The 57,671-nt window shown below is 39.0% G+C and carries 58 protein-coding genes and 1 tRNA gene (1 of these 59 running past the window's edge); 18 read left to right on the forward strand and 41 right to left on the reverse strand.

Features of this window, described 5'->3' with window-relative positions; translation table 11 throughout:
* Positions 1–122: 122 nt before the first annotated feature.
* The 19 genes from J0M15_13360 to J0M15_13450 form a co-directional block, all read right to left on the reverse strand.
* On the reverse strand, positions 123–1,226 hold the full coding sequence (locus tag J0M15_13360; GenBank protein MBN8538036.1) for a site-specific integrase: 1,104 nt from the start codon (positions 1,224–1,226) through the stop codon (positions 123–125).
* Between the two features lie 107 nt (positions 1,227–1,333).
* Complete coding sequence (locus tag J0M15_13365) at positions 1,334–1,612, reverse strand: helix-turn-helix domain-containing protein (protein ID MBN8538037.1); 279 nt, start codon at positions 1,610–1,612, stop codon at positions 1,334–1,336.
* A 227-nt stretch (positions 1,613–1,839) separates the two neighbouring features.
* A complete protein-coding gene (locus J0M15_13370; protein ID MBN8538038.1) occupies positions 1,840–2,682 on the reverse strand; it encodes a hypothetical protein in 843 nt (280 codons plus the stop codon).
* Positions 2,679–2,996 carry a hypothetical protein gene (locus J0M15_13375; GenBank protein ID MBN8538039.1) on the reverse strand — a complete coding sequence of 106 codons (318 nt, stop codon included), beginning with the start codon at positions 2,994–2,996 and terminating at the stop codon, positions 2,679–2,681. The genes J0M15_13370 and J0M15_13375 overlap by 4 nt, the downstream gene beginning before the upstream one ends.
* Positions 2,996–3,304: a hypothetical protein gene (locus J0M15_13380; GenBank protein MBN8538040.1), complete on the reverse strand. Its 309-nt coding sequence runs from the start codon at positions 3,302–3,304 to the stop codon at positions 2,996–2,998. Before J0M15_13380 ends, J0M15_13375 begins: the two co-directional genes overlap by 1 nt.
* 105 nt (positions 3,305–3,409) lie before the next feature.
* On the reverse strand, positions 3,410–4,384 hold the full coding sequence (locus J0M15_13385) for a hypothetical protein (protein MBN8538041.1): 975 nt from the start codon (positions 4,382–4,384) through the stop codon (positions 3,410–3,412).
* A 30-nt stretch (positions 4,385–4,414) separates the two neighbouring features.
* Positions 4,415–5,188, reverse strand: a complete 774-nt coding sequence (locus J0M15_13390) for a hypothetical protein (protein MBN8538042.1) — start codon at positions 5,186–5,188, stop codon at positions 4,415–4,417.
* Positions 5,188–5,361 (reverse strand): hypothetical protein, encoded by a 174-nt coding sequence (locus J0M15_13395; protein MBN8538043.1) that lies wholly within the window; start codon positions 5,359–5,361, stop codon positions 5,188–5,190. Before J0M15_13395 ends, J0M15_13390 begins: the two co-directional genes overlap by 1 nt.
* Before the next feature lie 75 nt (positions 5,362–5,436).
* Complete coding sequence (locus tag J0M15_13400) at positions 5,437–6,918, reverse strand: type IV secretion system DNA-binding domain-containing protein (protein MBN8538044.1); 1,482 nt, start codon at positions 6,916–6,918, stop codon at positions 5,437–5,439.
* Positions 6,918–7,745: a hypothetical protein gene (locus J0M15_13405; protein MBN8538045.1), complete on the reverse strand. Its 828-nt coding sequence runs from the start codon at positions 7,743–7,745 to the stop codon at positions 6,918–6,920. Before J0M15_13405 ends, J0M15_13400 begins: the two co-directional genes overlap by 1 nt.
* Positions 7,742–8,422 (reverse strand): hypothetical protein, encoded by a 681-nt coding sequence (locus tag J0M15_13410; protein MBN8538046.1) that lies wholly within the window; start codon positions 8,420–8,422, stop codon positions 7,742–7,744. Before J0M15_13410 ends, J0M15_13405 begins: the two co-directional genes overlap by 4 nt.
* Complete coding sequence (locus J0M15_13415; GenBank protein MBN8538047.1) at positions 8,422–9,300, reverse strand: hypothetical protein; 879 nt, start codon at positions 9,298–9,300, stop codon at positions 8,422–8,424. Before J0M15_13415 ends, J0M15_13410 begins: the two co-directional genes overlap by 1 nt.
* Positions 9,297–9,971, reverse strand: a complete 675-nt coding sequence (locus J0M15_13420; GenBank protein MBN8538048.1) for a hypothetical protein — start codon at positions 9,969–9,971, stop codon at positions 9,297–9,299. Before J0M15_13420 ends, J0M15_13415 begins: the two co-directional genes overlap by 4 nt.
* The gene (locus J0M15_13425; protein MBN8538049.1) at positions 9,968–12,031 is read right to left on the reverse strand and encodes a hypothetical protein; all 2,064 of its coding nucleotides are present in this window, start codon (positions 12,029–12,031) and stop codon (positions 9,968–9,970) included. The genes J0M15_13420 and J0M15_13425 overlap by 4 nt, the downstream gene beginning before the upstream one ends.
* 1 nt (position 12,032) lies before the next feature.
* Positions 12,033–12,320 carry a hypothetical protein gene (locus J0M15_13430; protein MBN8538050.1) on the reverse strand — a complete coding sequence of 96 codons (288 nt, stop codon included), beginning with the start codon at positions 12,318–12,320 and terminating at the stop codon, positions 12,033–12,035.
* Positions 12,317–12,589, reverse strand: coding sequence for a TrbC/VirB2 family protein (locus J0M15_13435; GenBank protein MBN8538051.1), 273 nt, complete (start codon positions 12,587–12,589; stop codon positions 12,317–12,319). The genes J0M15_13430 and J0M15_13435 overlap by 4 nt, the downstream gene beginning before the upstream one ends.
* Entirely contained in the window at positions 12,582–12,788 is a 207-nt protein-coding gene (locus J0M15_13440; protein ID MBN8538052.1) for a hypothetical protein, read from the reverse strand. Before J0M15_13440 ends, J0M15_13435 begins: the two co-directional genes overlap by 8 nt.
* Positions 12,789–13,329: 541 nt before the next feature.
* Positions 13,330–14,682 carry a TIGR00341 family protein gene (locus tag J0M15_13445; protein MBN8538053.1) on the reverse strand — a complete coding sequence of 451 codons (1,353 nt, stop codon included), beginning with the start codon at positions 14,680–14,682 and terminating at the stop codon, positions 13,330–13,332.
* A gap of 42 nt (positions 14,683–14,724) precedes the next feature.
* Positions 14,725–16,050: a mechanosensitive ion channel gene (locus tag J0M15_13450; GenBank protein MBN8538054.1), complete on the reverse strand. Its 1,326-nt coding sequence runs from the start codon at positions 16,048–16,050 to the stop codon at positions 14,725–14,727.
* A 304-nt stretch (positions 16,051–16,354) separates the two neighbouring features.
* Between J0M15_13450 and J0M15_13455 the strand changes: the two genes are divergently transcribed.
* On the forward strand, positions 16,355–17,128 hold the full coding sequence (locus J0M15_13455; protein MBN8538055.1) for a dihydrodipicolinate reductase: 774 nt from the start codon (positions 16,355–16,357) through the stop codon (positions 17,126–17,128).
* Positions 17,129–17,141: 13 nt separating this feature from the next.
* A complete protein-coding gene (locus J0M15_13460; GenBank protein ID MBN8538056.1) occupies positions 17,142–18,416 on the forward strand; it encodes a putative Na+/H+ antiporter in 1,275 nt (424 codons plus the stop codon).
* Positions 18,417–18,711: 295 nt separating this feature from the next.
* Here the strand turns inward: J0M15_13460 and J0M15_13465 are convergent, their stop codons facing one another.
* From J0M15_13465 to J0M15_13475, 3 genes are read right to left on the reverse strand one after another with little or no spacing between them, the layout of a single operon-like run.
* The gene (locus J0M15_13465; protein ID MBN8538057.1) at positions 18,712–19,125 is read right to left on the reverse strand and encodes a MarR family transcriptional regulator; all 414 of its coding nucleotides are present in this window, start codon (positions 19,123–19,125) and stop codon (positions 18,712–18,714) included.
* Positions 19,122–19,910 carry a trehalose-phosphatase gene (otsB, locus tag J0M15_13470; protein MBN8538058.1) on the reverse strand — a complete coding sequence of 263 codons (789 nt, stop codon included), beginning with the start codon at positions 19,908–19,910 and terminating at the stop codon, positions 19,122–19,124. Before otsB ends, J0M15_13465 begins: the two co-directional genes overlap by 4 nt.
* Entirely contained in the window at positions 19,907–22,147 is a 2,241-nt protein-coding gene (locus J0M15_13475) for a trehalose-6-phosphate synthase (GenBank protein ID MBN8538059.1), read from the reverse strand. Before J0M15_13475 ends, otsB begins: the two co-directional genes overlap by 4 nt.
* A gap of 80 nt (positions 22,148–22,227) precedes the next feature.
* Here J0M15_13475 and J0M15_13480 point away from each other — a divergent pair, with 80 nt between their 5' ends.
* From J0M15_13480 to J0M15_13520, 9 genes are all read left to right on the forward strand, one after another.
* Complete coding sequence (locus tag J0M15_13480) at positions 22,228–24,003, forward strand: glycoside hydrolase family 15 protein (GenBank protein MBN8538060.1); 1,776 nt, start codon at positions 22,228–22,230, stop codon at positions 24,001–24,003.
* A gap of 195 nt (positions 24,004–24,198) precedes the next feature.
* Positions 24,199–24,699, forward strand: a complete 501-nt coding sequence (locus tag J0M15_13485; GenBank protein ID MBN8538061.1) for a winged helix-turn-helix transcriptional regulator — start codon at positions 24,199–24,201, stop codon at positions 24,697–24,699.
* Entirely contained in the window at positions 24,700–26,313 is a 1,614-nt protein-coding gene (locus tag J0M15_13490; GenBank protein MBN8538062.1) for a response regulator, read from the forward strand.
* Positions 26,314–26,401: 88 nt separating this feature from the next.
* Positions 26,402–27,739, forward strand: coding sequence for a chloride channel protein (locus J0M15_13495; protein MBN8538063.1), 1,338 nt, complete (start codon positions 26,402–26,404; stop codon positions 27,737–27,739).
* Entirely contained in the window at positions 27,723–28,112 is a 390-nt protein-coding gene (locus J0M15_13500; GenBank protein ID MBN8538064.1) for a hypothetical protein, read from the forward strand. Before J0M15_13495 ends, J0M15_13500 begins: the two co-directional genes overlap by 17 nt.
* A 253-nt stretch (positions 28,113–28,365) precedes the next feature.
* Entirely contained in the window at positions 28,366–29,799 is a 1,434-nt protein-coding gene (locus J0M15_13505) for a sigma-54-dependent Fis family transcriptional regulator (protein ID MBN8538065.1), read from the forward strand.
* Between the two features lie 25 nt (positions 29,800–29,824).
* Positions 29,825–30,352, forward strand: coding sequence for a cupin domain-containing protein (locus tag J0M15_13510; GenBank protein MBN8538066.1), 528 nt, complete (start codon positions 29,825–29,827; stop codon positions 30,350–30,352).
* Positions 30,352–32,175 carry a HAMP domain-containing histidine kinase gene (locus J0M15_13515; GenBank protein MBN8538067.1) on the forward strand — a complete coding sequence of 608 codons (1,824 nt, stop codon included), beginning with the start codon at positions 30,352–30,354 and terminating at the stop codon, positions 32,173–32,175. Before J0M15_13510 ends, J0M15_13515 begins: the two co-directional genes overlap by 1 nt.
* 289 nt (positions 32,176–32,464) lie before the next feature.
* A complete protein-coding gene (locus J0M15_13520; protein MBN8538068.1) occupies positions 32,465–34,777 on the forward strand; it encodes an AAA family ATPase in 2,313 nt (770 codons plus the stop codon).
* A gap of 17 nt (positions 34,778–34,794) precedes the next feature.
* Here J0M15_13520 and J0M15_13525 read toward each other — a convergent pair whose 3' ends face one another.
* Complete coding sequence (locus J0M15_13525; protein MBN8538069.1) at positions 34,795–35,322, reverse strand: CGNR zinc finger domain-containing protein; 528 nt, start codon at positions 35,320–35,322, stop codon at positions 34,795–34,797.
* An 86-nt stretch (positions 35,323–35,408) separates the two neighbouring features.
* Between J0M15_13525 and J0M15_13530 the strand changes: the two genes are divergently transcribed.
* Complete coding sequence (locus J0M15_13530) at positions 35,409–36,254, forward strand: hypothetical protein (protein MBN8538070.1); 846 nt, start codon at positions 35,409–35,411, stop codon at positions 36,252–36,254.
* 69 nt (positions 36,255–36,323) lie between these two features.
* Here the strand turns inward: J0M15_13530 and J0M15_13535 are convergent, their stop codons facing one another.
* The 11 genes from J0M15_13535 to J0M15_13585 all read right to left on the reverse strand — a co-directional run bounded on the left by J0M15_13535 (position 36,324) and on the right by J0M15_13585 (position 45,232).
* Positions 36,324–36,512, reverse strand: coding sequence for a hypothetical protein (locus J0M15_13535; protein ID MBN8538071.1), 189 nt, complete (start codon positions 36,510–36,512; stop codon positions 36,324–36,326).
* An 8-nt stretch (positions 36,513–36,520) separates the two neighbouring features.
* Entirely contained in the window at positions 36,521–37,162 is a 642-nt protein-coding gene (locus J0M15_13540) for a helix-turn-helix transcriptional regulator (protein ID MBN8538072.1), read from the reverse strand.
* 342 nt (positions 37,163–37,504) lie between these two features.
* A tRNA-Cys gene (locus J0M15_13545) sits at positions 37,505–37,578 on the reverse strand.
* Positions 37,579–37,646: 68 nt separating this feature from the next.
* Complete coding sequence (locus tag J0M15_13550; protein MBN8538073.1) at positions 37,647–39,137, reverse strand: ATP-binding protein; 1,491 nt, start codon at positions 39,135–39,137, stop codon at positions 37,647–37,649.
* Between the two features lie 82 nt (positions 39,138–39,219).
* Positions 39,220–40,134, reverse strand: coding sequence for a tyrosine-type recombinase/integrase (locus J0M15_13555; protein MBN8538074.1), 915 nt, complete (start codon positions 40,132–40,134; stop codon positions 39,220–39,222).
* 60 nt (positions 40,135–40,194) lie between these two features.
* Positions 40,195–40,866 carry a hypothetical protein gene (locus J0M15_13560; GenBank protein ID MBN8538075.1) on the reverse strand — a complete coding sequence of 224 codons (672 nt, stop codon included), beginning with the start codon at positions 40,864–40,866 and terminating at the stop codon, positions 40,195–40,197.
* A gap of 39 nt (positions 40,867–40,905) precedes the next feature.
* The gene (locus J0M15_13565) at positions 40,906–41,685 is read right to left on the reverse strand and encodes a hypothetical protein (protein MBN8538076.1); all 780 of its coding nucleotides are present in this window, start codon (positions 41,683–41,685) and stop codon (positions 40,906–40,908) included.
* Positions 41,686–41,897: 212 nt separating this feature from the next.
* Positions 41,898–42,950 (reverse strand): tRNA epoxyqueuosine(34) reductase QueG, encoded by a 1,053-nt coding sequence (gene queG, locus J0M15_13570; GenBank protein ID MBN8538077.1) that lies wholly within the window; start codon positions 42,948–42,950, stop codon positions 41,898–41,900.
* Positions 42,951–42,997: 47 nt separating this feature from the next.
* Entirely contained in the window at positions 42,998–43,690 is a 693-nt protein-coding gene (locus tag J0M15_13575; protein ID MBN8538078.1) for a urate hydroxylase PuuD, read from the reverse strand.
* A 118-nt stretch (positions 43,691–43,808) separates the two neighbouring features.
* Positions 43,809–44,228, reverse strand: coding sequence for a hypothetical protein (locus tag J0M15_13580; GenBank protein ID MBN8538079.1), 420 nt, complete (start codon positions 44,226–44,228; stop codon positions 43,809–43,811).
* Between the two features lie 110 nt (positions 44,229–44,338).
* On the reverse strand, positions 44,339–45,232 hold the full coding sequence (locus J0M15_13585) for an Hsp33 family molecular chaperone HslO (protein ID MBN8538080.1): 894 nt from the start codon (positions 45,230–45,232) through the stop codon (positions 44,339–44,341).
* A gap of 86 nt (positions 45,233–45,318) precedes the next feature.
* Here J0M15_13585 and J0M15_13590 point away from each other — a divergent pair, with 86 nt between their 5' ends.
* Complete coding sequence (locus J0M15_13590) at positions 45,319–45,801, forward strand: histidine phosphatase family protein (GenBank protein ID MBN8538081.1); 483 nt, start codon at positions 45,319–45,321, stop codon at positions 45,799–45,801.
* 30 nt (positions 45,802–45,831) lie between these two features.
* Positions 45,832–48,825: a proline dehydrogenase family protein gene (locus tag J0M15_13595; GenBank protein ID MBN8538082.1), complete on the forward strand. Its 2,994-nt coding sequence runs from the start codon at positions 45,832–45,834 to the stop codon at positions 48,823–48,825.
* On the opposite strand, the gene J0M15_13600 is transcribed toward J0M15_13595, so the two are convergent.
* The 3 genes from J0M15_13600 to J0M15_13610 form a co-directional block, all read right to left on the reverse strand.
* Positions 48,816–49,739 (reverse strand): rhomboid family intramembrane serine protease, encoded by a 924-nt coding sequence (locus J0M15_13600; protein ID MBN8538083.1) that lies wholly within the window; start codon positions 49,737–49,739, stop codon positions 48,816–48,818. The two genes, J0M15_13595 and J0M15_13600, sit on opposite strands and share 10 nt — an antisense overlap.
* Entirely contained in the window at positions 49,736–50,881 is a 1,146-nt protein-coding gene (locus J0M15_13605) for an RDD family protein (protein ID MBN8538084.1), read from the reverse strand. The genes J0M15_13600 and J0M15_13605 overlap by 4 nt, the downstream gene beginning before the upstream one ends.
* 179 nt (positions 50,882–51,060) lie before the next feature.
* The gene (locus tag J0M15_13610) at positions 51,061–51,669 is read right to left on the reverse strand and encodes a hypothetical protein (protein MBN8538085.1); all 609 of its coding nucleotides are present in this window, start codon (positions 51,667–51,669) and stop codon (positions 51,061–51,063) included.
* Between the two features lie 362 nt (positions 51,670–52,031).
* Between J0M15_13610 and J0M15_13615 the strand changes: the two genes are divergently transcribed.
* Positions 52,032–52,988 carry a type II secretion system protein gene (locus J0M15_13615; protein MBN8538086.1) on the forward strand — a complete coding sequence of 319 codons (957 nt, stop codon included), beginning with the start codon at positions 52,032–52,034 and terminating at the stop codon, positions 52,986–52,988.
* Between the two features lie 83 nt (positions 52,989–53,071).
* On the opposite strand, the gene J0M15_13620 is transcribed toward J0M15_13615, so the two are convergent.
* The gene (locus J0M15_13620) at positions 53,072–53,515 is read right to left on the reverse strand and encodes a hypothetical protein (GenBank protein ID MBN8538087.1); all 444 of its coding nucleotides are present in this window, start codon (positions 53,513–53,515) and stop codon (positions 53,072–53,074) included.
* Positions 53,516–53,703: 188 nt separating this feature from the next.
* Positions 53,704–54,228 (reverse strand): hypothetical protein, encoded by a 525-nt coding sequence (locus tag J0M15_13625; GenBank protein MBN8538088.1) that lies wholly within the window; start codon positions 54,226–54,228, stop codon positions 53,704–53,706.
* Between the two features lie 243 nt (positions 54,229–54,471).
* Here J0M15_13625 and J0M15_13630 point away from each other — a divergent pair, with 243 nt between their 5' ends.
* Together J0M15_13630 and J0M15_13635 are read left to right on the forward strand one after the other, a co-directional pair.
* Complete coding sequence (locus J0M15_13630; protein MBN8538089.1) at positions 54,472–54,915, forward strand: hypothetical protein; 444 nt, start codon at positions 54,472–54,474, stop codon at positions 54,913–54,915.
* Between the two features lie 30 nt (positions 54,916–54,945).
* The gene (locus J0M15_13635) at positions 54,946–55,410 is read left to right on the forward strand and encodes a hypothetical protein (GenBank protein MBN8538090.1); all 465 of its coding nucleotides are present in this window, start codon (positions 54,946–54,948) and stop codon (positions 55,408–55,410) included.
* An 81-nt stretch (positions 55,411–55,491) separates the two neighbouring features.
* Here J0M15_13635 and J0M15_13640 read toward each other — a convergent pair whose 3' ends face one another.
* Positions 55,492–57,165 (reverse strand): S8 family serine peptidase, encoded by a 1,674-nt coding sequence (locus J0M15_13640; protein ID MBN8538091.1) that lies wholly within the window; start codon positions 57,163–57,165, stop codon positions 55,492–55,494.
* Positions 57,166–57,334: 169 nt separating this feature from the next.
* Here J0M15_13640 and J0M15_13645 point away from each other — a divergent pair, with 169 nt between their 5' ends.
* Positions 57,335–57,484: a hypothetical protein gene (locus J0M15_13645; GenBank protein MBN8538092.1), complete on the forward strand. Its 150-nt coding sequence runs from the start codon at positions 57,335–57,337 to the stop codon at positions 57,482–57,484.
* Positions 57,485–57,605: 121 nt separating this feature from the next.
* Here the strand turns inward: J0M15_13645 and J0M15_13650 are convergent, their stop codons facing one another.
* Positions 57,606–57,671: the final stretch of a hypothetical protein gene (locus tag J0M15_13650; protein MBN8538093.1), read on the reverse strand. It continues 168 nt past the right edge of the window; 66 of the gene's 234 nt are visible here — the last part of the coding sequence; the start codon falls outside the window, past its right edge; it ends in the stop codon at positions 57,606–57,608.

Below are 57,671 nucleotides of genomic sequence, written 5' to 3' on the forward strand. Positions count from 1 at the left end.
GATTAAGAATAGCAAGAGAAAAAACCATCAATCAAAACTTGAACTGACAGTACAGATTTTTTTAAAAAAGTTAAAAATAAATTGATGAACAAAAGGGCAACTGTCAGATTAAATCCCAACTTCTACACATAAAGATTTACGACCTTCTCCATGATCCCCTGATCATTCGGTATGAAATCAAGCCCTTCCGTTGCGCCTCTTTCATCCACGCCAGCTAATCGAATATATCGTTCAGCCGTTTTTAAATCCCTCCATCCACAGATTTTCATTACTGTTGTTGAAGGAACTCCGCGCGATATCAGATGCGTCGCAAAACAAGCTCTTAACGTATGAAAGCGAACCGTTGGGATGCCGATTTCACGGCAAAACGCCCGAAGAACTTTTGCCTGATAGCCTTCCTTCCAAGTTGAAAAGCGAGGAAGAAAAAACTGTCCATGTTCGTCAGAGCCAAAGTTTTGTTGCTTCAACTCCATCAATATCATGTAAAGCTCACTCGACACAGGAACATTTCGCCAGTATCTAGCCTTCAACGGGCCATACTTTTTTAGACGCTTGTTCCAGGATCTTGTCAGACGAATCAGACCAAAATTTCTTTCATGCGGCGGCAGAGTTTTTTGTCGACTGGCTTCTTCTAAAGAAACCAACTCCACATCCTCATGCCGTAGGCCGAACACTTCACCGTTGCGACAGCCTGTTAAGACCGAGACCGCCCATATCGGATACCAAGGGTGCTGCCTATCTTTCGCTTCACGAAGAAGAGTTTTAATCTGCTCGTGAGTTAAAATCTCTGGCAGCTTCTCTTGCTCTTTCTTCGTCGTATCAACCCCAAACACTGGACTATGATGAGGACCGACAATCAGTCGCTCATCAATACCCCAAAGATAAATTAGGTTGATAACGCTTTTTAGCTTTTTCTGATAGGCCGACGTATTCCCAAGATCCGCAACTTGATTCAATAGCAAGCGACCCTCTCCACGAGTAATCTCTGATGCTGGCCGCTTGAGCCACGATTGCGTCCACTTGCGAGCCAGATTTGCGTATTCCCAAACCGTAGTTTTCATAATTCGAGACGATGGATAAAGCTCATTGAACTGTGACCATCGGTCGATAATGCTTTCCCACGAACATCCTTGAGATTCAAGCCGTGCGATTTCAGATGTGATTTGCACAAGTTGAAATCGCTCTTCTTTTTCAGCTTCTTTTCTGGATTTAAAACCTCGCTGCATTCTCTGAAGACGAATGCGTGGATTCTTTTTGCTACGACGATTTAAATAATATTTCCAATATGTCTGACCATTTTCTTCATAAGATAAAATAGACATTGTTACCTCCTTTATGCCTGAGAGCATTCAATAAGGTAAGCAAGCTCTTTTCTTTTGAAAAACAACTTACCTGAAAATTTTCGTCTTTTAATTTTTCCTTGGGATACCAACTTGTGAACTGCATTCACCGATGGGTGCCCTCTTGGACTAAATTTTCTTAAGTATATTGCTGCTTCCGCTGTAGATAACCACTCCAAATTTTCAAAGAACAAATTACTTCTTGCATCTGAATTTACCTCGTTTTTTTCCACGTTTCCATTCCCTTCTTCTTCTCTACTTACCTGTGTCATATTATTATCTCTTCTCTACTAACACCTAACCCGCCCGCCGCCGTTGGACCGTCTTCCTGACCACTTACAACCGTTAAACATCTTTAGATGTAGGGTGTGAGTGGTCAGGAAGCGCAGAGGGATGACCAGCGGCGGGCGGGTTAGGTGTTAATTGCTTATTTTGCTTAAAGAAAATTAAAAAAGTGGTGGCAAAATGTTTGAGCAGAAAAATCTGGGAGGGCTACCAGTTAAATGAGTTCTTCATCTCGCCGTTTTGTCCAACTCGTTGATGTAAGATATCCACACCATTTTTCAAATGTAGTGGGTTTTCCACATGCATTAAAAAGTCGTGAAAGCATTGGACCACCACCATCAAGCGAATCAGAAAAGACGAAAAAATTTTCACCAAATCTTTTTTGGCGCTGCCAACGATCCAAAAGTTTGGTTTGGTAAAGCAGTCTAATTGTTTCTGAAAGTCGTCCGCTATCGCAAATATAAATCAGCCCATCAATACTTGTTTCGCCCATATATTTTTTAAATTTTCTAATAAGTCTCTGTTCCGATTTTCTGGTTCTTTCAATTTCAAATGCAAGATGTACGACTTCAGTTGTTTCTGTTCTTGGAATCATTAGCAAGAAATCAGGTTTCAAATCAAAATCCTGATTCTTAAGTCCGAGAACATTCATAGCTATCTGATCACAGTTAATATCGCCCTCGCGCACGATTTTAGAATCTGGAAAATGTCGTTTCATATTTAAAATCCAGTATTCACACCATTGATTATGAAACCAATCCTGCTTTCGCAGCAATGGCTGCTTGATCTCGTCAGTGTGACATTTTAAAATTTCAGCCGACTTCATTCGGCTCGCTGGCCCCTGAGCTATCATGTAAAAAGTAATTTGAGTTGTTGATTGAACCACTTCAATTAGATTTTTATTTCTCAAAACTTGAAGAGCTTTGCGTATATTTTGCTTCGCCATTGGGGGTGTTAGCATTCTAAAAAGCAGATCAATCGTCAAAGGACCGCTCTCCTTGATTAACCATAGAATCTCTTTCCCTCGTTTAGTTTGCTTTTGTTTTGTAACCGTCATTGTTCGATATTTTCCATCGAAAGTTGGCCACGAGAAGATTTCTTTCCGACTTTGGATTTAATATCCATCAGCGCCCGAATTGCAGAATCGATATCAATTTCCTTTTGTGATGACAACAATCTTAAAGATTTTCTTATGTTTGTATGTTTTGCCTGTAGTCCCCGAATATCAAGTTTAGTGGTGATTAGAATTTCATTCACCACATCTGAAAAAGTAATCGAGCCATTTACAAATCCTTCATTGGCCTCTTTCGTGAGATTTTCCAATGCAGTCCATGATTCATCACTCATAACAATTTGAAGTTTCTTTTTCACTAGCGACCACCTTTCTTGATTTTTGGTTGTGGAATTACAAATGGACTTGGCGGAAGATCCCCAAAGTAAATTTCAGTTTGCCGAGACATTTCGTCGCGATCCTCGACAACCTGTTGGTGAATAAAGTATGAGGTGATGAGTCCAAGCCCGAGACCGATACTTGCACCAAGTCCGACCTCTTCAGCAGATGGATTTCTACCACCAGCGCCATGACCAGCGTAAGTTGCAGCAGCACCAGTCAATGCACCAGTGACAGCTCCAAGCCTAAAAGATTGATCGAGTGTCGTGCAAGATATTGAAAGAGCCATTACAAGGCTCAATAAAAATATGCGTTTCATTTCGCAGTCCTCCTGTTTTTAAATCAGTAAAGGAGTGGAAAAGTGGGATGGGTTAAGTTGATTAATCTAAATTTTCTAAATTAATTTACGGATCGATTGCATATTAACGTTGTTAAAATGAAACTTTTCTTTTTCATTTTGGGAAAATCCTTCATGGTCTAGGTCACCATTCAAAACTCTATCGTGATATCGATGAGATTCTTCAACAAGTTTATCTCTAAGCATGTATCCATAAGTGTTTGAAACAGGATCTGTGACGCCCTCATTGAGCTTATCATTAATTCCAGATTCAATATCAACCAATTTGTTTGCGCCCCAAACTACCATTAAAACTAGATCTCTTGCTGTTTCTTCCTTTGAGGCAAAGTTCATTTCCATGTGGGCGAAACTACTGTTGCATACTAAGTAACGTATCTTAGTTAGCAATTCTTCAATTTTTTGAAAGCGGTCGCTTAATGTAGAAAAATTCAGTTTATCAATTTGGTCTTTACCCTTAACTCGTTCATACTTGTGGGCACGGTGCATATTTCTGTCGTCTACAACGTCAGTAATTAAACTCTCAAATTTAAGTTTTAACTTGTCGATATCATCAGGAGTAATTTTTATTGGGCTTCTGTTTCTTGCCTCAGGAAACAAATCAAACATAGTTTCTTCATGTGATTTGAGTGCATTTTCGATAAAATTTTCTTGGATTTCTAATTCTGTCCTCTCAATTTCTTCAGCTGTCGGAACAAATCCTATACAGATGGTGCTTCCTTTCACGGGAGAAACATTTGCCGCTTTCAGCGGTTTTATTTGATGTGTGTTGGCTTTTAATTTATTAAAGAAACCTCCACTCCCCAGCATTCCTTTAGCTAAGGATGCAAAATCTACTACTAGCATATCCCATGTATCATGAAGCATTCGAAAGACAATATCGTTTTTAACTTGAAAGGTTTTACCTTTTGTAACCTCAGCGAACTGCGTTTCAACTTCAGTAAGGAAATAAAGGCGAGTCTTAATCCTAGATAAAGTATCTTCCGTTTCTCTTATAATTAGCTCAACACTCATTAAATTACCCCAATTTTCTATTAAATTATCTTATAGTTTCTGATCGCCCACCAGTTGAACGTTGCTTTTAGTCTGTTCTAGAATCAAAATGGCCTTGTCATTAAAAAACTCATCAGTAGAATTTGAAAATTCAAAATCTTTGTCCGCAGTAATCAGCAAAGGTAGCGCACAGGATTGAAAGAGATTAATGATCATTGCATCGGGGCCACGAACCCCAAGCTGACCCATTGTTTTGACCATATCTTTCCAATACAATGACTTCGGAAGTAAAGCTGATGTTTGTCCTTCCAATACCTCAATGAAATGAAGTCCTAAGTCCTCTTCAAGAATTTCCCATTCATTTATCAGCATTTCTCCTGCGTAGGTCGAGCAGAATTGACGCCATCCTAACTGACCAGCGGACTCCTCGATCTTTTCCTTAAGTTTTTTAAGTTGGTTTTCACCAATTTTGAAAGACTGTCCTAGTTTTTTTATTGCGGTATCATCGTCTCTAATTTTTTTAAGAAGATCATAGAGTGATTTATGTGATGACTTTGGGTTCATAGAATTGAAGGTTTTAATTGCGCCAAGGGTAAGTTGCTTTCTAAATACTAGGTCTATAAATTCCATCCTACCGATAACATTTGTATGAATTGGAATATTTTTTTCCTCAAGAATTAGAAAGACATCTAGAGCTTGCTGATACACGCGATCATCGGTATATGAGGCCCCATAAAGGAATCCTGTGTCAGCTAGACATCCAATACTGCAATCCGTTTGACTCAAAAATTTTTTAAGCTGATCTATCCCCCTTATGATCTGCATTAAATTTCCAAATCCGATGGAGGCTTCTGCGGAGTCGCAGATTTAGCTGGCTTTTCAGTTTCATTGAGAATTTTCATAAGGTCCTCTGGAGGTGTCTTTTCACCAATTTTTTTAAGTCTTTCAGACCATTTCTTGGCGGCTCCCTTTTTAGGACCTTGTTTAGTTTTGTTCATAAATGACTCCCTTGCTTTTACTTAGTTGTACCATAGCCAATATCGTCGATCTAAGCACCTGAAAACACAGCGTTATTAGCTATTGCGTAGTTCCGGAAACCGGATCTTAAACACACTTGAAGCCCCATGCGGAGTCTCAATCCCATGTGCTATCAAAACAGCCCCCACCCCGGTCGGTAACGTCTTCAACAAGTCCGGTGACGCTCGAAATTGATGAGCATCTCTTGTGGTCCCCTCCCCGATCACCTCTGCGGAATCAATGTCCTTTGCATTAGTGATTCGTTGTGTAGTTTTCTGAATATCCTTCGTTCCAAAACACCGAGATAAAAACTCGGCTGAATCAGGATCATTTATTCGCAAAACTATTTTTGTCGCCGCATTGTCCGTGATGCGATTTAAGAATCCTTTTGATACTTCCATTACATCACCAATACTTTGATGAGAAAAATGAAGAGCAAATCCTGCGGATCTTGCTTTTGAAATCAGATCTGCAAATTCAGGACAGGCAAAAGTCGCAAACTCGTCAAGATAGACTGGAACGAGTTTTCTTGGTTTTGCCTGTCCTCGTTCCCTATGCGCTGTTCCGGCCAAAAAATTTAAATGGTTAATAAGAAGTTTTCCGACAATCCCGACGATTTGGGGTGACATGAGACTTTGTAATCTATAATAAATTACCGATCCCGATTCAGAATCTGATAGATTTATCTTTGATTCACCGATTGGAGAAAGAATCTTTTTTAAATGGCCAAGTGTAAGTGATTTAACTTGATCGCGTAGTCCCGACAAATCCTGAAAATCCTTAACAGCTAAAGCCTGTGGAAAATCCCCACTATTGACGTAATGTGAAAATGAATTTGGAGTTTCAAGAATTTCTGAAATATCTATAAGATTTGGATTTTTACCATTAAGTTCATAATATCGTTGAAAGACTCTTTGAAGTGACGATAAAGCTTTTGATTTATAGTATTCTTCACTCCATGTGAGTGAAGAAAAAAGACGTTGGGCTGCCTCTAGCGGAGATCCCGACTGAAGTGGATCATATCCAGTAGAATTTTCATCTGTCAGATCAAAAACACGAAGTCTATCTACTGGAACCCAATTGTAGAGTTCGTTCAAAAATGAAGTATCACCTTTAGCGTCCATAATAATGCTACCTAAGCCGCGCTGAACATCTTGTCTTAGAAAGTTCAGAATAACACTTTCAGTTTTTCCTGATCCCGTTGCACCTAAAATATGAATGTGTCTGGTTCTTATTTTATCAGGAAGATAAATACTTTCATCCATTTCGCAATCTCGGCCCATTACGATTGAATTTTCTGATGGGAGCAACAGACTTTCTGGAATTTCCTTAATTTGCTCCAGTCGCTTTCTATTTGTCTTACCCCAAGGTGAAAGAAATTGAAGCGCTAGAAGAATTCCGAAAATCAACAGCCCTGTGCTTATTAAAATAACCAGAGCACGATCAATCCCAGTAAGATTCTGAAAGCCTTCGTAAAGCCAGAGACTAATAAGGCAAACCGGAATAAGCGCAAGAGTAGAATAATTTTGATCGTTCATTATCTTTGTCCTGGAAAATAATCAGTTAATTCAACGAAAAACTCAGTCATTGGTTTAAGAGTCAAAACCTGAGCCCGATTGTGCGCCATACTTGCATCGGATTGAAACTCTTGCATAAGCCCCGCCGCGACAGCACGAGCAACTAGAGTTTTGAAATCACCGTTATCAGCACTGGCGTCCACTGTATTTGGATTATTTGCAGCTGAGCGAATTGCGGCCCTCGCAAATATTCCTTCTTTCTTTGCACCATTGATTCCATAGGTGCCATCTAAACTCAAAGCCCTTGCAGAAATTGGAACTGCCAAATCAATTCTTCTTGGGTGTCTAACAAATTTAAAATTCATTGTGATTCGTCCGGTTCCACTTTCGGGACTAGCATCTCCAATTATTGTCGCACCCATAAATTCAGAACCCAGGCCAGCATCCATTACTTGAACGTGAACAGGAGCATTTGAGAAAGTTTCAACAACATTCATTAAGCGAACTCGAACGATTGTTCCTGGTGAGCGTTTTGAAAAAGCATAGCCACCCTTACCACTACCACCACTTACATTTTGAGCATGAAAACTTATGATTTGGGAATGCTTTTCTGGTCGATCAATTTTTGAATCGGCTTTACGCCTATCAGTTGGTTTTGATGGTTCATTCATTGAGGACTCCACCATCTTAAAAAATATAATGGCGCTGACGGGAATTAAAAAGAAGACAGCAACATCTTTTGCTAAAAGTGAAAGTTGGAACCTAGGTGTGCCACCAGGATAGTCTTCTTCTAACCATCGCTTAAGAAGTCGTTCTTTCTGCTTTTGAAATGACTGATTTGATTTCATCGACGGCTCCCTTTCAGTTCAGCTGTATACGGTTTTGAGATACCCTTTATAGGAACAATAATACTTACGTCTTTAAAATCAGCTGGGATATTGGGTTTAGTAAAAATCAATCTAGCTTTAACAAATGAATCCCTTTGAGCTTCGCGCCTTTCGGACCAAACTTTCACCGGATTAATGATTCTATCTTTATGTTTGATACGAATTAGATCCCAGCTTGGAGAAATCTTCCCTGTTGAATCTGCGGCAATTACAAAATCAATCGTTAAGTAATCTTTTTTAGAGTCATAGTCTGATGCCTTTAAATGAAGTCCCCGCGAGTACTTGATTTGAGCAGTAACTTTTACAACTTCAGAAACCTTCTGAAGTTCTGTATCAAACTTTTTATAATATGTAGGTTCGGACTCTTCTGAAGCCGTCAAAAGAAATAGTTTGGTTTCTTTTGACTTGAAGTAAACAAACATGTTTGTCGTAGCATATGGGCTCAGTGGTTTAATCACAATCGAGCGATTTAGTTTTTCAACTAAAAATAAATTTTGATCTCCCAATACAACCTGTGTTGGAATCTCTTCAAATTCGAGAATAGAACTAAAGCCTTCTTTTAGGAAAACTGGAAATGCAGTTGGACCAATTGTTGAATTCGCAAATGCTTGTGATATTAGAAATAAATATATAAACATTACTTTCCTCCTTTGACTGAGTTTCGGACATGATTTGCATACCTAGCCGTATTGGCGGCCTTCATTCCAAACGATGCAGCTGCTGTTTTCGGCGTAGCCATCATCACAGTTTTTAATACTCCTTTTCGTAACGTATCTCCGACGCTTAAGTTCACTCCATCTGCCAATTGTGAAACGATAAAAGGTGAAAACAAAAGTGCAATTGCAATAATGAGGTTCAAAGTTACTATTGTGATCAAATTTCCTTCCACAGAATATGCAGAAGCAAACGGCAGAGCTTTTAAAAACGCTGAAAGAACCGACCAAATTACAGGCCAGCACGCTACCTGAAACATAGATTTAAAAAGTCCTTTTGTGATTCCACTGGAGGACTCAAATAGAGTTCCCAAAATTAAAAAAGGACCGAGCGCTACTAGTAAAAACCAATAAAAGTGTTGAAATGCCAAAAGAAAAAATCTAGCAACAATCAAAATCACAAAACTTATAATTACCAAAAAGCCGATTAGAAGATCACTTCCAAGATTTAAAAGCCCCTCAAGATCAAAAGAGTAGGCTTCTGCCCGCTTAGATGCCGCATCTAATACCATATCAATTCCGGTCATGTCGTCTATGGATCGCGCGACCTCAACACCAAGAATCTGGCTAAATTCTGCAATTGTCGGAAATGAAACTAACAAAAGCGCAACGATAATTAAACGCTTCAGACGAACTATCACTGCACCACTAATTCCTAAATCAGAAGTGTATCCTAGCGCTACTGAAACTAGAAAAAGTGGTAACAGCATTTGCCAGCTCAAGTGACTTGTGTGTTCATATATTTGCCGTGCCACTGGCAATAGTTTTTCATATTCTTCGATAGCTGGTATTGAATAACTCATAAATTTTTCCTAACTCTAAGAACCAATTCTGAAAATTGAGAATTTTTCTGACTTAAATTAGTTGAAAAAGATTTGAACGAGCCACCACGAGTAGCTACAGACCTTGTTTCCCGTTCATTTCCTTCCGCTAACATCTGAGCCAGTAAACTGGTGATGTGGCTTTGAATGACCTGAGACTGCGATTCTAAGGCAATCAAGGTTCCGACTCCTGATGCGGTAAGCTTTTGCGCTACCCCAGGAGAAGCGTCAGCTCCCCTTCGTTCCATTTCTTTGCCGGACTTAAATGTCGTGGCCGTTTCTGGACCCACGCGCGCCACAAGATTCATTGCGCGAGAAAGTTCATGCTCAATTTGATCATATTTTTCAGATCGGTATTCTTTGGGAATGGTATGGTAAACAATCCTCAGCCGATTCAATGCCTCTCGTGGATCTTTCCATTTTTCCCATTCCGATGGTTGAACAACTTCTGCAATTGTCTTTATTCTATTTATACGGTCTTTGATTCCCCTCATTTCATCGTTCATAATCTGACTTTGGCGCTGAAGCTCATACATGGTATGTAAGGTGTTAGCAACGATCTGTACCAGCAAAGGCAAATCTCCGCCAAAAAAATCTGCCTTTGCAGAAAATGGCGCAATCCAAAATACGGCGATTAAAATTAACTTTTTCAATTTTCTTCCTTTCGTATGGAGATATTTTCGGTATTGGCCAGTTTGTAAAACTCAGGTGTCGGATATAGACGAAATATCTGACTCATGGTTGGACTGAGTGCGAAGAACTCTGAATACACTGGTTTTTTAGATGTCACAGATAAGGCTCTAGAAATATCAGAGTCCGGTAAATCAAATGTTTGCTTCAAGAATTCAGCGGCAGCTCCATTCTGGAGAAATATTTTCGTGAAACTATTTGTGAAAATCATTTTCGCAAAGGCTTCGTCACCATAGTCAGCCAAGTTCTGAGTAATGGAAACAATACCAGCTCTATATTTTCGAAGCGTTCGGTACATTTCTTCTAAGAAACTTTTGCTTTGCGCGAAGAATCTCCACACTTCATCAAATACTATGAGTGTTCGAGAATAGGTTCCCTTAAGAAGATCACCCCACAGGAGTTCCGACAATAAAAGAATTGTTGTTCGCTGCAAAACGGGATCGGCATCCAGCTCCTTGAAATCAAATGCGTTTACCTGAGCGCCGATCATGCTTTGCAAATCTTCACGGATGGGAACATCATCAAGTGCTAGATGCGGTTTTAACCAGTGAGCAATATCTTGATAAAATCGCTCGGGCTTTTCACTACCAAGCCTCACTAGCTCGGAGATTTTCAGGTTTGTGCCTTCTAAATGTCGAAGCAAGTCGTCGATGGCCACTCGATGTGAATGGGTGATATGACTTCCCGACCCGCATAGAGTTTCGATGAAAGTTCTATAAAAACCTGTTCCATTTACTGGGCGTAACCGCAAAAAACTTGCGAGCAGTCCGTGCGCTTCTTCCACCGTCAATAATTGGCTAACTCCACCGTTGGCTTCAATGATTCGTCGATATGATCCACCAATATCAAAAATACAAAGCCTTGTTAGCGGCTCGTCTTTAAGTACTGAAGACAGAATTGCATTCATCAAAAAGCTTTTTCCTGACCCCGATGCCCCACAGATAAAAGAGTTGAAATTCAAATTTTCTTTCGAAAATAAATTTAAATGCGAAACCTCATTACTCCGTGACCGCAGCGCCAGAGAAGAACTATCATTAGAACGGGAAAAATCATGTAGCAGTGGCAAAACATGAGCTAAATTTTCAGAAAGAATTGGTAACTTTCTAATCCCAAGTGTTTTGCCGCCAGGTAAGTGGCTAGCTATCACCGGAAGCGTACCAAGTCCTTCTGGATACAGTCCGGCATTTCCAATGCCGGAAACCAATCGTTCAAAATCATTCGCTAGATCTTGAGTCTCTTGTTCAGTTCCTGAAACAGTTAAGCCGATTGAAATTTCAAAAAGCGTTTCCTTTGAAACTAGAATTCGCTCTAGGGTTTCTTCGGAAGAACTTAGAACAGAATTTGACTCAATATTTTTGACTTCAAGCGAACTCGTTACAGAAAGCGCATGACTTACTCGACGTTTGGCTTCTAGTTGTCGTTTAATCTTCTTTCTATCTGGGATCTGAATTTTGATCGACAAAGTAAAAGGCGATAAACATTCAAACACTGGTTGCAGACAACCTTTCCATGTTACCTGCGGAAGTTCAGTCAATGAAAGTACTCTAACAGTGCATTTATCTGCACGGATACAATCTTTCTCCCAGACAACATCTGGTAAATTACTTTTTTCAATTTTCTTACCGAAAATTGTTGAAAGATATGACTTCCACGTGTCTTCGGAAAGTAATCGTGAACTCAGTTTCAATTCATTAAGGACTGCTTGAAAATGCGAATAACTTTCTTCCTTCTTAACTTTTTCAAAAACAAGTACAGTCGTCTTGAGTCCTGTAATTTCATGCTCCTCTCGAGTGCGAAACAAAACAATCTGAACATCAAATGAATTTGGAAGTCTTGATAACAGCTCGGACAATTTTTGAAAAAATGAATCCGAGCTAGTTCCTTCTAAATTTTCTTCAAATAGCCCAAGAGAAAGAGGCTCCATTTCAAAAGATTTAAAAATAGAGCCATCGCTAGATTCAACGATTCCATCGGAAACCCATTTCGCCTGAATGATTGCTTTAGTTAACGAGTATTTTCTCATTTTATTTTTCCTGTTTTTTTAAACTTCTGCCCGCGTGCCCCAAGTAAATATGCGGTTCGATAACAAATCTCATTAGCAATTCAAGATGGCCATTTTTTTGACCATGTGAAATGAATCGAAGTATTGCTAAAGTTCCAAGCCCAAGCCCCCAAGATAAAAACAAAGGGGCTTTCATAATATTAAGAATGACATTGGAGCCAGCAAGAACAGAAAAAGCCGTCACAATGTGACTGACTTCAAATCCCCAAAGTTGTGACCTGTTCATATTACTTGTGGGACAGTTCTTCATCGAACCACCCGCTGAATTAAATCAACAATACTTTGTGCACCAAAAAGAATTGTCGCACCCGTAACCGCATAGACCAAGTGTTGCTTGGCGTTTATATTTCCTGTGAAAAAACTGAATGCCGCAAATCCAAGCCCTAGCACTGCAAAGATTGGTAAAATAGAACCAAGAAGAACATTTTTTAGTCCCATCAATGATGACTCAACTGATGCATGTGCAAAAGGAGCTGCAATCATTATAAATATAATTAGTGCAAAATGTTTTTTACTCATGTGTTTTCTCCTCATTGTTTTGAAGTTGGATGACGTAACGCTGACTTGGCAACATATAGAGTTCAAAACTAAGTGAGCCTCCTGATTTGGATGCCCACGCACGCCCTACACGATTCCATGCCGTTTTCTTTTCTGGTGTTCCGTTTTGTTTAGTCTCGTACTCTTTAGCGACGAGGATGTCGTAAAAACCTATATTCATGTTTCCTCCTGAACTATTAGTAGCTCTGTAAATTCTGAATCTTGTTTCAGTGAAAGTTTGCCTATGGACCAAAGGTAAAAGTTGTAGCAATCGATTTTCATACGTTTAGATCAGACTGATTTGATGTCTGACCTAAGCGCGTTGAACATCGATTTTTTGGATACTGATAAGGAAATTCCAAACGATGCCATGACTTAAAACTACGATCTGAATCTGGCGAATAAGTACATTCCCAACAATGCGAATGCGTTGAAAGATGTTCGAGCGTGGGACAACCACATCGGGGACAATGACTGAAGTGCATACGATCTCCTTTCGGGCGCTGATCCATTCAGCGCGCTCCGTTCAGTCTTTTAGATTGCAATTTTATGGGCGTGGCTGTGCCAACTCGATGATGAGTTTTAAGTATTTGAAAATTTGAATTATTTAAAGAACAAGTCTCGAATCGTAGACTGTGAAACCCTTGCACAGTCTACGATGCGAGACTTTTTTTGAGATTCTCGATATAAGGTTTTCGTTCACACTAAATACCTTAATGGAATCAAATACCTTTTAAATGCAAGATATAAGCCTTATCAACACTTAACCGTTTAGACAAGAATTCGGATGCCTTAGCTAAATCCGACTTACCTGGAGTTGACCCCCAGTGAACCAAAACACTAACTTCAATTGTTTTATCACTTTTTTCTACATTCTTTTTACTAACAAACACACCGACTATTCTCGGAAAAACGACGTTCATCTCTTCGCTCACTTTTTTCGACAACGTGGCCAGATTCTTAAAACTATTTAGCTCAGCTTCGTTTTGTTTTAACTTGATTTGAAGTTCAGTTGATGCTCGTTCAGTCGTCGATAGCTTTTGTCCCATTTTCTTTTCCAGACTTTCAGAAAACGTAGACTGGCGAATTTCAATTGATTCAGGTGAAAGCGAATAGAATTTTGCTTTATCCTTCAAAATTATTAGTTCATCATCGTCGAGTGGTTCACCAAGAAGCGCCACTTTGATTTTAGGATTTTTGAAGTTGTAAACAATCTCGCTCTCAAGGACCAAAGATCTCTCAGAACGCAACTCTTGTGCAATGTATTTATTAGCCTGAGATTTGAAGAAACTTTCACGCTGTAAATACCATGCCATAAAAAAGCTAGGAATTAACACGACTATTCCGACGTAAGTGATCCAGCGATTAATTTTTTTACGATGTGCTGACTCCACATCGGTTGACTTGTAAAACCCGAGATAGCGAACAAATATAAATGTCGAAATGCTTATGAACACACTATTGATAACAAATAAATACAAAGCACCAAAGAAATAGCTAAAGTTTTGCGTCGCTAATCCAAACCCCGCAGTGCAAAGTGGCGGCATTAAGGCTGTTGCTATGGCAACACCAGGAATAGCATTACTTTTCTCTTTACGTGATATGGCAACAATTCCAGCAGCGCCGCCGAAAAATGCGATGAGAACATCAAAGAAACTTGGTCGAGTGCGCGCAAGTAATTCAGACTGCACTTCAGACAGGGGCGACAAAATAAAGTAAATCGTAGAAGCTACGATACTGATAAAAACGGCTGCAGCTAAATTCTTCGTCGATTTTTTTAATAAGGCGAAATCATAAACGCCTAACGCAAATCCAACACCGACAATTGGACCCATAAGTGGTGAAATCAACATGGCTCCAATAATGACTGCCGCTGAATTCAAGTTTAAACCGACTGAAGCAATTAAAATTGCAAACACGAGTGTCCAAGCATTTGCACTTTGAAACTCTACATTAGAGTTAATCAATTCGATTGTTCCAACTTTATCGGTGTCTGTTTTTAGATTGAAAAGACGCTTTAATAATTGAACTGCGCCTGTACCGTTGCTGTCGTGGATATTTTTATTTTCCTGCATAGACTGAAAATATAGCAATCACGTTGCGAGAAGTCATTAATTTTAAATTACGTTTTCGCCTTGATCTGGCAAATCTGATTCTCTTGATTGACGATTCAGCTCTGCAGCCTCTGCACGGACTTCTTCTAAAAGCGGAGATCTGTTTGTTACAGATTTATTAGTTTTCTCGGTCTTAGATTTCACGTTGCGTCCGATGGACAAGCCGTTTGTAAATACAATCTCTCGGTCAGGATCTGGAAAGCGAAACCCATTTGAAAGAAGAAGATTCTTCACTTCTAATAAGATGTGGCTTGATACTTTAAATATACTGACTTCTCGGGCATTGAGCCAAAAATAAACTCGCACATTTACTGCGGACCCAGCGAGAGCATCCACTAAAGCCCACGGTTCAGGATCTTTTAGAACAATATTGCTTTTTCCTAAAAGATCTAAGACGAGCGCTTGTGCTTCCTCTATTGAATCATTGTAATCAAGGCCAAAGACAAAATCGCAACGCATTTTCGGATTTGCCGTCATGTTCGTAACGTTGCTTTTATAAACTATACTATTGGGCATTAAAATATGGTTGCCAGCGAAATCAATAATCAAAGTTGAACGTGAAGTCACCTTTTGAACAATTCCTTCATATTCTCCAATCTTTACCCAATCGCTAGGACGAAATGGTTTTTTAATACTTAGAAGAATACTAGCGGCGTAATCTTCAAAACTATTTTTCAAACCCAAACCAAGTATTAGACCCAAAATGCCTGTCCCACCCAAAACGGTGAAAGCTAAACCCGCCAGACCTGAAATTCTTAATGCTAAATACAGACCTAATAAAAATATTGGTACAGACAGAATTTTGGATGTGGCGTTCAACAAGAGTGGACTTGGAATTTTTTTTACGAAGACTCGACGAAACCCATAGGAAGCCAGAAAAAACAGGAAAAATGAAATGGTAAGTACAAAAATGGCTGTTAAAATTGTTGGGAGGTGGCGCACAAGCGCTACGTTAAAAATATCAATCTCCTCCCGCGCTGGGGCAAGATCTAAGATCTGATTGGGGTGACTCTTGATTTGATTTTGAACGGCTACCACCCCGTCCATTCGATTTGCTAAATTATTAACCCATTCGATCTGTGAATCTTCGTCGACAAAACCCGACAAAATTGCAACTCCAGATATCACTTTCACCTTAACCTGATCGTATGATCCTACAGCGGATAGTATATCGGTCAAACGCTGTTGGATCTTTTTATCGGAGATGATTTCTTCGACAGCAATTGACTTAGGCTCAGCGACGACAGGCACAGATGAATTGTCTGCCAATGAAATTGAAGACGATAGAATAGTAATAAGTAACCAGCTTGAAACCAGATTCATTTTCATTTACCAAAACCTCTGTCACACGATTGATCGATACCTATCTTAAATTAACTTCAACTCCCAATCCCACATGACTTCATTAATGCAATAGTCAGTCCAAAAGTTGAATTAAATAAATTTTCGAATGAGATTTTGCTGAAAAGCTCGTTTAGTGACCTCATTTCCTGCCAACTAACTCGATGCGAATTGCAGAACTATGGATTTCTTCGTATCATTTTAACGCATATAAACATTTTAGTCTAAATGGGTGCAGGAGCTTCCTGTAGTTTTGGAAAGTAGGGTCGCCTTCCGATGGAGGATTACGCCTATGGAAGCTATCAATGTTGGCCTTTTGGGCTTCGGGAAAACCGGATCAATAGTAGCTAAAGAACTAGTCAATGATAAAAGCCTAAATTTAAAATGGGTTTGTCGTAGGAATATTGTACCTGGATTCGCGCATGCGAGTCATGCTGTTGGTCATGATGATAGTTTTGCACCATTTGTCGAAGCCAAACAATTCAGTCAAGAATTCCTACGGAAAAATCCTGTAGATTTTGTAATTGATTTCTCATCAAATACAGCTAGTGGACTATATGAGCTCATCGCCTCGAGTGGGGCAAAAATCGTGACTGCAATTTCAAAGTATGATCTATCAGAAATGGAAAAAATAAAGTCAGCCTCTGCCAAAACGGCAATTCTATACTCTCCCAACATTACTCTCGGAATAAACTGGCTAATTATTGCCTCAAAAGTTTTAAAAGGAATTATTCCCCATGCTGACATTGAAGTTGTAGAGGAACACTTTAGAGCAAAAAAGGAAGTTTCTGGTACAGCACTTAGAATTGCTGATCACCTCAATCTGACTGCAAAGGACCATGTAAATTCGATTCGAGTCGGTGGAATTGTTGGCAAACATGAAATTATATTTGGACTACCATACCAGACAATACGACTAACTCATGAAAGCATCAGTCGTGAAGCATTCGGTACGGGGGCCATTTTTGCAGCGAAATGGCTTTTGAATAAACCGAATGGAATGTATTCTATGGAACAACTTTTTCATGAAAAATTCATGAAGACAATTAAAGAGCTAGAATTTTAGCGAAAGCCCACATATGACAAACGAACTCATTATTCAATATACGGCGACGGTCTTTTTTGCATTGGCCATTCTTCATACATTTTCGGTTAAATTTTTTCAAAATTTATCTCACAAGTATGTCGAAGGATCTGTTGGAGAGAACCTCTTCCACTTGCTAGGCGAAGTTGAAGTTGTCTTTGGGATCTGGGCCGGACTATTTATCATTTTTTTCATGATGGTCTCTGGCGTTCCGCAAACAATTGGATACCTAGAGGGACGAAATTTTACTGAACCAATGTTTGTTTTTGTAATCATGGCTGTTTGCGCTTCACGGCCCATACTTGCTCTTAGCGAAAAAGTGATTCGGTTGGTCGGTAAAATTATTCCTATTGATAGCAATGTTGGGTTTTTCGCGGCCACATTAATAGTGGGACCGATCTTAGGTAGTTTCATTACAGAACCTGCTGCTATGACCGTTACGGCACTGATTCTTCTTAAGAATTTTTATCAGCGGGACATCTCTGAGAAGCTTAGATATGCAACAATTGGACTTTTATTCGTTAATATTTCCATAGGTGGAACCTTAACTCCGTATGCAGCACCGCCTGTTTTAATGGTCGCAGCTAAGTGGAACTGGGATTTAATGTTTATGCTTTCAAATTTTGGTTGGAAAGCTGTTCTTGCGATACTTGTGTCTACAATTATTGTGACCTATCGCTTTCGGAAAGAACTGACTACAATTGGAAAAGAAAAAAAAGTTGAAACTAAGACATTAAGAATTCCAGCTTGGGTCACCGTACTGCACATTTTTGTTCTTATTGCGATTGTTATGTCGTCTCATTATTTGGTACTGTTTACAGGAATATTTTTATTTTTCCTTGGTATAGCTTCGGTAACTAAAGAGTACCAAAATGAACTTCAAATCAAAGAATCATTGTTGGTTGGTTTTTTCCTAGCAGGCCTTGTTGTACTTGGAGGATATCAAAGCTGGTGGCTCGAGCCCATACTAAGTCGCTTAACGTCTTTGCCGCTTTATCTTGGGTCGATTTCATTGACTGCTTTTACTGACAATGCAGCTATTACTTATCTTGGTAGCCAGGTTTCCGGTCTAACTGATGCTTCAAAGTATGCTCTGGTTGCGGGAAGTGTTGTTGGTGGAGGTCTTACAGTTATTGCCAATGCTCCAAATCCAGCGGGTTACAGCACTTTGAATTCTGCTTTTGGGCCAGATGGGATCAGTCCAGGTTTGCTATTCCGCAGCGCCATAGTACCTACAATCATTGCGGGGCTTTGTTTTTGGTTTCTTTAAATAAGATTCCAAACTGCTCTCTTTGACTGGACCTGTGCGCAGATGAAAAAATTTAGCAGTAGGTATCATATTGTCAGCATCGTATAATTAAACTAACAAAATAACAGGGTTTCACTCTTTTTCGGAGTGAGAGTTTTCAAGTGGTAGGGTCGCCATTTAAAAAAAGAATGGTGGCCTATGTCTGAGAAGCTTTTTGATATCGCGACTGTGTTAATTCCGGTAGTCATTATTATCTTCATAATAATCCAATACGAAAATAGCAAGAAAAAAAAAGACTGAGTTTAGTTTTCAAATGTTAGCTGCCGTAGTTCACCATAGCTTGCAGGACGGCGTTTAACTTTTGTAAGTCGTTGCTCACAGGAGTTAGGCATTTCGTCCAATCTTTCTTTTGTGAAGCGATTCGTTCCATGGCTTGCTTGCCATGTATGGTGATAGAAATAATTTTCTTTCTTGAGTCCTTTGGATCTTCAGCTTGAAACAAAAATCCTTTTTTTTCAAGGCGCTTTAAGGTTTGGGTTAAGGTGCTCGGGTGAATGCCAACAGATTTTGCAAGCGCATGCGCAGAGGTTCCTGGCATATCGATAAGCTGTTCTAAAAGACACCATTGCACTAAACTTAAACCAACTTTTTCCTCTGACTTTTTATTGAAGTTGTGAATCGAAATACCTAAGCGAAATAAGGAAACTAGAGGCTGAACATCTTTGCTCATCTTAACTCCTCTAATTTTGAACTATCATCTCTAGGCTGGTGAAATTTAATAAGAGTTTTTATCAACCGATTAATTTCAGATTGTCTCTCTATATAATAGCTAGCTTGTGATTTGATTTTTTTTCCCACTCTGACTGACATTATTTGGCCAGAATGATAGGGCAAACTGAAAATATCTTCATCTGTGTCGTCATCACCGATGTAAAAGGCATGTTTCATTTCTGAAATCTGCATGAGCTTTTGAAGGGCTGCGCCCTTATGGGGAGCATCCGCCGGAAGTATGTTCACCACGCATTTGCCTAAAATAATGTTAGGTTTAGGAGTGATGTAACTTATTATTGATTTGATCTGTGCTCTTGCTTTTGTTTTATTTCTCGCTTTTCTATAGTGAATAGCAATTGAATACACTTTGTCTTCAATTTCAACCCCACTCTCAAATTCTTCGTTATATAAAAGTTTCGTCCATGCAGTGCATGTTTTTTGCGCTTTTTCTAAAGAGCCATTTTTGCTTTCTATGCCCTCTAATCCATGGTTTCCTACAAGAAATTTTGGATTAAATGAAATCCGCTTCTTCAGGTCCTCGATACTTCGGCCGGAAATAATTGCGACTGGAGCAATTTTCGAGAGCTGGCTTAAAAGAACCTCTGTTGTCTTCGCCATTGCTGCGGCTTCAGGATCACTAACAATCTTCGCCAGTGTTCCGTCAAAATCAAATGCATAAAGAGTTTTTGTAAAAGAAAGTGACTCAAGTACTACAAGACTTCCTTTTGAAAAAAGTGGTATCACGTTTTTAATAACCCCTCGCCAAATTTCTTAATATGGCCAAATAAACGAGTTCTTTGTCGAAGCCTTGCAGCATCAAGCAACATTCGCCCAGCCCATCGAAAAACATTAAATTCTTGAATAAATCCGCGCATACTTCGAATTCGATTACGTTGTTCGTCCTTAGGCATTTCGAGTGCGACATGCAAAGCCGCTGCACATTGATCAATATTATATGGATTTACAATTAGTGCTTCTAGTAACTCTCTAGATGCTCCTGTGAACTGACTCAAAATCAAAACTCCTTGTTCATCATCGCGAGAGGCCACAAATTCTTTTGCTACTAAATTCATTCCGTCGTGAAGGCTACTGACAAAACAAAGATTGGAGCCTCTGTAATATTCATACACTTGAAGTGGTTCATGATGCTCTACTTTCAAAAGGATTGGCTCATAACCATCTCTGCCGAATCTCTGGTTAATTTTTATTGCTAGCGCGCGAACTTCCGATTCGAATTGCTGGTATTGAGGTATTGTCGATCGCGATGGGGCCGCAATTTGTATGAAAGTAAATCTTCCAATCCACTTTGGTTCCAATTCAAATAGACGTTCCACCGCTAAAAATCTTTCCAGAATGCCCTTTGTGTAATCAAGTCGATCAATTCCAATCCCTATAAGCCGATCAGTTGGAAAATTATTGAGTTGGCGAATGTGTTTTTGACACTCTTTGACTGACTTTTGTGATTTGATCCACTTAACTGGATACTCGATAGAAATCGGATAGTGGGCGACAGCAGTAAGTTGACCTTTATATGAAACAGTCGAAGTTTCTCGGTCAATTCGGCTTTCGATAAAGCGATCAACGGCATCAATAAAGTTATTGCAATGAAATCGTGTATGAAAGCCAAGAATACTGCTTCCCAGAAGTCCGTCGATTAACTCTTCTCGCCAAGGACAAATACCAAACACTTCCGGATTCGGAAATGGAATGTGCCAAAAGGTAATGACTGTCGCCTTCGGAAGACGTTCACGAATCATTTTTGGCAAAAGCGCCAAATGATAGTCTTGAATCAAAATTACGGGGTTGTCTGTTTTGGCTTCCTCGACAACTGCTTTTGCGAATTTTTCATTTGCGGATACGTATTGCGCCCAATCAGCTGATCTAAATATTGGCCGCACATGTGCAATATGACATAAGGCCCATATGCCTTCATTCGCAAAGCCATAGTAGTAACCTTGTTCTTCCTCTTTGGTCAGCCAGACTCTTCTAATCTGATAAGAGGGATCTTCAGGTGGTACACGTACATGATCATGCTTGTCCACAACTTCTCGGTCCGCATTTCCACTTCCATGAGCGATCCATGTTCCTGAGCAGGCTCGCATGATCGGTTCTAGTGCCGTTACTAAACCGCTTGCCGGAAACTGAATTTCAATTTTTTCATTTCTACGGACATGGATGTAGGGCTCTCGATTGGAAACGACAAGTATCTCGTCTCCAGTTAGTTCATTGTTCAAAATTTCTTTCAAAGTTTTAGAGTTCCAACTGATCTGATTTTCATCTCTGGTCCGTCGCTCAGTTTCTAAATCACGGATAAGAAGTCGAAGATCTTTAACAATCGGTCTTAACTCAGGAGATTCTATTTGCGAATTTGGCCGAACCAACCCTTCACCTTTGAGGATGGCTCGAATTCCCTTCACCCAACCACGCCAACTCATTTGGGCAATAAAAACCGTAATCAGCGATATCAGCGTCGCAAGACCTGCGAACAAATAGAAGATATAAACTTTTGTGTCAGCACTTCGTTTTTCTAAAAAACTCATGTCATGAAGAAGAACCAGTTGTCCAAATCGTTTTCCGGCATCGTCAATAGGATGAAAAGCAATATGAATTGGCCCTTTCGACAATTGCAACACGCGACTATGGGACTTGCGTGAGTCGTCCGCAGCCTCACACAAAATTTGGTCCGGGTACGTTTGGGTTTTATAGATCAGTCGATTTTCATTATCACAAAATGCCAACGCATAAAGCCGTTCGTCTTGAATGGCTCGGTCAAAAATTTTTTGCATCTTTTTTTCGGAAGGATTTTCGATAATTGAAACAATCGATTCTTGTAGAGTATTCGTGATGAGTTTTGTTCGAATATCAATATCGCGACTGAACCATTTGTTAAAAATCAACGAGTCGACCAATGGCACGATACCATAGGCGACTAATCCAATAACGAGCATAAGTGGAACGATGAAGCGAAGCGATAATCTCATATTTTTCTTACTTTACTTTGATATCAAATGAAAGTATACATTTTAATGAATTTATCTACAACTTTAGGAACAAACAACGCATGTATCCATACGGGCTAATTGGAAATTGCCAAACCGCTGCATTGATTAACAAGTCTGGCTCAATTGATTGGCTTTGTTTTCCGAGGCCAGATAGTCCGCCAGTTTTTGGACGCATCTTAGATCCCGAAGGTGGACACTTCTCTATTGAAGGAAAAGGCAGATTCGAAGGTCAGCAAAACTATATTCCTAATACAACAATTTTAAAAACGACAGTAACCAACGAAGACGGAAGTCAATTTGAAATCACCGACTTCAATCCACGGTTCTATCAACATGGTCGCGTCTATCGCCCAATATCACTTTTTAGAATTGTAAAACCAATTAAAGGAAACCCTGCAATTTGTGTGAGTTGCAAACCGGTGGATGGATGGACAAAAAAACCTGTTAAACCAATTCGCGGGAACAGTCACCTTAGATTCGAACTGCAAGACGATCACATGCGATTAGCTACAAATATGCCGCTTACTTATTTATGCGAAGAAACGCATTTTATTTTGAATGAACCTCTTTATTTTGGACTGACTTGGAGTTTAGGAATCGAAGAAGACTTAGTCAGTGTTTCAGAACGGTTTTTAAGCCAGACTCTGGATTACTGGACAACGTGGGTTAAGCATTGCTCAATACCGAGCCTCTATCAAAAAGAAACAATTCGATCAGCGCTAACTTTAAAACTCCATTGTTATGAAGACACCGGCGCAATCCTTGCCGCACTAACTACAAGTCTACCGGAAGAGCGAAATCAGAACCGCAATTGGGACTACCGCTTCTGCTGGCTTCGCGATGCGTATTTTGTACTTTCGGCTTTTCAAAACCTTGGGCATTTTGAGGAAATGGAAGGATTCATAAAATTCATTCTTAATATTGCCGAAAAGCACGAACATTCGCGCGAGCGACTTTGGCCCGTTTACCGACTCGATCAAACTCTCCCTCTCCCCGAGGTCGAACACTTAAACTGGCAAGGTTTTGCTGGAAGCAAACCTGTACGTAGCAACAATCAAGCGGCCGAGCACGTTCAGAATGATGTGTACGGCGAAATGATTCTAACCTTGGCTCCCATTTTTATTGATGAAAGATTTCATCACTTAAGAACCAAGGACCTCGAACGACTTCTCGCTCATCTGGGAAAATTTTGTGCCCAAAGCATTTCAAAGCCTGATGCCGGACTTTGGGAAATCCGAGATGGTTGGCAAGAGCATTCTTTTTCAAATTTAATGTGCTGGGCGGGGCTTGATCGCATCGAAACTATAAGATCGCTGGGATTTTTACCGGAACTGAGTTTCGATTTAACTTCGGCAAAAAAATTAGCTGAAAAATCTATTCGGTCTGCTGTCATCAATGGTTCTCTACGCAATGCCCCTAACGATGAGAGTTTCGATTCATCGTTGCTACAAATTTCTAACTTAAGATTTCCCGATGAGGACGTTGTAAAAAAAACGGTCGAACAAATTCAAGAAAACCTAAAATTAGAAGCAAGTTCTTCTACCGCCAGCTTTCTTTACCGCTACCTTCGAAATGATGATTTCGGCCAGCCTAAATCGGCGTTTCTTATTTGCTCTTTCTGGCTGATTCAGTCGCTGAGTCGAACAGGACAAATAGAAAAAGCGCGCGAAGTGACCAAAAACGTGATGGTTGCCGCTAATTCTCTTGGTCTATTTTCAGAACACTATATTCCGTCCGAAAGAATGCAGACCGGTAACTTCCCACAAGCATATTCTCACGTCGGACAAATTAATGCAGCCTTTGCGGTGAGTCCGCCGTGGGGCGATGTCCTTTAAAGATTTAGTTTAATAGTGCTTGAGTGATATTGCTAAATGCCCAAAAGTTATAAGTTAAAAAATTGCTAAGACAAATTTTCCATGCCTAAATTTGTCTTAAACACGACGGTGTGTCATAAGTACGTGGGTCTTCCTCAAATTATAAAATCAAAAAAAAGATGGCCGTAATAAATTATATATGGTATCCCATATATAATGAAAAGTAGATCAAAAACGAAATTAGAACCAGATGCACAGATAGTCCTCGATTCGATTAGAAAAATAGTTAGAACACTTCGTCAAACATCAAAGTTTACAGAAAAAAACTTAGGCTTGAGCACAGCTCAAATTTTCGTACTTCAGAAGTTAGCAGCCAGCAAAGTTCCGCTATCTATAAACAAGCTAGCCGCCGCCACTCTAACCCATCAAAGCTCGGTATCGGTCGTGGTATCTAAACTAGTTTATCGTAAACTGATAGACAGAGTAGAATCAGAAACCGATTCACGGTCTGTCGAACTAAGCATAAGCAAGCATGGTCAATCCCTACTTACCAAAAGCCCAATGTCTATTCAGGAACGCCTTATGAATGGTTTAGCCCAATTGAGTGAAACTCAGCGAACCGCTCTTGTAAAAGGTTTACAAGCTTTGGTTCAAAAGTCAGGAATGGAAAATGAGGAGCCTTCAATGTTACTTGAGGACGATACTGAAAAGAAATAGGTGAAAGATTTAATTGGGCGTTTATCCAAATTACAAAGCGGAGGTAACGTAGTGAGCCTAAAAACCAAAGACTTTGAATCATCCAAGTCCATTCGTCTTTTCGGACAATTAGGTGCATCTTTTGTCCTTCTTTATTTTGTCTATTTTCTTCGACAAACGGCACAGCCTATTCTGGGTGAAGATGCCGCGCTTCTTCCATTTTTGCTAGCCGTTATTTTTTCCGCCTGGTTCGGCAGTATTGCCTCTGGAATTGCTACGGTAATTGGTGGTGCTATCATAGGGATTTACTTTTTCATCAATCCGATCAATCATTTTGGAATTGATAGCGTTCCCGATATTATTCGCCTAGCATTATATTTAGTCGAAGGGGTTTTAATTAGCATTATCATTGGATCGCTGAAAGCCGCCAAGAAAAAACTGCTGCAAAATTCACTTGAATTGGCACAAGCAAAAATTAAGGCCGATACGGCAAATCAAACAAAATCTCTATTTTTGGCAAATATGAGCCATGAAATTCGCACTCCGATGACGGCTATTTTAGGATTTGCAGAAATTCTAAAGCATGACGATCTGAATCCAGTGCAAAGGAACGAGTTTATAAGTATTGTTCAAAAAAACACCCAGGCACTTTGTAACCTGATTGATAATATTCTTGATTTATCCAAAATTGAGGCGGGAAAATTACAAATCGAAGCGATCCCTTTTTCGCCAAAATTAATTCTTGAAGAAATTTTTTCTTTGTTATTCATCAAGGCCCAAACGAAGGACATTCAACTTCTTCACGCCGAGGTGGCTCTCCCCGAGACTATTTCTTCTGATTCAAATTTAATTCGTCAGATTCTTATAAATATTGTTGGCAATGCAATTAAATTTACCATGCAAGGCTCCGTCGTAGTCACAACAACTTTTAAGCCCCTAAACGAAAAGAAGGGCATACTCGAAATTGAAGTTCAAGACACTGGCATTGGCATTAGTTCAGAACAAAGAGATCGACTATTTCAGGACTTTGCTCAATCCAACACTTCCACGTCAAGACGATTTGGGGGATCAGGCCTTGGATTGTCGCTCTCACGTCGTCTTGCACAGAAACTTGGTGGTAACGTCGAACTGATTGATTCCAAAGATGGATCCGGCAGCAAATTTTTAATAACGTTGTTGGTTGAAACTGTTGGCGCGAGTAAAATCAGTAAATCAATTGAAAAATCCGAATACTTAAAAGAATTACGAGGGAAACATATTTTACTTGTCGAAGACGCACCAGAAAATCAAATGCTAATCAAATACTTTCTCAAATCATTTGGCATCGAAGTTACCGTTGCTTCAGACGGACTAAGCGGTGCAAATTTGGCCTTAAAAAATGCATATGATCTTGTGTTAATGGACATTCAAATGCCCGGCATCGACGGCTTCGAAGCACTGCAAGTTCTACGTAAAAAATTATATCCAGGCAAAGTTTTTGCTCTAACTGCGCATGCAATGGTGGAAGAACGTAAAAAGTGTTTGGATGCAGGATTTAATGGTTTTTTATCGAAACCAATTTCTCGCGAAATTTTAGTCACATCGATTGCCGAAGCGATCCTTTCGAAATCTGAGGACCATAGAGATGTTCGGTAAAATTCAACATCAGACTTTATTTAGGCTCTCTCTTTCAAAACAACAGCAATTTTTGAATCCGATTCTTGAAAGAGGGAAATAGGAAAAAATGGATATACTAAAGGAATCACATGAGCTTTACCGGTTCGGATCGAAAAAGATTTGTGAAATCAGAGACCACTTCCAAAGACTGTTGCCTTTTTGGATTGCCGGAGCACTGACTGCACTTTTTGCGACAGGATATGCGCACTTATTTTCTTGGGCCGAAGAGGTTTCTAAGAAAATATTTAATTTTTCTGGATTGTGGTTTGTTGCGATACCACCGATTTTCTTTTGTATTTCGTGGCTTCTCGTTGAAAAATTGGCACCGAAGGCTAACGGCAGCGGAATTCCTCAATTAATGGTTGCAATTGAAAAAGCACACCAAAAGCAAATTGATTCGATTGATAATTTTTTGAGTTTTAGAATTATTTTGGTCAAAATAATCAGCTCGATCTGTGGAGTATTAGGAGGAGGAGCGATTGGTCGTGAAGGGCCAACTTTACAAATTTCCGGTTCAATTTTTCATTTGGTAGGAAAGAATTGGAAGTGGGGAGAAATACAAAATAGATCAGCTTTTTTGATGGCTGGCGCTGCTTCGGGCTTAGCCTCGGCCTTCAACACCCCCCTTGGTGGGATTGTATATGTTATCGAGGAACTCGCCAAATCTCATCTAAGTTCGTTTAGAACCGGCGTACTTCATGCTGTCATTTTCGCAGGTATTATCTCTCAGATGATTATGGGGCCATACCTATATCTTGGATACCCTAAGATCCCAAATTTTGAATATTATTTAGTTTGGCAATATTTAACAATATCTTTGATTTCGGCGGCTGTAGTTACCGTTTTTGCTCAGTCGTTAAAGTATGTGGTTCGCTGGCGCACTGACTTGAATTCTATTTCGAAAAAGGCAATTTTTACGTTAGCATCCGGCCTACTTTTTGGATTGCTCGTTGTCTTACTTTCATCTCACGGCAAAGGATCTGGAAAAGATTTGCTGACCAGTATGCTTTTTAACTCTCAAAATGCGAGTTTATCTGATTTTGTATCACGCTTTTTTGGCAGCATACTTACATATGCAAATGGCGGAGCAGGAGGGATTTTCGCCCCGACTCTAAGTTTAGGTGGATCATCAGGATCTTATTTCAGTAACTTATTCAATTTTGAACTTGGCCCTCTCGCCGTGCTGATTGGGATGACTGCAGGACTTGCGGCTCTAACCCATTCACCTTTGACTTCTTTTATTCTTGTCCTTGAAATGACTGATAGACACAGCTCAATTTTTCCTTTGATGTTGTCCGCAATTATTGGTCATGGCTTATCAAAACTAATTTCTAAAAAATCATTCTATGAATTCGTATATGAGAGATTGTTAAAGGAAATGGATTCAAATGAACGTAATAGTTAAAGTAGAGGGGCAAATTATGCCCTGCCCTGATATCCCCATTGAAATATATGGAACTACTCAAAGAATACAGCGGTCTATTAAATTATTCATTTTACTTTTCTTTGCGGCCGTTTTTTCACTACTCATTCCTGTTTTGCATTTTGTGCTGGTGCCAGGCTTTTTAATTTCTGCAATTGCATTTGGTATTATGAAATTCAAAGAAGTCTATGGTTTAAATCTAAGTGGCGTAAAATGCCCTTCGTGTCAGTCTCCACTAAATGAGTCCCAAATTAATTTAAGCAAAGCAAAAGCCACTTCGAGAGTCTTTTGCTTTGAATGTCGTAAAAATATTGATTTTCAGATTATTAAAAACAACAACCTCATTGCTAATTAGCAAGGTAAGTTAAAAACTAGTTAAGATGAAAAACAGCAGTGCCGAAGAATGTCTTGACCACACCGCATCCAATGTAAAATTGGATCGGATGTGCCTTATAAAGTGATATAATTGATTTGATCGCCCGACAAGTCCATATAAATAGACTTACATTTTTTTCTAGAGACTTATTTTTATTTAGTGTATTCCCTTGGACAATGTTCTGGGGGAACCTACTTTGAAAACGGCTTTTAAGATCCTACTAGTAGAAGATATGGAATCATTTCGAGCGGCCGTGTCGCAGATGCTGGGCGTTTATAATGATATTACAGAAGCCGGTTCCTTAGCTTCGGCCCGATCCATCTTACTAAAAGAGTCTTTCGACATCGCAGTCTTGGATAAAGCCCTTCCTGATGGCGATGGAATCGAGTTACTGACCGAGATTAAAGCGTCCTACCCAAATACAATAGTAATCATGTTAACTTCAGATTCTGATTTCTCTTCGGTCAAACATTGCATGGCCCGAGGAGCAGACGACTACGTTGTAAAATCAGAAAATATTATTCCAGACCTACTTGTTCGTATTCCAATTGCGGTTTCTAAATCTGCTTCGACGAGAAGGCTTCAAAGTTTAGAAACTTTAGTGCGCGAAGTTTTTCGCTATGAAATAGTTGGCAAATCGCCAGCAACAATGGAACTCAGAGAGACCGTTTTAAGCCTAAAGGGCTCTGGAGCAAATGTACTTATAACTGGGGAAACCGGGACTGGTAAAGAGCTAGTCGCCAGAAGATTGAATTCAATTGAGGATGAAAAGAATAGGCCTTTTGTCGCTCTGAACTGTGGCGCAATCGCAGAAAATATCATTGAGAGTGAACTCTTCGGTCATAAGAAAGGTTCTTTTACCGGCGCCATTCAGGATCGCCCTGGAAAATTTGAACAAGCTAATGGTGGCGATATTTTTCTTGATGAGATCGGTGAACTTCCTTTATCTGCCCAAGTTCGTTTATTGCGAGCCATTCAAGAAAATGAAATTTGCCGCGTTGGTGATAACCGAATAATAAAAATTACTTGTCGAATTCTTGCGGCAACCAATCGAAGTTTAGAACAAATGGTCCGTGAAGGGAAATTTCGCGAAGATCTGTATCATCGGTTGAATGTAGTTCGCATTTCAACAACTCCTTTGCGACATAGACTTTCAGACATTTCCGACTTGGCAACTATGTTTACTCTGCAAATTGGCGGAGCAAACTTTAAAATTTCAGAACACGCTATTCGCGCACTCAAAGATTATGACTGGCCTGGAAATATCCGTGAACTTCGCAATGCAATCGAACGCGCTGTTATTTCGGCTAAACGAAGAAAATCATCAGAAATTAAATTTGATGACATCACCGTTCACAGCCCTCCTGAAACCACGCTCCAGAGTATGAGAAAACTAGAAGCGTCGTTACCAATTCAATTATCGGATCTAACGCCTAATAACTACCGTGAGTTTTTAGAAAGTCTAGAACGTGAATATCTAAAGTCTGCAATAGAACTTACTGGCGGTAGTGCTATCGAAATTTCAAGTCGATTAGGACTTGCACGAAGCACAACATTTAAAAAATTAAAACAACTCCAAATCAATGACGGACGAAAAAATACTGAGGAGTCGAAAAATAGAGCGATAAAGAATAAAAACGAGGGGTTGCCGCAGAGACTTATGTAATTTGTGGCTATAAAGAGGAGGAACTATGAAAAAGGCTATCGACGTTATCAAACAGCTTGATCTGAAGCCACTACCTGAAGAAGGTGGATATTACAGAGAAACCTATCGCGACAATGCAGTTAAATTATCTGCGAAATCGTATGGCATAGAATCAGAATCAGCTAGAAGCATCTGTACTGGCATTTATTATCTAGTCGTTCCGGAAAGCTTTTCAGCTCTTCACCGAGTTAAAAGTGATGAAGTTTTTCACTTTTATTCTGGCGATCCCGTTGAAATGATTCAAATAGACCAATCAGGAAATTTAAAAAGATTTACCCTTGGCGCAGATATATTTTCCGGCCAAGCTCCACAGGTCGTAGTCCCACGCGGAGTATGGCAAGCCCTTCGTCTGAAAACCGCAGGAAAATGGGCATTGATGGGCACAACTGTTGCTCCAGGCTTTGAATTTGAAGATTTCGAAGTTGGTACTCGTGAAGCAATGACTAAACAATTCCCTCAACACCAGAGCGACATTATCAGATTTACAAGGGAGCCCAACGAGAAGGTGCACTGATGACCTTCGCTAAAAAAATATTTATTGCAGTATTTTTATCTACTCTAATGGTTGGTTCAATTTTAATTTGGGCCGCCTACAAGTATACGGTGAATCGCTCCGAAGAAGACTTCGTGGCCCGCTATCAGGTTTTTTCAAAAGTTCTTGCTGATACATTGAACCGTTTGGATACCAGCACTGAAGCATTAATGTTGAATGCGGCTAAGGTCGTTGCTGAACATGATGAAAAACACGGGCTACTTTCGACAGAAAAACTAAGGACCCTCCAAAGTGAATTAGGAATTACTCACCTTTTTATGATTGATCGAACTGGAAAGTTCACCAGATCCACAAATGACGACCCCGCTGGAATTCCGAATTTATTTTCATTCTGCGAAAACTATCAAAAACTGATAACTGGTAGTCTTGATGTTGAAGCCACACCAATTATCAAACCAAATCCAGAGCCGAAGCCTTTCAAGTTTTTGTCGATTCCAAATAAAGACAGAAGTCGAATCGTTGAGGTTGGGGTTCGAGTTGATTTCATTACTAAAACTCTGGCCGAAGCGATTAAGTCCGACGTGAATGTGATTTCAATGTCTTTGTATGCCCCAGATGGAACTCCGTTTGGTACTTACTCAGATCAGAACGTAGCTTTTGAAAGTAAAAAAGCAAATTTGCCAGGGTCATTTGACATGGCAATCGCGTCTCCCGACAGTACCAGCTTTTTTACGAAAGTTATTTCTTCTCATCCAAGATGCTGCCAATGTGATGTCTCTGGTACTTCTAAAAACGGCGAATACTACTATGTTCTCGAGAGCAAAGTTTCGAAATCTGAACTGAAAGCAATTCAGGCCCGCGCCGGTATTATGTTTTTCCTAATTGGATTTGGCAATGCTTTATTATCCTATATTTTAGCCCGTCTACTTTCTCGTAGACTCGTCAGAAATATTGAGATCGCAGTTAATAAAGTTAGAAAAATAAAAGATCAAGGTGATGTTACCGATAGAATTAGAATGAATCGAGGCGATGAGATTTCGTTTTTAACACAAGAATTTGATCGGCTTTTGGATTCATTGGAAGAGTCGCAGAAAAAACTGGTTGAAGCTGAAAAAGCTCAGTCAAAAGTCGAATTGGCAAAGATCGTGGCTCATAATATACGTTCTCCTGTAATTGCAATAGAAATGATGCTGCCTGGGCTTATCATGGTGCCCGAGAGGATGAAACGGATTTTGAAGAAGGCCGTTTCAGAAATCAAACAGCTTTCAGAAAAACTAAGAACACAATCTGAATCCGTAACAAGTTATTTGGCTAAAGAACTAGATACCGACTTGGTTTTCGTACCAATTTTATTAGATGATTTAGTTCGACAAAAAAATATCGAATTTTCAAACAAATGCAAATCTTCCATTATTTTAAAGTCCACAACCGGATCTGAACGCCTTTTTGTAAAAGCAAGCTCTCTGGAACTGACTTGCGTACTTTCGAATATAATCAACAACGCTTTTGAATCATATGGTAATTCTGGTGGTATAGTCGAAATATTGGTTTTCGAAGATTCGGGATATTGTAAAATTCAGATCCTAGATTATGGCTCAGGTATCCCCGAAACTAATTTGGCCAACTTGGGAAAAAAGAATTTTTCTCTTAAAGAAGGTTTAGGACGAGGATTAGGGCTAGTTCATGCATATAACGCAGTCGAATCGTGGGGCGGGTCTATTTCTGTAGATACAAAATTTGGTGTTGGAACGAAAATTTTGATGGCAGTTCCCATTTATGATTCGAAAATGGTGTTACCAAAGAACTATTCAGCTCAGGAAGCTCATTCAAATGCACTTTTGTAAAGCATGACGCAATGTATTTTGAATCAATTAAATTCAAGCACATTGCTTTAGTCTGTAAAAATAAAAATATTTTATACCTGTTCAATGTGTTCGACTTTACTTGTTAAGAGTCGTCAGCGAGAATTTTGAGTGTATCTCGTAACAAATGTAACCTATTTGTATCCTACTGTAAGAGATACATTTTTCCTTGGATCTCGAAGCCGTTTAGGAAATTCTTGTACGATTGAGGCTTGAGACCGAGAAATATAATGATGCATTAAATAAGTTTTTCTAAGCGGAGGCAGAGACTATGTTCGATAAAATTATTGAAATTAAAAATATTGGAAAATTCACAAGTTTTGCCGCAGCCGGTGATCTCAAATTCGGAGTATTTAATTTAATTTATGCTGATAATGGAACTGGTAAGACAACTTTATCTTCTACGGTTCGATCACTCTCGTCGAATAATCCGAAAATAGTAGTTGGACGTAAAACACTAGGTAATGATGATGTCCAATCAGCAAAATTACTGATAAGCAACGCCATGGTTGAATTTAAGAACAACTCTTGGACAAAGTGCGAACAAAAATTTGAAATTTTTGATTCTCAGTTTATTGTGGATAATGTTTTTTCAGGAAACATAGTTGATCATGATCACCGTCGAAATCTTCATAAATTTGTAGTGGGTGAAAAAGGCGTCGCTATAGCTCATAAGATTGAATCACTAGATGCCGAAATTCGTCGGACGACCTCAGAAGCTAGCGGTTTTAACAAAGAAGTTAGTAAAGCAATTTTGGGAGCACTTAGTTTCATTGATTTTCTAGCTTTGCCAGAAAATAACAATGCCTCTACGCTGGCGTCTGAATTAGAGAGGGAGATACAATCTTTAGAAAAATCGGAACAAATTCGCACATCTCAGCTGCTCTCTAGGTTGTCCTTGCACCTCGATTTTAAAAAATTAGAAGAAGTGCTCACAAAAACATTTGAATCGATTTCAAGTGATGCGCAATCCAAATTAGATTTGCATCTAAAAACTCATGGAATGAGTGGCCTCGCATGGATTGAGCAAGGACTCCTATCAGCAAAGAAGGACGAGTGTCCTTTCTGTAGTCAGCCCCTTACAGGATCGGAACTGATCGAGATCTATAGGTCGATCTTGAATAAAGAATACAAGAGCTATCGTTCTGAGCTGGCATTTCTTACTTCCAAGTATTCCAAGCAGGAGCAAACTCGCATTGCGGAAAAGATAAAGTCCGACATTAAAACTAATCAAGCCATGCAACAGTTTTGGTCGAGTTTTATTAATGTAGAAGGACTAAATCAGTCTATTGCTGACGATGTTATTACCCAATTAAATGAAACTATGACAGGCATTGAATATCTAATCCAAAAAAAGCTTTCTGCAAAGGACAGTCAGGTCACTGAGCAGGAAGTTGCGCAAATTCGGGAGGGGTCTTATAAACAAATTACCGAAAAGATTGATGGGTATAATTCTGAGATTGTAAGAATCAATACATTGATTGAAGTTTTAAAGGCGCAGAGTTCAACTTCGAATCTAAAAGAAAAAAAAGCGCAGTTGCTGAAACTCTTAAACACACCTATTAGGCACAGCACTATCGTTAAAGAACTTTGCGACAAAGTTCTTATTCTTCAGAAGGAAAAACTGACCTTTGAGAATGAGAAAGAACAGGCTCGGATCGAGCTAGATAAGTATGCTAAGGGTATTTTTGAAAAGTACCAGAGTTCGATAAATGCTTTGCTTTCAGACTTTGGAGCAACTTTCACCATTGCAGATAAAAAAGAAAATTATTCTGGCGGAAAACCAAGTACGACGTACAAGCTTTGCATAAACGGAACTAAATTTGATCTTGAGGATTCAACAAATGACGAATCAAAACCTAGCTTCAAGAATACGCTTAGTGAAGGAGAAAAATCTACGTTGGCATTTTGTTACTTTCTTTCCAAACTACGCGACGACAGCAATATAGGTGAAAAGGTCATTCTCTTTGATGACCCACTTTCAAGTTTCGACCTGTTCCGACGGGAGAAAACGGAGCAAGCGATTACTGAACTGGCTTCAAAAGCAAAGCAAGTAATCGTATTTTCACATGATCGATTTTTTTTAAGATTAATCTGGGACTCAACCCAAGATATTAAAGCAAAGTGTTTTAACCTTTATCGAAAAGGTGAAGGAACATCAATGGCACTTTGGGATATCGAGAAAGAAACTCGAAGTCGATATTTGCAGGATTACCATAGTCTTGTGGAATACCTCGAGAATGGTGTCCCGAATGGTAGCGAATCTGCAATGAGAGATGTCGCAAGGTGTATTCGCCCCTTAATCGAATACAATCTACATCTTAGATTTCCAAAGGATTTTAAAGAAAATGAATGGCTGGGTAATTGTATTGAGAGTGTTCGCAATTCGACTGAAAATTCAGGGATTGCGTCACTAAAACCTCAACTTAATATGTTGAGTTCAGTTAATGATTTTTCTAAGCGGTTTCATCACAGAGATAATAGAAACAGCGAAACTGAGCCAATTAACGATTCTGAGTTACGACAATTTGTTAAACAGGGCTTTCAAATTATTTCTGGCATAGCATTGGCACATCTCTCCTAGATATTTTAGGGCCGAATTTAATATTTATCTTTTTTACGTTTCTGTCTGACTCGAAAGAGAGAGCCGCAGGACTTGGAGCACCACTTCCTATTGGGAGGGCCAATAAAAAACTTTTGGCAGTCTTTCATCTCACATCGTTTTAAATTCTTGAGTGCACCGATAGCCAATAAATGAGTAATGCCATAAGCCGACTGAAGCTCAGGATCAACCATTATTGACTCAGAATTTGCAATGTATCGCCAATAAGGAAGACCCTCTTTTGAATGCATTAGAATATGATGGTAGCGAATGTGCGATAATCTATGATTTAGATGTTTGACGACTTTTTCGGTGATGCCGTCATTTACGAATATCTCGAACCAGTCGTGAATAATGATTTTAAAATATTCGTCGTAGGTCAATTTTCTGCTTTTTGTTTCCTCGTCTATGACGGCTTCGTTCGCTGCTTTGAGTAAATTTTTAACATCATCCGTTCCCCAACCAATCAGTTGACCTTCTTTATACAGCAAAAATGGACCTTTTTCTTCATGTTGCGCTTTTTTCAAAATTTAGCCCCCTTGAAGGTGTTACGCATTTTATGGTTGTATCGTGTAACAAACTTTAAAAGAATAAAGAAGGAGAATTTTGAGTGATGTTATCAATAGTTAATGGTGAACGCCGCGAGCCTGAAAAAGGCTTATTAGGTAGCTGTATTGGATGTGGGCAGCCAATGATCCCAAAATGTGGTCCCATCAAAATTTGGCATTGGGCGCATAAGTCAGATTGCGAGTGTGACCATTGGTGGGAAAATGAAACTGAATGGCATCGTGCTTGGAAAAATAATTTTCCTACTGAATGGCAAGAAATACGTCATAAAGCTGACAATGGTGAGTGGCATATCGCCGACGTAAAAACCGCCCAAGAAAATATAATAGAGTTTCAACATTCGTTTTTAAATGCTGAGGAACGACAAGCTCGAAATAAGTTTTACAGCAGTAATTTGGTTTGGGTTGTAGATGGATTAATGCGAAAAAAAGACCGACTACAGTTTGAGATCATTTTGAAAAATGCGAATCAAATAACCCAGAATTTCCCTTTAATACGTCTTCCATCTGTTTTTGATGAATGCTCACTTTTGAAAGAATGGTCTGAATGCAACGGGCCTGTATTTTTCGATTTTGGTGTTGAATTACCGCTATGGTGTCTTTTGCCTAAAAGTTCCAAGTCTGCGCTCTATGTCGGGCCTTTTTCACGTCAGACTTTTGTTGAACTTCACAATGGCAAGTTAACGAATAGCGGACAAACTTTCTCAGATTTAATGAAGGTTCTGAATGATTTAGTATTTGCGTATGAAAATCCCAAGCAAGCTATTGTTCGGCAAAATCGAGTACAGCACATTCAGCAGCCAGTTATGCAAAGACAAATAGTGATCCCTCAAAATCCAACTAGAAAACAATTGTACTATCTAAATCGGACACCGCGACGTGGCAGGTTTTAAGGATGAGAATATGGGAGTCTTGAACCTAAACTCAAAAACTCCCGTCGCTAATCTTTCAAAAATATTGAATCATCGAAATCGTTTTGCCTCTTCCGGAAAAACAGAGATAGGCTTCCAGTCGATCTTAATAACCTTTTTGGACGCTTTCTGAATCTGATTCCAACAAGCACGAGACGAACAGTCTTCCATTTTGGAAAAGCTGATTCCCAAATCCAGTAATGCAGCTGCGATGATAAGTTTGATAATAATGTTGTACATAGTTACTCCTATTTTTTGGCTAAAGCTTTGATCATGATTAAAATTGAATGCAGGGCCGAGTCGTCCAGCAGTTCAAGCAGACTTGTGATTTCAGTAATTACTTCGTCAGCGATCAGGTCGGCGCGAACGATTTTATCAAAATCCTGCCGCTTATAACCGAGTGAACGTAAAATCTGATCAATTCTATTATCAGTTAAATCCGTTCGACCTGCTTCAATAAGACCGAAAGTGCATTCTTTGAATCCGCAAAGTTCAGAGGCTTTGTATTGAGAAACTCCACGCCTCTTTCGCAAAATGCGAATTGCACGGACTTCTTTGGTAACGATTTTATAAAGATTGCGTCTTGGTTTTCGCGATAGCGTTCTTTCAAGATTGTAGGCATCAATTTGAGCGAGAGCCTTTTCGGGGGAATTTTCGATCTTGTGAAATTCGTCCCACTCCATTCCCATTTTTCTAACTAGTCGCCTAATGCGATCTTCGGTGTAGTTACAACGACCATTCTCAAGCTGCTCAAGAGCTCTGACTGAGCACGAACATCGTTCGGCAGCCTGCCGACGGTTCAAACCCAACGACAGTCTTGCGGCCTTAAAGGCCAACAAGGTCTTCGTTACTTTTTTAGTGGATGAGCGTTTCGTTTCATCTTCTTGCATCTGACACTCCTTTCAAGAGTTCGTTACAAGAAGCAGTTTGTTTTTACTAAAAATGTGGATATGGTTCTACAGCGAGCTGGCTAAAAATAGCAATTTTGCCAGCGATCTAGTACGAGTGAAATTCAATACTTAACGTCCATCCTGCTATTCAGTCATAGCAACATCTGACACAAGTACCAAAAGCCAAACGCAAGCCATTCATAAGCCAATTCGAGGCTGTGAACGACAGTTCTAGGCAGGTTTCAAAAGCGAAGCTTTGCCCCTTTTGATGTCTCTAAGGCTTTAATTTGTTTTTATTTTTTATAATTTTCTCAGAAACTCAATCTTCCTTGATCGGAAAATTGGAGGTGGGTGAGGGCTTCGCACCCCCGTAACAGCTTTTGCAGAGCCGTGCCTAACTCCTCGGCCAACCCACCCGTATGTATTTTTTCTTGAAAAAAAACTTGGTTAAAAAATATCTTTAAAATTAATTGGAGTCAATTTTTTATATTTTTAGTTCCAGGAATGCCTGCCATGTATATTCTAAAGACTCAACCATTTCTTGATCTTCGACATGATCCTTTCCGTGAAGAATGGCCAGAGTTTTGGCAATTTCTATCGACGCGCGAAGTCTTCTAAATGAATTTAACTCTGAATCAAGACGATACGTTAAGGCCTCCGAAAGACTCTCCTTATTAAAGACTATTTGTTCTCTTTGTCTTTCGAGGGACTCATTGTTCTTCCTTTTTCCGTCAATTTTCTCCTTTAGGCTTTCCAAGGAAACATTGAAAGAATCTTTTTTTTGTGGTTTTAGGAAATATAAAATTTCAAACCTGTCCAACATGGGGCCAGAAAGTTTTTCTCGGTACTTATGGCATCTAGCTCCGGAATAATTACATTCTACCAGCTCTCCTGGAAGCCATTGCCCACAGGGGCACAAGTTGGTTGTTGCTATCAGTTGGAAATCTGATGGGTAGGTATGAAATTTTCTACCGCGAACTAGATGAACCTCTTTAGTTTGAATTGGCTCCCGCAGAGCCTCTTGGCATTTGCCATCAAACTCTAACATTTCATCAAGTAATAATATTCCCCCGTGCGCCCTCGTGACCTCTCCGGGTGAGCATTGGGCGCCACCTCCGATGAGGGCCAAATGGGAAATGGAATGATGTGGTTTTACAAAGGGACGCCAAAATTCATTTCCATGATGATGAAAGTATTTTTTATAATGAGTGTACACAGAGGGGGTCGGCTCTGATGATAGATAATTTAGTGCTTCTGCCAAGGTGCTTTTCCCCAGACCTCGTGGTCCCATTAATAATAACGAGTGCCTTCCCATAGTTACAAGCTCTAAAAGCTTAGCTTCTTCTTGGGAAAATTTTAATTTTTTAAATTCCTGCTGGTTTTTTAAATTAATTTCAATTTTTCTTTTTTTAAAAAACGCTTTATTCTGATTGCCTAACACTCCAGAAGAAGAATTCATCTCTGGAATTCCCTTATTAATTGAATCCAAGTTTTTTAAATCTTTAAGTTGTTTTAATTGAAAATGATTTTTAGCTCGCAGAGGGGAGTCGATCTCTCCGGAGAAAAATTTATTTTTGCTTACATTAATATTATCTAATAACAAGTTATCTAAAACGGTATCCTCTAGTTGAAAGACTTCACCACTTAAACCCAACTCACCAAAGGCAAAGATATCATTTTCAAAACCTGGTAGAATTTGATTGGTTTTAGTCAGAATTCCTAGTGCCATGGGCAAATCCAAACCTGGAGATTTTTTTTTAAAATCTCCGCCTCGAATATTAATAATAATTTGTTTTGCCTTTGGGAATTCAAAGTTTTGACTTCTCATTGCAGACTTAATTTTGATTGAGCTTTCTTTAACCGCCTGATCAGGCAATCCTAAAATATGAATCAGAGGTAAACCAGGAATTAAGCTCACTTCAATTTCAACCTGGACCCAATTGTTAAAGTGCTGACAAAAACCAAATATTTTCATAGCTTCTTGGTGTCAGCAAATGAGAGTCCTAGGTTGGACTTAATTTATAAAAAGAGAATAAAATAGAAAAACAAACTACGGACTAATTTTCAATTTCAGGTTCTTTTTTAAGATCTCTTACCTCTGACTTCACTTCAGATAAAGGATGATGCTCATCAATAACCTGAGCGATGTTTTTAGTGGTGACACTCGTGTAAACTTGGGTGGTTTGAATGCTTGCATGACCCAACAACATTTGAATAGACCTCAAATCAGCACCACCTTCTAACAAAGCTGTCGCACAACCGTGGCGAAATCGATGGGGATTAACGGTCTCTGGAAAGCCTGCTTTCTGAGACCAACTGTCTAACCAACGCCAAACATCGACTCTTGAAGGGCGATTTCCCCTATCATTGATTAAAATAGCTGGAGTGGCTTCCCCTACTAAATGTTGTCGCACTTCTCGCAAGTAATAATTTAAACTTTCATTTAAAGTATCCGTCAAAGGAACCAATCTTTCTTTATTAGCCTTTCCTAGAATTTTAACCCAACGATCGGTCGGATTAAAATCATTGACGTTCAATCCAATAAGTTCTGTCACCCGACAACCCAGTCCATATAAAAGTAAAAGTGTGATTTTATTTCTAGAGGTTTTATTTGGATCCGAAACAACACAGGAATCAAACAATTTTTGAAATTCATCTTGATTTAATGACTTAGGCAAAGACAATTTTATTTTAGGTGGTTTTAATTCTCTCAACTCTGGGGCCTTCACTCCACGAGACTCACAAAATCGAAAATAGGTTCTTAAGGAAGAAATAACCCTGGCTTGTGACCGCGGAGATAAATTTTCTTTTTTCATGAATTCATAGAAATCAACAACCTGAGCCGTTGGACTCTGTATTTTAAACTTGATCCACAACTCTAGGTCTCGTCGATAGGCCATCACTGTATTTTGAGACCGACCCCTCACGTTCTGCAACTCATCAAAAAATTCAACCCATAAATTTAATTCCATGGCACATTAAAGATTTTTTTTTTTTGAATGTCAAACACTCAGAGCATCACTGAGTCATGATCACTGAATGTACACACCCATGTCATTACATGAAACTGTTCCACCATTGAATATCACTTGCATAGGAACTAACATTCCTGCAATTCGATCCACTTGCCCATCACCGTTTGGATCTTCAACAATGGCATTTCTTAATTGAAAAACAATTCTAAAGGCGCCCTGTGTTTGTATGGCTTCAAATTGAGGCAATTCAAAACTACCCACGCTCATCATTCCTGGCTGGATGAGATTTAGATTGTACTGTCCTGAAGGTATCTGACATGGACCTGCTATCACACCTGCAGCACTTTGGGCTCCAGCAATGGTCAAACCGCCTCGAACTGAAATCATTCCTGAATAGGTCTTTTGTGGATTCCAACCCATGGAGAGAGCTTGCTGAATTTTACTTGTCTCTCCCAACAGTTGCCAGTTAATAGTTACCGGAAAAGTACTTGTCCCTTGAGAAACGGCTTGTAGCAAAGGAGTTTGTGGAAAATTACATTGAACGCAAGTACCTGGCACAATTTGGTTTTGATTATAGTAACTTGGGTTCGCGGGTGAGGCGACCAGCTCATTTGAAGAATTATTCTTTTGACAGGCGGCAAAAAATATTAATGAAAATAACACGGTAAAAAAATATCTAAAGTAATACTTTAAGTATTTTAATCTTGTTTGAAGTTTAAATTTTTTCATATATTCTCCTAAATTTATTTTTTTCTTTATAAACATATTCTATAAATTGAAGGCCTTCTTCTTGGACATTCCACTAAATGTTCCAAGCTTTCGATATCCTTCTGCCTCTGTGGGATACAGACCACTTTTATTGATCACATCGGTAGACCTGCAGTTATAAGGCCCTATATAGATAAACCAACATTTTCTGTCACTACTTTCTATCGCCATGGACTGAGCAAAGTTTTTAAAATATATAGAACCTCCAACATAGCTACCACCTTGCCCATCACCTTGGTCAACCGTGCTATCAATAACTAATACAATCGAACCAAGGGAGTCTTGAAAAAATCCAGAAAAGACAACCTTACCTCCGCTGTTATACCAATAATTATATTGAGACTCCAAAACACCATTATCTAAACCATGACTGAATGTGGAATTAACTCCAGAGCCCACATCAAAGGATCCTTGAAATGTTTGCCCATTATCAACATAGGATATTTTTATATTTCCGTAGTAATGAAAGCCTCCAGCATTATTTAAATTAACCGTTAGTTTAAAATCCTTCGGACTGTTCAAAGGATGGGTTCCTACATAGGAATTAAACAAAGAAAAACTTGTTGGCACAAAGGTCACAACATCTCCGGCACTTGCAGCTAGACTTCCCGTGGTGCCTGTTCCACTTCCGGCGGGACCACCCGTATTTGGATCTGCCACAACTGGCGCCACAACTGGCGCTGGTGGGGCCGCTATATCCACCGGATCACTCTTTTTAGAAGAGCACCCTATTCCAAGCAGGATCGCAATAAGTAAAAAAACACCGTTTACGTTTTTCATATAGTTTCCTTCTTTTTTGAAGGCTCCTTTTACCTTTACGTATTGCGAAGCTCATACCAATTTCTAAAATGAGGATAAGTTATTAATAGATTTTGATTTTTTTGATAAGTCTCAAGGTGAGACAGCTGTTCAGAAACGGAGATTGAATGAAAGGTGACGCAAAATTGTCAGTCTTGTCTCAAATCAAAACACTTTGTTCTAGACACTTTGTTCTATGGCCGTGACATCTCTGCCAATGTCCATGCGGCTAAGCTGCCAATCCCATCCTCACTCAATAGGGTCTCCACTTCAGGCCTTAGTTCTTCTATCCTTTGATTGGCAATAACAATAAGAGCATTTCTTTTTAAGCCAAAGGCTTTAGATCTTGAAAGGGCTGTCGTTTTAAATTTTTCCTTTAATAACTCAGCTGAAGCTTCTAAAATAAATCTCAAATCGCTGGCTAACAAATCATTTGTCTTAATGGGTATCCCTACTTTTTGATTCCAAGGACAAACCGTTTGACAAATATCACATCCAAAAAAATGATCACCGATCTTATTTTTGATCTCGTCAGGAGGTATGGATTTTGATTCAATCGTCCAATAAGAAATACATCTCTTTGCATCTAAAGTTCGATTCTCCTGAATTGCTGATGTGGGACAGGCCTCGATACACCTATTACATTTCCCACAAAAATCATGAAGGGGCGTTGGGACCTCTGACTTTAAATAAAGACTTGAAAGGATATTTCCAATTAAAAAAAAGGAACCTCGCTTGGGATGAATAAGGCATGAGTTTTTACCAATCCACCCCAATCCATTCTGATAAGCAAAATCTCGCTCAAGTATTGGAAAACTGTCCGTTGTGGCCCTAAAAAATTCATTCGGAAAAAATACTTGAAGCTCCCTGATGAGAGCCTCGAGTTTCTCCAGCAGCCAAACATGATAGTCCTCATCCTGGGCATAGTGTGCGATCTTCAAAGAAGAGATCTTTAAAGAAGAGTTTAATGGGGTGTCTTTATTTTTTTGACTTAAAACCCGATAGGGATGAGTTAAAGAAAAAATAGATTTAATCTGAGGATTAATCTCTTGCAGGTTTTGCTTTATTTGCAGGTGCTTTTGCAAATAAAGCATCTCCCCATGATAACCTTTCTCAAGCCATTGTTTATACTTTTCATAGTTCAATGGCCGAGTCACCGCAGAGTAGCCACAGCTGCTAAAGCCAAGATCCAGAATCTTATCTTTTAGAAATAATAAATCTTCTGGTAACCTTACCTCACCTATCATGACTAAAAAACCTTGTATTCAATATTTTAGTGTGTGTTTGAAAAGTCTTAGAGAATTATCTCCATTAAGAGATAAATTAGCAAAGTAAATGCAAATCCTGAAGAAATCACACCTTTGACCGTTGTCAATGGACCCAACTTTCCTTTGAACACATTCAATTCAATACCTGCCCAAAGAAGAAGTAAAACCACCCAGTAAATTATAACCTTATCCATATTCATCTGTATGGGCAAATGAGCGGCTCCAAGCATATAAAACAACATGGGAATAGAAAATAATGTATTGGTTCGCGAAGCGAGTAAGGCCTTTGCCCCAGCGCTTGCAACCGCCGGGTTTGCAGGCTTTCCCTCGGCTACGTCTTTAGCATTCTGAATCACAATTTTTTGATTAGGCCAAATAATAAACCAAACATTAAACCACATAGTGATTCCAAATAAACTTCCTGTCAGGATCTTAACGCCCCAATCCCCAGAAAGACTAAATCCTGTTGAGCTTGCTGTATGAAGCATTAACAAGCCAGTCACCAAAGTCCACATGGCACCCCAACGAAACCACCACAGGGCGATTGGCAAAAGTTTTTGCTGAACCTGAGATTTGGCAGGAGCATCCGTTTGATTCATAAATGCACCTTGAGTGAAATTAAAATAATAAAGATGACCAATCCAAAGTATTCCAAAAAACAGATGTAACCATTTTAGTATAAAATGTACCCCTGACATATTCAATATTGCTAAATCCATTCGCGCCACCTTTCTATAATGAAAAACCTAATTGAAAGGTGACGATATATAAAGATCATATATTGATCAAGCCATAAAATAATAAATCAAGGAAACCTAATTACAGTAATCTGTCATACTATTTACAGTATTGAGTACTATAATAATGAGATAACTGAACTCTCGATGAAATGCCTTGACTCATGGGATTAAATATCATGCCATTCCCAGCTGATTCGGGATACAAAACCGTTTTCACTTCATCATTGTAATAAGGATCACTCAAACCTTTTGACCGCATTTCAGTCACTTTTGCCTGAATTGAAATTGGATTTGTAAATACCTTCATTTCCTCTAAGAAGCCCCAAGAAAAAATTTGATCAAAATCTGATGTTACTTGATTCTTCTTATAAATGTTAAAGGCTCCTCTTTCCGACATTTGAATTTTAGTTATCACAAGTAATAATTCATTTCCTTTTGAATCGCATATTTTACTAGTAAAAAGGGGGGCGGCAAACAAACTGGTACAAAATAAAAAGATCGATAATATTATTTTCATATATTTCCTTTGATTGAGTTATTCGCTCAATATAAATTAACTCTTCAGTTTTTTCACCTGTAGATTTTTAGTCAGAGAAGCGCTTTTTTGTTTGTTTACATTGTTGACAGTCAGTTTAAGCTCTGACGGTAGAGCTTGGTTTTTATTTCAGTTAATTTTTCCAAGGAAACCTCGTAGGGTCGTCCGCATACTTGACAGCGAACCTCTGCTGTTTCTTTGCTATGAACCATATCCTCAAGCTCTTGTAATCCTAGTGTTTCAATCGCTTGAAGAACTCGGTCTTGGGTGCAGGGACAAGAATAGGAAAGCGGGAAATGATGCTCGAGTTCTGTATAAGGAATCCCTTGTAAATAAGGTTTTATAAACTCGGTAGCTAGCGTTCCTTTTAATATTTCTTGGGATATACTCGCCTTCATCGCAGCTGCATTTCTTTCCAGTATTTGAACGACTTCATCTTCAACACCTGGCATGACCTCCACAAGGACTCCCCCTGCCGATTGAACTTTGCCATAGGTGTCTAAGTAGACTCCTACAGAAATCACGCTGCGAATCTGATGGGATTGGATCAGATAATGCGCAATATCTTCGCCAATCTCAGAAGAAACTAATTCCACCGTTCCATGGTGGGGTTGCTTTTGAAAGGGCATATGGCGAGTCACCGAAAGGGTCCCCTCACCGATATATTCCTTCAGCTTCAGTCCAGGCACATATTTTTCAGGCTCAAAATAGGTATGAGGAGTGTAGCCCCGCACTTGCCCTTCAAAGTGGGCTTCAGCATAAATCCGACCCATGGGCCCCATGCCCCGAACATAAATCCCAACCTGTTGCTTTTCTTTTAAATGGCTTGCTAACAACAAAGCGCCAACCATAGCTCTGCCGACGGCCATGGTTGGGAGAGGACTGGTGTTTTGAATTTTTTGCATTTCTTTGACAACCGTCGTTGCATTCACTGATGCGGCTCTGAGGGTAAAGTCATTGGACACAAATCGGTGAACTCTTTCCATGAAAAACAGTGAATCATTTTTTAAGAATACATGCAATATTTAAGATGCTTGCCAGATCGAAAAAAGAAATCTAGCATCAAAATCCTATGAAATTTTTAATTTTTAGACATGCAGATAAAAAAGGCGGCCTAGAGAAAGATTCACCCCTAAGCCCCCTGGGTATAAAACAATCCCAACACCTTTTAGAACAAGTTAAAAATAGAAAACTCCCTCGCCCTTCAAAAATTTATTGTTCTCCACGAAAAAGAACCAGCTTGACCATGGGCCCTCTAGCTGAAAACTCTCAGGTTCGAATTAGTGAAACCTCTCTGTTGGATTTGAAACAGCCCCAGGAATCCAATAAAGATTTTCGCTTAAGGATTCAAGAATTTTTAGTCAGTTTCCAATTAGAAGGAGAAGTTCCCTGCGTCTATATTTGCACCCATCAAGACTGGATCGAAGAATTTTTAAGTGTGATTGAGTCTTCAACTGATTTATTAAAACCTGAATATTCATTTTGGCCCTGTGGACAATACATGTATTTCGAGAAGAACGACTTATGGGATCTTCTTGAATTCCAACAGATCTAAAATCTAACCTTATAGAAGAAGGATTTATTTATGGATGCCCCCTACAAAAACCCTCAACCGTTTCCTTCGATCTTCTCTGCTGAAGATCAAAAAAATATCCTCTCACTGGGAGAAGATATTTTAAAAAAAATGGAATCTCATTCTAAAGTTTCCCTATTTTCAAAAGATTATTGGTACGGCTCTATTATGGATTGGAGCATGAAAAATGAGAGTTTTAAAACCAATATGTTTCGCTTCGTGGATGTATTGCCCTCCCTCAACACCAGTCAAGATGTCGCCAAGCATTTGAAGGAGTACTTCAGTGAAAATGGCAACGATCTTCCCAGTGTCTTTAATGTGGGCTTGGGACTTGGAAGCCTCGCCCCGGGATTGATGGCTAGCGCGATTAAAAAAAATGTCACTCAAATGGCAAAAATGTTTATTACAGGTGAAAATCCCCAAGAAGCTTTGAGCTCTTTAAAAAAAATGCGAAAAAATAAAATGACTTTCACTGTCGACATTCTTGGTGAGGCGACTCTTTCAGAAAAAGAAGCCTTCGATTATTCGAATCGCTATAGAGAACTCATGAATGGGCTCGCTAAAGACGCAGAGACCTGGGAGACGATTCCCCAATTAGATCAAGACTGTGATGGCCTCATTCCAAAGGTCAATGTCTCCATTAAAGTTTCCGCTTTATACTCTCAAATTAATGACAAAGCCTGGGACGAATCCAAAACCATTCTTAAAGAAAGACTTAGACCTCTTTTTGAATTAGCCATGACAAAGAATATTTTCCTCAATTTGGATATGGAACAATATTCAATGAAGCATTTAACTTTAGAGGTTTTTAAAGAACTTATTCATGAAGAGAGATTTAAGAAATACCCTTTCTTTGGCTGTGTGATTCAAGCCTACCTTCTGGATTCCTTCGCAGATATTAAAGATCTTTGTGAACAGGCAAAAAAACGTGGCACTCCCTTCACCGTACGCCTAGTTAAAGGCGCTTATTGGGATTATGAAACAGTCGAGGCGGAACAAAGATCTTGGCCTCTTCCCGTCTATACCATCAAAGCGGAAAGTGATGCCAATTACGAGGCTTGCGCCAAATGTCTCATCGATCATTTTCCATTTATTAAGTCGGCTTTTGCCTCTCACAATGTCCGAACTCTTGCCGCCTGTTTAACCTATGCTCAATCTAAACAAGTTCCCAAAAATGGTTTTGAAATTCAAATGCTCCATGGAATGGCAGAGCCCATAAAAAAAACCTTTGTTGATTTAGGTTACCGCCTCAGAGAATACGCTCCTGTGGGAGAATTACTTCCCGGAATGGCCTATCTTGTTCGAAGATTGCTTGAAAACACTTCGAATGAATCCTGGCTCAAGGGGAAATTTGCTGACAACAAAACAACTCAGGAGCTCCTTAAGGATCCCCTTCAAATGATTCAAGAACAAGGGTCTAAAAACGCTCAACAGAAATCAAATCGTTTTATAAATGAACCCTTGCTTGATTTTGCTGTGGAATCCAATCGAAAGAATTTATTACAGGCTTTAGGTCATTTCAAACCTGATCAGGTCAAAATGGTTTTACCACAGATTAACTTCCAACAACAGAATCCCAGCGAATTCCTAAACCGCACGAACCCTTCCATGAAAAATCAAGTCCTTGCAAAAATCGGATTGGCCTCTACAGACATGGCAGAGAAAGCCATCCAAACGGCCCATCAATTCTATCCACAATGGCGAAAAACTTCCCCAGAAACGCGATCACAATATTTATTTAAACTCGCAGATCTTATGAATCAAAAACGATTTGAATTGATAGCCACTCAAGTCTATGAGGTCGGTAAACCTTGGGCCGAAGCCGATGCTGATATCGCCGAAGCCATTGATTTTTGTAAATACTATGCTCAGCACCAACTAGAAATTTCCAAACCCCTTCGCGTGGGCCACATTCCTGGGGAAAACTCGCAATACATTTATAAACCTCGCGGTGTTTGTGTGGTGATCGCTCCGTGGAACTTCCCCTTGGCTATTCTTTGTGGCCAAGTGGTTGCCGCTTTAGTCACTGGCAATACGGTCATCATGAAACCTGCAGAACAAAGCTCTTTAGTAGCCCTTGGGCTCTTTGAAATGCTCAAAGAGGTAGGATTTCCCTCTGGAGCCCTGCAGTTTCTTCCCGGTCTTGGAGAAATCGTTGGCGAGTATTTGGTCAATCATTCCCTTACCACGACCATTGCTTTTACGGGTTCTAAAGCTGTTGGCTTACATATTTTAAAACAGGCCTCTTTGGTTCACCCACAACAAAATCATGTTAAAAAATGCATTATTGAAATGGGTGGCAAAAACGCACTCATCATCGATTCTGATGCGGATTTGGATGAGGCTGTTGAGGGAGTTCTCTACTCCGCCTTTGGTTTTTCTGGGCAAAAATGCTCTGCTGCAAGCCGAGTTATTCTTCTTGAAGATATCTACGAAAAATTTTCAGAACGACTTGTAGAGGCGACTAAATCCATCACTGTCGGATCTTCTCTTTATCCCCAACACTACCTGGGACCCGTTATTGACGAAGAAGCCTATGACCGTATTCAAAGTTTGATTTCAACTGATTCTGCCAAATACAAACTCTTGTATAAATCTCAGGTTTCCAGTGAGGGCTATTTTATTCCTGCAACCTTATTTGGAGAAGTTCCTCCCGACTCTGAACTAGCCCAAGAAGAAATTTTTGGGCCCGTGGTCGCCTTAATCAAAGTTAAGAATATAGATGAGGCCATCGCTGTGGCGAACAACACAAAGTACGCCCTCACGGGAGGACTATTCTCACGAAGCCCTGCTCATATTCAAAAAGTAAAATCAGAATTTGAGTGCGGAAATTTATATATTAACAGAGGAATCACAGGAGCCATGGTCGATCGTCATCCTTTTGGTGGGTATAAACTTTCTGGTATCGGCTCAAAGACCGGTGGACCTGATTATTTAAAACAATTCGTTGAGCCTATTTGTATCACTGAAAATACCTTGAGAAGAGGCTTTGCTCCTCAAGAATAGAGAGCAAGGCTTTTTCTTAAGCTCAATCCCAAGAGGCCTCCAAAAAGAGCGCCTCCAATATGAGCTGTGAACGCGACACCACTAGAAAGTCCGGGTATTTGACTTAGAAAAGAAGATAAATCCGTAAGTAAAAACATTGGAACTATCAGTAAGGTGGGAAGATAAATATAACCGTAGTAGTTTTTTTGTGGTGACAAAAAATAAAAGAACCGCGTTCTTAATTTGGGTTCAAAAAAACAATAGAAGGCAATCATACCACTGACCGAGCCACTAGCTCCCACCATGGGCAGCAAGGTGTTGGGGCTAAAATAGAGATAGAATAAACCGCCGGCAATTCCACTAAATAAATAGAGGAGGACAAAGCCCAAACTGCCAAGGGCTCCTTCAATCCAATACCCGATTAAAAAAACAAAAATCATATTACTTACTAAATGAAGAAAGGTCATATGGGAAAATTGATAGGTAATCCAAGAAAAAGTTCTTTTATTCCCATGGGACAATCCCATGATAAATAAAACTTGTTCTTTAACCTCGGCTTTATATTTATCAATCAATGAAATCCAAAAATCCCACTTTATCGAATCTCGATCAAATTTTCTTTTTTCAATTTCATTCATAAAAAATTGATCTCTGACAGCAAAGGAGGAGATAAGGTAATGGTGTTTTGGGTTGGAAAAATCAAAAGTAGAGAGTAAATCTTTATAATGCTTCTGATCCCTATTTACCAACACGTGTTTCTGGTAATATTCGGTTGTCAAGCTAACTCCGAAAGAGTTAAACAACTCTGATTTTATTTTTTCTGAATCTGAATCTAAAAAAAAGGTTAAATAGAGAACCATATTCAGGAGAATAAAAATATTTGTAAAATTAATATCTTTTCTACTTAAAAAAGTTCTTGGCCAAGGAAAAATCATTTGAGAATTCCCATTCTTTTTTTAAAGGGAACAAAATCAATAAAATCCTTTGGGTTTTCGCCGGCCGGTTTGCGATCAGAATTTTCCTGAATTTTCAAATAGGATTTCATGTAAATCTTTTCAAGATGGTCTGTCCTATCTAATTTTTCAGTGAATTTTTCATAGAGTCCATCCACTATTAAAAAAGCTTCTAAATAATCATTATCCTCAATGTATTTAGATAGAGAATAAGCATAATAAACAAAATCCTCATCCGTTACCTGACTCAAACTCTTATTTGAACTTTCCTGGCATAATACATTTTCTTTTTGAATGTCACAGAATTTTTTTAGATAATCCGTTCTTAAGTTCTTATTTTCAGCAAGCGCGTACCTGGCAAAATAAGTTAATCCCGTTTCATTTTCCTTATCGAATTGATGATTGGTGATTCTTAATATGCACTCTTTGTCTTTAATATTTCTTTTATCCTGAAAATAATCAATTAAGTATTCTTCCAATTTTTTTGAACAGGTCATAACCGAATGTTTTTCCGAGGGCTGTTGATTCTCTATGCTTGTCAAAAAGAAAAAACCCAATCCCATGATAGAGAATCCAACCAAAAGAATGACCTTCACCCACTGCGACAACCAAATCTTAAAATAAATAGAAAGATCATCATTTTGATTTATTTTTTTTAACGTTATCATTCTGGTAAAACTAATTCGATCATAATAAGTTCTTCTATCCGGGCGAAGAAGAATCTCCACAAAAGGAATAAATATAAAAACAAAAGAGAGAAATTTAAATAGAGATCTAAAAAAGAGCGATAAAAAGCTTAAGTCCTTCGGATCTTCGGAAACTAATCTTAGATACAAAAAATAGTGACCCGGGCTGGCTCTTAAAAAATAATTAAACAAAGTTTCATAAAGTACAAAAAGCGAAAATGAAATAAATAAATATTGAAAAATCAAACTTCCATTCGATCCACTTTGCGCATTCAAACTTTGAAGTTTAAGATCGCTCACTATTCCTGAAGTAAAAAGACCTATTAATGGAGTCAATATTAATAAATCAATCACTGTAGCAAATAGCCGGTCTATATGTGGCGGAACATGGCTCTCTGATTTTTTGTTCCTCTTATTTGAGATATCTTCAATAACCATGATTAAGGATCGGAAAAATCTAAAACAAATCGAGGTCTAGTTGTCACAAAAGAAGTAAGAGTGTGTTTGAAAAGTCTAAAATCGAGGCCGCAGGAGGGAGGCAACTGAGGCTTGGCACAGCCAAGTCGCAGGGAGTCCGACCGACGAGAACGAAGATTTAAGACTTTTCAAACATACTCTTATAAGATTTCTAAGGATGATAGCTTGCCATGGGAATCAATGGAAACAGAAAGAGTATCAACAACTAGACCTTTGCTGTCTAGAAGCTCATAAACCTCCTCGCTATTAAAGTCTTTGGTAATTTTATCTTTAAGTTTGTAACTAATGGCATTCTCATTAAATAAAGAAATATACTTTTTTAAAATCGTCTCGCCCTCCTTAACCAAGACCAATTCTTCAGAAGGTCTAATCTGTTTGATACGATGACTTTCACTTTGTACATTATATTTACCCTCTAAGAATGAAAATAATAACTCATCTTTTAAAGATGGTTGAGATGAGTTAATAAAACGAACGTCGTTTTCTTTAGCCGCTAGCCTCTTCGCCAAGGCCTGTTCGTTCAAAATATCATATTTAATCTCTTGTTTTAAAGAGGCAATTCCACGATTTGAATTTTGCATAATAGAGTAATCACGAACCCATTGATTCACTGCCAACGTAAATATAAATAGGCTCAGAATAGACAATCCAAAAACAGCTTTCTGTTCTCTATTTTTCTGAAAGGCTTTTTGACGAATCATTTTTTTTATTGGAAAGTCTAAAATATTTGATCTTTCTTGCTCTTTCATAAATTCATCACCCTTTCTTATTGTACTTTTCCTATCGTCTATATCCTAGAAAAAATATAGCTTTTCTTTGCTTTACAAATTCTTGTTTAAACAGACTCAAGACTAACGTATTGATCAAACTCGCCGATACCATGACTAGATAATCATGCGAATTCAATACCAACCAGAAGGACATTGGTTTCATTTAAAGAGGTTAATTTTATCTACACTTTTGACACTCGAAACATTTTTTTAAACAGTAGTGAAAATGAATTCAGATTTCTCAAAACGAGCTAATCATTATGAGACACTCAGGATTAAAATTGTCATTTCATTGACCGAGTGATTTTTTGTCCTTATCCTAATAGAGTGGTGAGGTGCTTTTGAATCTCCAATTTAAAACAAGTAGAAGTAATAAAGGCATAGGCCACAAAGGCATAGGCCTTATAGAAATATTAATTTCGCTGGCACTTCTTGGCATTGTTTCATCCACCTTCTTGAGTGTGATATTTAACCAGCAAAAACAATTACGTTTAATTAATCAAAAACAAGAAATCGCAGATTTAAAGTCCTACTTGCAATCAACTTTTACCAATTCAGACTCCTGTACTTGCTCCTTAAGACCTACAGATCCTAATAACCCTGGCTCACTGGTTTTTGATAGCACTATCACAGATGGCTCTCAAACCATGACGATACCCAAATTACTGGAAGGCTGTGCTGTTGGCGCAAATAGCCTGGCCACTTCTGGTGATTTTGTTCCTGGGACTCAGACCCAATTAAAAATCAACGATATTAAAATGGTTAAAATTCAACCTGGAGGTAATCCATTAGAGTGGTTTGGCTACATTCAAATTTCATTTGATCCATCTTCAACTGTTGCCAGTCTTAAACCTCTTCAAATTAAACAAAGATTTACCATCGATACGATAGCTCCATCGACAGATTCAAATAGACTTCTTAAATCCTGCATTGCCACAGATCGACTTGAATTCGGCTCTTATCTAAATGTACCGCAAAATACGGTACAAGTTGCTCCCTGCGATGGCTTTTTAAGTACCTTTATTGGTGGGAATGGTATTACCTTCGAACATGGCTATATATGTTCGGGTACGGATCTCGCTAAGGTAACTGAATGCTATGACTATGACGGCGGCGGCCCAGGTGCTAGTACCATATTATCACGAATGAAGGTAGGAACTGGAACCATGGGTATGATTAAAAAAGGTTACTATTATCAAGTGCAGTACTTAGGTGCAGTTCATGATGACACTGGTCCACATAGATGGGCCATCCCTTTTGGAGGGGCCGCAAGCACGTTGGTTTGCCTCACAAACTAACTCACTAACCAAAATAGCTCTGTGACAAATTTTAGTTGTCACCTAAAATTTGTCAATCAAAGCAAACATTCAATTAAGAGTACCTAAGCTGCCTGGTAGGATTTTCTTCGTCGAGCCTGGGAAGGATCAATCTGATATTGCTTCACCTTACGATACAAAGTGGCACGGCCAATCCCTAAGGCTTTGGCGGCCTCTGTCAGATTTCCTTTATATTGAGAGATCGCATTTTCAATCGCCTTTGCCTCCAGATCATCCATTTTTTGAACTTTAGGATCTGAGTTGTTTGCTGTCGGAAACGGAAGAACATTTCCAGGCACACTCGTCAAATTGGGGGCGTTATTAAATCCTGGAGAAAGTGTTGGATAGTCTTGAGACAAGTGCTGTCGAAACAAAGGACTTTCTAATCCCGTTCTCCACTGTTCAGGTGAAAACACTTGAACAAGTACATCTGTATGTTCCCAATATTTTTTTGCATTTTCTATAGCTTCATGGTTATCACTAACCATCATAATTACTGTTCGAGACATGCTTTCTCCTTTTTGCATCTGATTGACACATTATTAAGCGACAGGATTCTTATCGGTGAATCATTTGTAGAATTTAGGGGTCGATGAAAAAAAAAAGAGAAAATAATTAACTGTTGTTTTCAACAAGTTAGGGTCTTAATGGGACGATCGTCCCATTTTGAGACACCATTTCAAACTGGTTCTAATACCTATCTTCTGCCAGATTTGATTTTCAATTGCAGCTTAGATATTAAATGAACTGCCATTTTTTCCTGAACTTTACACATTTTTAATTCATCTCGTCGATAAGATCTTTGCGAAGGAGTTAAGGTTCCTGTTTCGAGTTCCATTTCATAATCTAACTTAGAAGAACGGATTCCCTCAAGCTCTTTAGTTTGTTGCTTGAAGAGCTTGGTGACTCCACTGAGCGGAGCGACTTCAATCCATTCTTCTTTATTTCGATACCAGCTCACCATTCTTAAAAATCTGGCTTTATTTTTTGCCAAAGTAAACTTAGGAAATTGAGTGTCTGATAATTCCAAAATATTATCAATTTCATCCAGATTCATTGAATCTTCTTCATCTTCTCCTAACAACAAAGTAGGATTTTTAAGAATTTCTGCTGCCATGTTTTGATCTTCAAAATCTAAATCAAAAGCAGATTGAATCTTGCCTTTTTTCTCGCCCTCATCATCAGCGTCTGAATCTAAGTCAACATCTAATTCTCTTTCCATTTCAATACCACCATTACCACCAGAAATTTCATTTGCTGACATACTTTATTCCCTCCCAATTAATTTTGATGACTTCTTATACAACACAAATTCAAATGACACAAGACAGAAAGGCCCCTTTTTGTCACCCTGTCTTTTTTATCATCAGCGATGATTTGAAATAATTCTAATAGCCTTTTTAAATGGCAATAGGAAAAATTACTTTGGCCCTGGGCTTGCTAAACTTAATGAGCAGGAGAATCTATGAAGAAATTAATTTATATTCTTACTTCCAGCTTTCTATTCTGTTTTGCCTTATTTTTTTCAGCTTGCACCCCTAAGGATGAAGGCAATAAAGATTTTGAAGTGAACCAGGCTCGACAGGCCTACGAACGCTGCTCTCAGCTCAAAGGCCAAACTTATTGTAACACGGCGAAGGTTGGCAACGTGGTTTCCATATCTGAATTTTATGGGCAAAGTTACTATTATAATTTTTATGGATATAATTCTTACTTATCTGGCGCCCCTCAGGTTAATCAACTTACTTATGAACAAGTTAATACTTATTTTGAAAACTATGTCAAAAAAGCTAGTAAGCAAGAAATACTTACCATGAGCAATCGTTGGCTTCAAATGAGCACCGAAATTAATAATGTAAATACGTTAAACTATCCAGTCACTAGATGCACAGTCTACGGCTGTTTTTAATCCCAATAAAATTTAAGAAAGAAGGACATTATGAAAAAAAAATTCGTCATAGCATTATCAACCCTCTTATTTTCCTTTTCAAGCATTGCCTGTCCAGGAGCAGGTCAGATTAAACTGAAAGCTAAAGATACCGGTGACGTGGTTGGTACTCTTAATACCTATTCCTCGACTCTTCTGATTTCAGAAGGCAATGAAGTTGGCGGAGTTTCGTCTCAGTCATCTTCACTTTCAAAGGGTGTATTTCCTAATTACGGACACAATCTAAGGTGGGTCTGTAATAATTTTAACACTGCAAATGTTAAATCATGTAATGAACTTCTTACTGAACGCCCTAAGGAATACTCGATGCCAGAAGGCGACCAACATTTTGTCATATCGGTTATAAGGACTTCCGACCAGAGTTATAAGGTTTTTACAATAGACAATGTAAAAATGGACCGCAATCAACCCATGGCAAAGGGCGGTTGTGGAATTATTGTTGAGTCATCTAATTAAATCTTAAAACAATTTAACGAAGGCATGTAGGTTAACAAAGCAGGTTCATTAAATTTACAACCTGCTTTCCAAAAACTGTTTTTAATCCTGTGACAAAGTAACTTCATGAACTGCTTTTTCAGCATTCACTAATCCTGCACCCATTTCATTGTTTTCATTTGGTCCCAACGGGGTCGCCGTTTTTTGCAGAATCATTTTTACTTGCGATGGGGTTAAATTTTTATTTGCTGCTTTCATTAATGCCACAATACCTGAAACATGAGGAGTTGCCATACTTGTTCCATTAAAGCTGTCCTGATTGGTAACTAAAATTTCATAGGTGGAATTTACAACCATTCCTTTTTCTAATGACTCCTTTAAGGATTCACCCACTTTTTGTTCCACCATAAACACACCTACGGGCAATTGACTTCCATCGCTGGTAATAGCTCCTTGAATCAAGCCCTCTGTATTGTTATAAAAAATAACGCCAGAGGCTTTGGCTTGAATGGCATTTTTTACTTTATCAATGAACTTGATTTCTCCCCTTTGAATTAAAGCCACTTTGCCTTCAACATTTATTTTGGAAAAATCCTCTTCTTTCCCTAGGCCTGCAAATACCATTTCGTAGGACTCAGGAGTCAAGACTGTTTTGCCGCCCTCAAAAGTAACGCTTCTCACTGTTTGAACGGAACCTTCACCCACAGTGAATGAAACAACTGGAGCTCGGCCATGACCCATGGGTACGGAAGAGACCACATCCACACCAGGGGCAACCACAGCCAGTTCAGGTCCATACTGAGAAAAACTTGCTTTTTTAAATTGAGAATCGATAGCTCCAACAGCAATGACTTCAGGCAAGGCGGCAGGATAACTGATGGAATTTGAGCCATCGTTACCGCTGGCGGCGACTATGGTGACCCCCTCTTTCGAAGCCTTACTGACAGCAAGTCTTTCTGCCGGAGAAGCCCATGCCCCTCCTAAAGACATGCTGATCACATCCACCTTTTGCTGCATTCCCCATTCAATCCCTTCAGCCACGGCCAAGTTAGAACAACCTTCAGGAGCACAAACCCTTCCTGCAAGGATTCTGGCTTTGGGAGCCACTCCCGAAAATCCAGTGGAATCTAAGACTCCGGCAATGGTTCCCGCAACGTGGGTTCCATGGCCAATTGTATCTTTGTAGGGATAACCATCCTGGTCGTCACCTACAAAGTCTTTTCCCAATTCTAAATTTGGTCTTAAGGAAGGGTGATCTCTATCAATTCCCGTGTCCAAAATTAAAACTCTTGCACCCGCTCCTCCCATGGATTCATTCCAGGCTTCGGGAGCTTTGACAGCCAATATCCCCCACGGGGTCATTGAAAAAAAAGAACTGATTTTCTGACTTAAAGGTAAGGCTATTTTTTTAAAATTTCTTACAAGAAAGGGTAAGGGTCGGATCACCTCGGTATCGATCAATAGAACATTTTTATTTTTTCTTAATTCCAAAATTTCTGTATCTTCAAGTTGATCAACAATTAATGAATTTAAACGACTCAATGTTTTTTTAATTTGGGAAACTTTTATCTGATTTCCTAACGACTGAACTAACTTGTCTGCTTGATTTCTTTGTTCAACTTGATTCTTGCTTATCAAATTTTGAGTTAGGCCAAAAGTAACTACTTCCTTTCTAGCTGACTCTTTCATAAAGATAATGACTCGTTTAGCTTCAGAATTCAGGACTAACAGAGTGACTGCAAAAAATAGAAACTTTCGTTTAAAAATTAAAAACATTGGACCCCTCTTCCTTGAGTTATCCCTATTTCAAAGAACTTATATTTTAATAGCAACGAAAAAATTTTATCGTTAAATATAAATTATTTTTATATCCTTTGGAATCAGGTCAATAAAATATATAATTTAAAGAAAACTTGTCAGTTACGTTAATTCTTGAGGCGGAAGTATGTTGAATAAATTAGTTCATGTTGTCGCGATTTGCAGCGATAAAATTATCAAACTAATTACCCACTTTGATTTTCCAATGAAAATTGAAGATTTAGACCATAGTCTGGCTTCGAAAAAGTTTTTACTGGCTGCGACCTGGCACAATTAAAACACCACCAAAAATCAAAATGGAAATCTGATCCTTGGGATTAGCGGTGCCGAAAATATTAACATGCCTGAAATAGGCGGATTAGATGCTATCTTTCAGCTCAAAGAGATTTTCAAAAAAACTAAGCTGCTTTCAATTTTTTCAATCCATCAGAAATTAATAACCTCATCAAAACTTGGTAGGGAAT

Source organism: Deltaproteobacteria bacterium (genome assembly GCA_017302835.1).
Lineage (GTDB): Bacteria > Bdellovibrionota > Bdellovibrionia > Bdellovibrionales > Bdellovibrionaceae > UBA2316.

What these genes read in the sequence shown, in the direction of transcription:
- J0M15_13360 (MBN8538036.1), bottom strand. Translation starts at nt 1,226, where the DNA reads ATGCAGCGAGGTTTTAAATCCAGAAAAGAAGCTGAAAAAGAAGAGCGA.
- J0M15_13365 (MBN8538037.1), bottom strand. Translation starts at nt 1,612, where the DNA reads ATGACACAGGTAAGTAGAGAAGAAGAAGGGAATGGAAACGTGGAAAAA.
- J0M15_13370 (MBN8538038.1), bottom strand. Translation starts at nt 2,682, where the DNA reads ATGACGGTTACAAAACAAAAGCAAACTAAACGAGGGAAAGAGATTCTA.
- J0M15_13380 (MBN8538040.1), bottom strand. Translation starts at nt 3,304, where the DNA reads ATGGCTCTTTCAATATCTTGCACGACACTCGATCAATCTTTTAGGCTT.
- J0M15_13385 (MBN8538041.1), bottom strand. Translation starts at nt 4,384, where the DNA reads ATGAGTGTTGAGCTAATTATAAGAGAAACGGAAGATACTTTATCTAGG.
- J0M15_13390 (MBN8538042.1), bottom strand. Translation starts at nt 5,188, where the DNA reads ATGCAGATCATAAGGGGGATAGATCAGCTTAAAAAATTTTTGAGTCAA.
- J0M15_13395 (MBN8538043.1), bottom strand. Translation starts at nt 5,361, where the DNA reads ATGAACAAAACTAAACAAGGTCCTAAAAAGGGAGCCGCCAAGAAATGG.
- J0M15_13400 (MBN8538044.1), bottom strand. Translation starts at nt 6,918, where the DNA reads ATGAACGATCAAAATTATTCTACTCTTGCGCTTATTCCGGTTTGCCTT.
- J0M15_13405 (MBN8538045.1), bottom strand. Translation starts at nt 7,745, where the DNA reads ATGAAATCAAATCAGTCATTTCAAAAGCAGAAAGAACGACTTCTTAAG.
- J0M15_13410 (MBN8538046.1), bottom strand. Translation starts at nt 8,422, where the DNA reads ATGTTTATATATTTATTTCTAATATCACAAGCATTTGCGAATTCAACA.
- J0M15_13415 (MBN8538047.1), bottom strand. Translation starts at nt 9,300, where the DNA reads ATGAGTTATTCAATACCAGCTATCGAAGAATATGAAAAACTATTGCCA.
- J0M15_13425 (MBN8538049.1), bottom strand. Translation starts at nt 12,031, where the DNA reads ATGAGAAAATACTCGTTAACTAAAGCAATCATTCAGGCGAAATGGGTT.
- J0M15_13430 (MBN8538050.1), bottom strand. Translation starts at nt 12,320, where the DNA reads ATGAAGAACTGTCCCACAAGTAATATGAACAGGTCACAACTTTGGGGA.
- J0M15_13435 (MBN8538051.1), bottom strand. Translation starts at nt 12,589, where the DNA reads ATGAGTAAAAAACATTTTGCACTAATTATATTTATAATGATTGCAGCT.
- J0M15_13440 (MBN8538052.1), bottom strand. Translation starts at nt 12,788, where the DNA reads ATGAATATAGGTTTTTACGACATCCTCGTCGCTAAAGAGTACGAGACT.
- J0M15_13445 (MBN8538053.1), bottom strand. Translation starts at nt 14,682, where the DNA reads ATGCAGGAAAATAAAAATATCCACGACAGCAACGGTACAGGCGCAGTT.
- J0M15_13450 (MBN8538054.1), bottom strand. Translation starts at nt 16,050, where the DNA reads ATGAAAATGAATCTGGTTTCAAGCTGGTTACTTATTACTATTCTATCG.
- J0M15_13455 (MBN8538055.1), top strand. Translation starts at nt 16,355, where the DNA reads ATGGAAGCTATCAATGTTGGCCTTTTGGGCTTCGGGAAAACCGGATCA.
- J0M15_13460 (MBN8538056.1), top strand. Translation starts at nt 17,142, where the DNA reads ATGACAAACGAACTCATTATTCAATATACGGCGACGGTCTTTTTTGCA.
- J0M15_13465 (MBN8538057.1), bottom strand. Translation starts at nt 19,125, where the DNA reads ATGAGCAAAGATGTTCAGCCTCTAGTTTCCTTATTTCGCTTAGGTATT.
- J0M15_13475 (MBN8538059.1), bottom strand. Translation starts at nt 22,147, where the DNA reads ATGAGATTATCGCTTCGCTTCATCGTTCCACTTATGCTCGTTATTGGA.
- J0M15_13480 (MBN8538060.1), top strand. Translation starts at nt 22,228, where the DNA reads ATGTATCCATACGGGCTAATTGGAAATTGCCAAACCGCTGCATTGATT.
- J0M15_13485 (MBN8538061.1), top strand. Translation starts at nt 24,199, where the DNA reads ATGAAAAGTAGATCAAAAACGAAATTAGAACCAGATGCACAGATAGTC.
- J0M15_13495 (MBN8538063.1), top strand. Translation starts at nt 26,402, where the DNA reads ATGGATATACTAAAGGAATCACATGAGCTTTACCGGTTCGGATCGAAA.
- J0M15_13500 (MBN8538064.1), top strand. Translation starts at nt 27,723, where the DNA reads ATGAACGTAATAGTTAAAGTAGAGGGGCAAATTATGCCCTGCCCTGAT.
- J0M15_13505 (MBN8538065.1), top strand. Translation starts at nt 28,366, where the DNA reads ATGGAATCATTTCGAGCGGCCGTGTCGCAGATGCTGGGCGTTTATAAT.
- J0M15_13510 (MBN8538066.1), top strand. Translation starts at nt 29,825, where the DNA reads ATGAAAAAGGCTATCGACGTTATCAAACAGCTTGATCTGAAGCCACTA.
- J0M15_13515 (MBN8538067.1), top strand. Translation starts at nt 30,352, where the DNA reads ATGACCTTCGCTAAAAAAATATTTATTGCAGTATTTTTATCTACTCTA.
- J0M15_13520 (MBN8538068.1), top strand. Translation starts at nt 32,465, where the DNA reads ATGTTCGATAAAATTATTGAAATTAAAAATATTGGAAAATTCACAAGT.
- J0M15_13530 (MBN8538070.1), top strand. Translation starts at nt 35,409, where the DNA reads ATGTTATCAATAGTTAATGGTGAACGCCGCGAGCCTGAAAAAGGCTTA.
- J0M15_13535 (MBN8538071.1), bottom strand. Translation starts at nt 36,512, where the DNA reads ATGTACAACATTATTATCAAACTTATCATCGCAGCTGCATTACTGGAT.
- J0M15_13540 (MBN8538072.1), bottom strand. Translation starts at nt 37,162, where the DNA reads ATGCAAGAAGATGAAACGAAACGCTCATCCACTAAAAAAGTAACGAAG.
- J0M15_13550 (MBN8538073.1), bottom strand. Translation starts at nt 39,137, where the DNA reads ATGAAAATATTTGGTTTTTGTCAGCACTTTAACAATTGGGTCCAGGTT.
- J0M15_13555 (MBN8538074.1), bottom strand. Translation starts at nt 40,134, where the DNA reads ATGGAATTAAATTTATGGGTTGAATTTTTTGATGAGTTGCAGAACGTG.
- J0M15_13560 (MBN8538075.1), bottom strand. Translation starts at nt 40,866, where the DNA reads ATGAAAAAATTTAAACTTCAAACAAGATTAAAATACTTAAAGTATTAC.
- J0M15_13565 (MBN8538076.1), bottom strand. Translation starts at nt 41,685, where the DNA reads ATGAAAAACGTAAACGGTGTTTTTTTACTTATTGCGATCCTGCTTGGA.
- queG (MBN8538077.1), bottom strand. Translation starts at nt 42,950, where the DNA reads ATGATAGGTGAGGTAAGGTTACCAGAAGATTTATTATTTCTAAAAGAT.
- J0M15_13575 (MBN8538078.1), bottom strand. Translation starts at nt 43,690, where the DNA reads ATGGATTTAGCAATATTGAATATGTCAGGGGTACATTTTATACTAAAA.
- J0M15_13580 (MBN8538079.1), bottom strand. Translation starts at nt 44,228, where the DNA reads ATGAAAATAATATTATCGATCTTTTTATTTTGTACCAGTTTGTTTGCC.
- J0M15_13585 (MBN8538080.1), bottom strand. Translation starts at nt 45,232, where the DNA reads ATGGAAAGAGTTCACCGATTTGTGTCCAATGACTTTACCCTCAGAGCC.
- J0M15_13590 (MBN8538081.1), top strand. Translation starts at nt 45,319, where the DNA reads ATGAAATTTTTAATTTTTAGACATGCAGATAAAAAAGGCGGCCTAGAG.
- J0M15_13595 (MBN8538082.1), top strand. Translation starts at nt 45,832, where the DNA reads ATGGATGCCCCCTACAAAAACCCTCAACCGTTTCCTTCGATCTTCTCT.
- J0M15_13600 (MBN8538083.1), bottom strand. Translation starts at nt 49,739, where the DNA reads ATGATTTTTCCTTGGCCAAGAACTTTTTTAAGTAGAAAAGATATTAAT.
- J0M15_13605 (MBN8538084.1), bottom strand. Translation starts at nt 50,881, where the DNA reads ATGGTTATTGAAGATATCTCAAATAAGAGGAACAAAAAATCAGAGAGC.
- J0M15_13610 (MBN8538085.1), bottom strand. Translation starts at nt 51,669, where the DNA reads ATGAAAGAGCAAGAAAGATCAAATATTTTAGACTTTCCAATAAAAAAA.
- J0M15_13620 (MBN8538087.1), bottom strand. Translation starts at nt 53,515, where the DNA reads ATGTCTCGAACAGTAATTATGATGGTTAGTGATAACCATGAAGCTATA.
- J0M15_13625 (MBN8538088.1), bottom strand. Translation starts at nt 54,228, where the DNA reads ATGGAAAGAGAATTAGATGTTGACTTAGATTCAGACGCTGATGATGAG.
- J0M15_13630 (MBN8538089.1), top strand. Translation starts at nt 54,472, where the DNA reads ATGAAGAAATTAATTTATATTCTTACTTCCAGCTTTCTATTCTGTTTT.
- J0M15_13635 (MBN8538090.1), top strand. Translation starts at nt 54,946, where the DNA reads ATGAAAAAAAAATTCGTCATAGCATTATCAACCCTCTTATTTTCCTTT.
- J0M15_13640 (MBN8538091.1), bottom strand. Translation starts at nt 57,165, where the DNA reads ATGTTTTTAATTTTTAAACGAAAGTTTCTATTTTTTGCAGTCACTCTG.
- J0M15_13645 (MBN8538092.1), top strand. Translation starts at nt 57,335, where the DNA reads ATGTTGAATAAATTAGTTCATGTTGTCGCGATTTGCAGCGATAAAATT.